Here is a 54,759-nt window from a genome sequence, read left to right on the forward strand (position 1 = left end):
GCGCGACATACCTGCCATAGGTGGCGTCGTACTCCGGGTCCTCCGGCAAGTCCTGCACCATGAGGAAGGTCGCCGCCAGACGCTGCCTGGAGCCGCTGCCGGCGAGCTCCGCGAGGCGTACCACCAGCTCTTCGACGCGCGGATCGTGCGGCGGCAGGCCCTGGTGGTACGCCGTCACCAGGTCATCGCCGATCTTCGCCCCCTCCTCATGGATGAAGTCCCACGTCGCCGGGGCGGCCAGTTCGCTGCCGGGGAACGTACCGTAGACGTCCTGGAGATGGGCGCGGACCGCGGCCCTGAACTCCTCGTCCTGCAGCAGGTCGGCCAGCTCGATCCAGGCTTCGAGCTGCTCGGCGGACGGGTCGTCGGGCAGGCACGGGCGCAGCTCGCGCAGCCGGTCCACGATGCCGGACGGCAGGTCGAGCGACCCGCCCACCCCGGACCAGAAGTCGTCGATGAGGCGCTCGCGTTCGTCGTCCCGCATCGAGACGAGGCGGTGCATCAGGGCCGCCTGGGCGGCCGTGCCGCGCTGCCTGACGAGCGTACGCAGCACCGCCCGCCTGGCCCGCAGGTCGCGCTCCTGCCGCTCCACCAGCTCCAGGTGGGCGGCGAGGAGATCGTGCAGCGACGTCTCGCCCGCGAGCAACTGGCGGATGTCGAGCAGGCCCGCGTCGAGCTCCCTGAGCGTGCGGATCAGCTCCAGGCGGGCGATGGCGCGGACGTCGTACAGGCGGTAGCCCGCCTCGGTCAGCCGGGTGGGGGCGACGATGCCGGCGTCGGAGTAGTACCGGATGGCGCTGACGCTCAGGCCGGTGCGGCGCGCGACGTCCCCGATGGGGTAGAGGTCGTTGTCGTCCATGTCCGCCACTATGGAGTCTCAAGCGGATCGAGATTCAAGCCCTTTCCCGCCCTTTTTGGCTACGTCCTGAGAAGGGCGGCGGCCCGAGTACCCTTGAACGCATGGCAGCAGGCGGTAGGGCATCAGGCAGGCCCGCGAAGAAGAAGGGCCCGGCCAAGGGCACCGGTGGGCAGCGCCGCCGTTCGCTCGAAGGCAAGGGCGCGACGCCGCCTGCCGAGATGCGGCACTGGTACAAGGAGAAGGCGCGCGCCGAGCGCATCGCGCGGGAGGAGCGCGGGAGCGGTCGCCGTCCCGGCGCGGCTCGCCCGCAGCGGCGCTCAGAAGACGCGCCCGAATACATCGGCGGGCGCAACCCGGTCCTGGAGGCGCTGCAGGCCGGGGTGCCGTGCAACGCGCTCTACGTGGCGCAGCGCATCGACAACGACGACCGCGTACGCGACTCCATCAAGATCGCGGCCGAGCGCGGCATCGCCCTGCTCGAGGCCACCCGCGACAAGCTCGACCGCCTCACCGAGGGCGGCGTGCACCAGGGCATCGCGCTGCAGATCCCGGCCTACGACTACGCGCACCCGTCCGAGCTGATCGAGATCGCCCACGAGGCCGGCGAGGCGCCGCTGATCGTCGCCCTCGACTCCGTCACCGACCCGCGCAACCTCGGCGCCATCGCCCGCTCCGCCACCGCCTTCGGCGCCCACGGCCTGCTCGTGCCGTCCCGCCGCTCGGCCGGCGTCACGGGCGGCGCCTGGAAGACGTCCGCGGGCACCCTGGCCACCCTGCGCGTCGCCCGCGCCGCCAACCTGACCGCCGCGCTACGCGAATACCGCGACGCCGGCCTCTTCGTCGTCGGCCTCGACGGCACGGGCTCGACCGAACTCGCCGACGTCGACCTGCTCGGCGAGCCCCTGGTCATCGTCGTCGGCTCGGAGGGCAAGGGGCTGTCCCGGCTGGTCAGGGAGCAGTGCGACGTCCTCACCCGCATCCCGATGCGCGCCGCCGCCGAGTCGCTGAACGCGGGGGTGGCGGCGGGGGTGGCGCTGTACGAAGTCGCTCGTCACAGGCGTCCCTAGCGTCTACACTGGTAGGCCGTGCCGACGTAGCTCAATCGGCAGAGCATCTGTCTTGTAAACAGAAGGTCAGGGGTTCGATTCCCCTCGTCGGCTCTGTCCACTGACCAGGGAGTTCCTTGATCGCAAGGGGCTCCCTGAGTCGTCTCCAGGGGCCGACTGTAGCAACGGCTGTAGCAGCCGGGACCCGTACGGCGGGGTTCGCCGCAGTTCAGCGCGTACATGCGGCCACCTCCCGCCTCGTTGGATCGCTGCTCTGGGGACATTATGCGGGTTGGTCCTGCCGGGTGCTCGCCGCCTTCGCCGGCCACTGGTACCGGCGCTTGCTGACCGGCCGCTGCTCGGGTCGGGGCTTGCTCAGGAGGGCGAGCGCGCCGTCCATGGACTCGGCCGCCTTCGTCTGGACCTCGACCGTGAGGTGTGTATAGACCTCTGAGGTGGTCGAGAGCTGGGTGTGCCTGAGCGTGCCCTGGATGGCCTTCATATCCACGCCCTGGCCGTGCAGCCACGTGGCCGCCGTGTGGCGGAGGTCGTGGATGCGCACGCGCAAGCCGTTGCGCCGCTCGATGCCGACGCGGTCACATAGCGCGGCCCAAGCCCGGTTGGCGTTGCGGGGCTCGATCGGCGTGCCATACCTCGTGGTGAACACCCAACCGGCGTCGGCCCAGACCTTGGCCTTCTTCCGCTGGGTCTCCTGGGTCTTGCGGTAATCGCGCAGCTCGGCCAGGAGGGTCTTAGGGATTGCCACCATGGTCGTGGAGCCCTCCGTCTTGCCGTCCACGACTGCCAGGCGGCCCCGGCGACGACCTGTGGACTCGTCGACCTCGCCGCGCAGGCGCTGGAGCGAGGGGCCGACGTTGACGACACCGTTCTCAAGGTCGACGTCTTCCCAGCGGAGCGAGAGAGCCTCACCACGGCGCAGGCCGAGGCCGAGGATGGTGAGCCACAGGACCCGCCAGGTGTCGCTCATGGCGGCCGTGAAGAGGCGGTGGGCCTCGTCCTGGGTGAGGAACGTGCCCCGCTTGCTCTTGCCGGAGGGCGGCTCGACCAGTTCGGCGACGTTACGGCTGACGAGTTCCTCCTTGCGGGCAGCGTTTAACGCCGTTTTCAGGATGGCGTGGCAGTAGTTCACGGTTCGGTCAGACAGGAGTTCGAGCGGGGCATCCGTGCCGTCGACCGTCCTCTTCTGCCTGCTGGATGGCTTCTGCTGCAACTCGCTGATCCAGTCGCGGAGCTTTGCCGGGGTGAGCTTCGTCAACGGTTCGTCACCGATGTGCGGCACGATGTGCAGGCGAATATTGTCGGCATAGGAAAGGCGAGTCGACTCCCGGATCTTTCCTGCGGCTACGCGCTGCTTCAGCGTCTTGTTGATCCACTGGTCCAAGTATGCTGCGAGAGTCACGCCTTTGCCCGTAGTGATCGGCTTGCCGTCCTCCACGTCGCGTAGAAGCTTGCGCCATTTCTCCTGCGCCTTGGTCTTCGACCTTGCAGAGACCGTTGGACGTGACCCGTCGGGGAGAGTGACGGTACCAATCCAAATCCCGTCCGCCCGTTGGTAGAAACTCCCCTCCCCGTTAGCCCTTGCTCGGGTCTTGCGGCGGTTCCTGTCTATCACGTTTGTTCATCGCCTCCTCTAGTATGTTGCGAATAGCGCTGAGTGCCGTTTGATGCCCCTTTATGGCCTCCTCTTCTGACGCGTAGGTAACTTGGAATGTTGGCTCACCTTCAGGTCTGACCCAGAACCACCGACCATCCGAGTCCTGGTGCAACGTCGACGCCTCGATGCCGCCGATCAGGTGATGTTGCACGCTGATGGGGTCGATCTCGATTGCGTCTGGCTTTCTGGCACGCCGTCGCGTTCCACGGCGAGGGGCAGTTTTGTCAAAATAACTGCGCGCGAACATTACAGTATCGGCGAAATGTTTTGGCATATCTGTTTTCATGAGTCGATACGCCTCGACTGGGTCAAGGGGGTTATCCGTTCCTGTTCTTTCTTCTTCCTCTAGCGCCTTTATGAGTGCATAGAGGCGCCCGCGTTCTTCGTTGAGGCGTAGCTCCCAATACTCCATCAGGCGTTCCTTTAATGGTTCGCCCAGAGTTGAATCCTTAATCTTGCGTACAGTCTCGGTGATTGCTGAAGGAGGCTCGGGCGTATCTATGTTCATGCCAAATGCATCAGCCGAAACATGGTTGGTAAGAACAAGAAGTGGCTCAAGGCGAGTGCCGAGTACTCGGCTTAGGCTTGCGAGATGTCGAATGGATGGCTTGCTTCCTTGCCTCCAGCGCAAAATGGTGGATTGGCTGATCCCGAGTGCATCAGATAGGGCGGCGTCAGTGCCGTATCCCATCGCCTTCGCCATGGCGGTGAGCCAATCGGAGAAGTTGCCTCGGTCTGCGGGGTTGTCGCCGGACACCGTTACGCTCCGTAAGTTCTGATTATTCGCAAGCCGACACTAGCTTCGGTCTTGCGCACACGCAAGAGTTCCATCGTTCACTGAGGTTCGTTGGAGTTCTCGCTGGATCTGCTTAGGTCGCCAGGGCAGCCCTGGCGACCCTATCGGAGCCCGCTCCTGAGCGTATGCGCCATGCCACAAAGAGTAGTGCATGGGTGGGGTGAGGGCGGGACACCGAGTACGACAGCATACGACAAAACGACAAATACGACATGGCGCAGGGTTCGCTTGAAGGGATTTCGCCAGGTGGGAGCAGGTGTCGACCAGTGCCAGAGCGTGTACACGCCTCAGGGGAAGTTGATCAGAGGGCGTGCCTTGCGCGCGCGCAGGCGTGGCGCGTTGTAGGAAGGTCAAGAGCTGGTAAGGTCGTCTTGAATCTGAGGGGTCTATCCGACGTCTCTACGATTCACCGAAGACCGCTTAACTCCAGAAACGGGGACGGCCCGACAGAGATACGCCCGAGAGCTCTCACCTTCTCGGGTCTGCCAGGCCGACGTCCCCAACCGACCCCGCTCACGCGGGGTTTCACGTATGCAGTGAAAATCGGAGGACGTGTGAAGTCTAGTCATGTGGCTGACCTGTCCGTACCCCGGACCGGTAAGTCGGAGGTCACGACTTTGGATCTTGCTGGAGCCACAACTCTGCCGCTCCTCCTCACCGTCGAGGAGGCCGCCGAGCAGCTCCACATCGGGCGCACCAAGGCTTTCGCCATGGTGAAGTCCGGGGAGATCGAGTCGGTCCTGATCGGCGAGCGCGGCCGGCGCGTCCCCCGCGAGGCCGTCTTGGAGTACATCGCCCGCCTGCGTCAGCAGGGCAAGAGCACGTGATCCACGCCCGCTTCAGCGGGGTGTGAGCGGCACTGCTCAAGCCTCTCTAGGCCCGTCACTGAAGCCCGGTAACCACTTCGGTTGCCGGGCCCTCCCTGTATCGCGTCCCTAACGCGACTTCACACCTCTCAGCGGGGTTCGCCCCGCTGCTTAACGCTGCTCAAAGAGGAGACAGCATGAGCACGCCCTTCGCGCGGGTTCTCCAACGCCTCTACGAGGTCACCGGCCACGCGCCGCGTGGTTCGGCCACCCAGAAGAACACCATCTGCCCTGCCCACGACGACCGCCACCCTTCCCTCTCGGTGGGCATGGGCGGCGACAACGTGGTCAAGCTCAAGTGCCACGGCGGGCCGAAGTGCTCGACCGAGGACGTGATGTCCGCCCTCGACCTGCCCATGTCCGCGCTCTGGCCCGCTGACCTCAAGAACCAGGCGGGGCCGCGCAGCACCAGCGACTTGTGGATGCCGTGCAAGCACGACAAGGCCGCCGAATACCTCTACCGGGACCACGACGGCACCGTCCTGTACGGCGTCGCCCGGTGCCGCCTCAAGGGCAACGGCTGCCAGGGGTTCCGGCAGTGGCGGCCTGACCCGTCCAAGCACGCCGGTCGCCGGTGGAGTCTCTACGGTGACGACGGCCGACTCGCCGTCAAGCTGGTGCCCTACCGGCTCCCCGAGGTACTGGCGGCCGTCCGCGAGGAGCGGGTCGTCATGATCTGCGAGGGCGAGAAGGACGTCGAAGCCCTCCTCGCCCGCCCGTACATCACCGCCACCTGCAACCCCATGGGCGCGGGCAAGTGGCGCCCGGAGTTCGCCGAGTACTTCCATGGAGCCGACGTCTCCATCGTCGCCGACCGCGACGAGCCCGGCCGCAGGCACGCCACCGAGGTCGTGAGCCAGCTCATGCCGGTGGCCCGCTCCATCTACGTCATCCAGGCCACTCACGGAAAGGACGCCGCCGACCACCTCGCCGCAGGCGGGACGACCGGCGACTTCACCACCGTCTGGGAGCCCAAGCCCTACCTGAACGAGGAGTACTACGGGTGACGACCCAGCACAACGAACCCAACTGGGCTCCCGACATCGACAAGACGGGGAAGGAGACCCCGCCGACCGCCGAGGAGCCTCCCGACCCGAACGACGGTTGGGAGGAGCCAATCCCGCTCCAGGCCGGGGCCGCGCTGCCACCGTTCCCCACGGAGGTGTTCCCCGGGTACATCGCCGCCATGGTCAAGGCCATCGCGGAGGAGATCCAGGTCCCGGAGGATCTGCCGGGTGCGCTGGCGCTGGCGGCGCTGGCGACGGCGGCCGGTGGGCGAGCCGAAGCGGCGATCAAGGGAACGTGGCGAGAGCCGCTGAACCTGATGCTGGCGGTCGCCATGCCGCCCGGCTCGGGTAAGTCGCCCGTCTTCAACGCCATGATGCGGCCGATCTTCCAAGCGGAGAAGGCCCTCCAGGAGGCTGTCCGCGACAAGATCGCGGAGCGCGAGGCCGAACGCCAGACCGCCCTGGCGGACGCGGAGGAGGAGATGAAGAAGGCCAAGGACATCAAAGCCCGCAAGGTCGCCCTCGCGTCAAGGCAGAGGGCTGATGAGATCGAGGTTCCCGTTATGCCGCGCCTCACGGCTGACGACACCTCGCCCGAGCAGGCCACGACGATCCTGGCCGAGCAGCACGGGCGGCTGGCGATCCTCGCGGCCGAGGGAGCGTTCTTCGAGGTGATGATGGGCCGGTACTCGAAGGATGGCCGTCCGAATGTCGAGTTGGTGCTCAAGGGCCACGCGGGCGACCGGATCCAGGTCGACCGGCGAGGCCGTGGTGAGTTCGTCGAGCGCCCCAGCCTCACCATCGGTCTGTGCATTCAGCCCCAGATGTTGCGTGACATCGCGGCCAAGCCACAGATGGCCGGCCGGGGTGTGCTGGCTCGGTTCCTGTTCAGCCTGCCGCCCGACTTGGTGGGGAAGCGGAAGATCACGCCGGACCTCGCGCCCGAAGAGGTGATGCGGGCCTACAACGAGACCATCAAGCAGCTCGCCCTGGACCTGTCGGAGTGGCTTGACCCTGCTCTGCTGTCCATGTCCCCGGCCGCGCTGAAGCTGTTCACGGAGTGGCGGGCCGAGCTTGAGCCCCGGCTTCTGGAAAGTGGCGATCTCGGTTCGCTGCGGGAGTGGGCATCCAAGCTGGCCGGGCACACGGCCCGCGTCGCCGGGCTCCTGCACCTGGCGGAGAACCCCAAGCACGGCCACAGATCCGCCATCCAGGAGATGACCATGGGGCGGGCGATCGTGCTCGCCAGGTACTACGTGGCGCACGCCAAGGCGGCGTTCGGGGCCATGGGGGAGCCCCCGCTCCTCGTCAAGGCGCGCAAGATCCTCAAGTGGATGGAGGGGCAGAAGGAGTTCAAGAAGCGGGACGCCCATCGGCACATCCAGAAGCACGTCAAGGACGTGGCGGAGACGGCCAAGGTGCTGAGCGTCCTCGAAGAGTACGGCTACATCCGGATGATCCCCTCCGAGACCTCCGTCGGCCGTCCGTCGACCACGTACGCGGTTCACCCTCGACTGGCGGTGACAGGGTGACAAAACCTCGTTGCATGCGTGCTGACCAGCAGGAACAGGTGTCATCTAGGGCGGTGACAAACCGGTGACAAAACGGTCCGCTGGTGACAGAACCTCTCCGGCGATGTCATCGCGCCAGGTGACAAATATCCATGCAGGTCAAAACGTGTTCCGTTCATTTCGTCCTCGGAGTGTCACCACGGCTGGTGACGGCATCACCGCAGCTCAGAAGCCTGATTCTGGGTTTTGTCACCCCTACGCCATGCACGACTCAGGAAGGGCTTGATGGACAGAAACCGCGCCATCGCGGACCTGCGCTGGGTGATCGCCTACTGGCCCGACCTGCACGACTCCCGCTTGCACGGCACGCCCACGCCGTGGCGACGGCCGCAGCTCACCCCCGAGCAGCTCGTCGAGCGAGACCATGCCGCGTGGCTGGAGCGGCTGGAGCGAACTGGAGATGCCTTGGGCGCGAGCCGGGCCCCGCTGCGGGTGCCGGTGCTCGACGTACTGACCGACCTGCTTACCGATGCCGTCGACCTCGCCGACGAGCTGGCCGCAGCCCTGACGTGTCCGAGCATGGAACCGCCCAGCACGGGCCTGGCCGACCCGCGGCCGTACTTGGAGTTCGCCGCGCGGCGCCTGGCCGAGGTCGACGATGCCGACTTGGGCGCGTGGGCGTACGAGCGGAGCCGTGTCATGGTGGCCACCGCCGCCAGGGCGTTGGGGCTGGTCTACGACGGCCAGGTCCTGGACGTCGAATGCCCCTGGTGTCGAGGCATCACGCCCGAGACACCGGGAGGCGGCGCAAGGACGTGGCAGGTACGGGACCTCTTCGGTGGGCGGTCGTGCGGGCATGGCCAGCCCTACCGGCGCTTCTGCACGGAGTGCGAACAGCAGATCGTCATTACATGCGAGAACGCCGGCTGCGAGCCGCCGTTGGGATGTGCGGGTACCTGGTGGCGTGGGCAACCATGCTGGCCACTCCACGATTGGGATTGGCTCGCCGAGCAAGTGCGGGCGATCGAGGCATATGTGTCCTGATCCGCACTAGCCTGATCCACCATGAATAGCGCTGAAGCTCTCACGGAGGCGACGGTTCTCGCCGCGGTGAACAGATGGGTAGGGGTGATCGTCGCCCTTGTGGGAGCGATCGTCGCGGCTCCGGATGGGACGCGAATGATCTATCGAACAACAAGGGGTTGGGCAGTCAAAAGCTTCAACAAGCTCACCCGGCGCTCGCAGGTCATCCAGGTCAGCGGGATCGGAGAGAGCGCGATCGCGTCCGATGACCTCACGGTCACGAAGACCGGATGGTCTTGGAAGGAGGACGCGCCCGTGGAGGAGCAGATTGGGAGCATACGGGCCTACATATCCGATATTGAAGGCCGCCTCAATGGGATGATCAACGCTCTGTCGACCGAGCGGCAAGCCCGACAGGCGGCCATTACCGGCTTGGCTCAGGAGCTAGAGCGGACTGCGGACCAACTGACGACGCTGATCGATCAGAAGGATCAACGCGCTGCCCGTGTCGATGCCCGAGGTCTCCCTCTGATCGGGTGTGGCATCTTCCTCAATGGAGTTCCAGAAGAGCTGGCCGGAATACCCCTGCACCTTGGGTGGCTGCTGCCGTTCCTGGCGTTCGGGGCCATGATCGTGGTTCTAACCACCATCATGCAGTCTCGCGCGACAACGAGTTGACGATCAGGGTTTTCCACAGGCATCATGATCTCGGGCGGTCACGCACGCCCAAATCCAAGGCCCGCCGTTGTGCGGGCCTTTCGCCTTTCCGGCCACGCCCCCCGTACCCGAGCACGGTGTCATGAGGCAGCCCACGGTGTGAGTTCCACTCGACGCTGCCTGGCTGGCCGACCCATGTAGCCGTTCCGCCAAGAAGGGAACAGCCATGTTCGGAATCCCCTCGTGGGCCTGGATGGTTTGGGCGGCCCTGAGCGTCGGATCGTTCCTCATCCTGGAGTTCGCCGCCCTGGCCAACACCAGAGAGAACGACACGCTCTCGGAGAACCTGCGGCGCTGGCTGGGCCTGGATCCACCACGGCCTGTCCGCAAGATCCTCGCGCCACTGTTCATTGCCGGGCTGGTCGGCTTCGTCGTGTGGTTCGTACCGCACATCCTGTGGAGCCTGTGGTAGCCGGGCGTCGTAACGCCCGGCACAGGACCGGGCGGCCTTACCTGCGTGCACGCCGTCAGATGTTCGCGATCTTCGGCGACATCTGCCACCTCTGCGGCCACGACGGCGCGGGCGAGGCCGACCATCTCGTACCCGTCGCCCTCGACGCTGACCAGCCCGTCGATCCCTACGCCATGCGACCCGCCCACGGGTCCAGCTCTCCATGCACTGCGTGCCCGCCGCGCAACGGCAAGCCGCGGGCGTGCAACCAGGAGCGCGGCACAGGCGCCATCGTCGCGCCGCTGCGCACCTCGCAGGAGTGGTGACCTCCGGGCGCTCTCACCGACCCGGAGGTCACCACTGCCATGCCTATGAACGAACGTCTTGTGCCCACCGCGCACACCTGTCCTGACTGCACCCGCAATGGCGGGCCTGGGCACCGCCTTGTGCTCGTCGTCGATGACTGGGGAACGCCACGATGGACTGTCGGGGCGGCGCGGGGCGGCATACGTATATCAGGCGATTAGGGGACGAAGATGTTTATGGCTACGCCGATTGGGATGGACGCAGCCACGCCCAGTGCGAAGAACATCCACTGCTGGCGTCGCTCCGCTCGGATGGTCGCCTTCGTTTCACCGACAAGAATCTGTCGAATGTTCTCGGCCTGCTCCTCGTTAACCGACAGAAGTCGCTCCTGCTCCTTGGCTTGGCTTATGAGCTTCCTGCGGGCGGCTTGCTGAGCGTTAAGATCACGTCGAAGCTCTGCCATGAGCGACACGGCCTCGTTGAAGGAGGCGTTGACAGCGTCGACGCGACGACGAAGTCGTTCTCCGGGATCCTCTGCGGCCTCACGTTGGCGCCTGCGACTGATTCGAGCCCCACGAATGGCCAGGGTCATCCCCAGCGCGGAGGTGAAGACGCCCGCAGCGCTCAGTAACCACCCGATGCCGGGATCGCTGGCGAGGCGGGCAGCGAAGGGGAATGCGAAAGAAACAAAGATGATCAGCGCGATGAAGGCCATCGTGCCCAACTCGGAGAACTGGGGTCGCTGCGACATGAAGCCATTGTCCGAGTCGAACATCTCCGGGTAGCCGGTTTGGCAGAGATGGGCACCACGGCCGTTGGGCGCTTCGCTCCATCTCGGTTCTCGATATCTGGGTCGTAACCCTGGTCATGGGCAGGCGTAACGGCTTGTCCCTGCTGCGAAGTGCAGCACTTCCCTTTTTTTGCTAGTAGCTGCACGGATGACCTCGCGCCCCCCTTTCCGCATCTCTCTCCGGCAAATCGCGCGCCAGGTCGCCAAGGAGGTCATGACATGTCTGACCTGCTCAAGGCCATAGAGAGCGGAGATCGGCGCGCATCGCTCCAGGCGATCAGGGATCGCCTAGCGAACGAGCTACGAGCCGCTGAGGGACGCGACGCTGCCGCCATCGCCAAGGAGCTACGCGCGACGCTCGCTGAGCTGGACGCGCTGCCAGGGGAGGAGGAAGACGCCCTTGACCAGCTCGCCGCCCGCCGTGCGGATCGGATCGCAGACGCCCAGGGTGGCCAACTGGCCTGACTACGTGACGACAGCCGGGCCCGAGGCGATCGACCTGGCCAAGAGCGCGGGCCTGCACCTGGACCCGTGGCAGCAGTTCGTGCTGACCCACGGGCTCGGCGAGACGGCCGAAGGTCTGTGGTCCGCGCCCAAGCTGTCGGTCTGGGTGCCGCGCCAGAACGGCAAGGGCGCGATCCTGGAGGCGCGAGCGCTCGCCGGGCTGTTCCTCCTGCGTGAGCGGCTGATCCTGTGGTCCGCTCACGAGTTCAAGACGGCGGCTGAGGCGTTCATCCGGATCAAGGAGCTGATCCAGGGCACGCCCCACCTGCACAAGCGCGTCCGCCGCTACTGGGAGGGCAACGGAGAGCAGGGCATCGAGCTTCACCAGTCGGCCGGCGGGTCGCGGCTGCGGTTCGTCGCGCGGTCGCGCGGGTCGGGCCGGGGCTTCTCCGGTGACCTGATCATCCTCGACGAGGCGCAAGAGCTGACCGGGGCGCAGATGGCAGCCATGCTGCCGACGATTTCGGCGAGGCCGAACGCGCAAGTCCTGTTCACGGGCACGCCACCGGATGACCCTACGGCCTGGTGCTACGGGCTCAAGGAGGACGGTGAGGCCGGGGTTGAACGGCTCGCCCACTTCGATTGGGGCGCCGATCTCGACCTGAGCAGCATGAGGGAGATCCGCGAGTCTCGGCGGAACGTCGACCTCTGGTACTCCTGCAACCCCTCGCTCGGCATCCGCATCCGCCACGAGACCGTGGTCGACGAGGCCAAGGCGTCCGGGCTCGGCGACCGCTTCCCGATCGAGCGGTTGGGCGTGTGGCATCCGCGCGCCGCCGATGGCCCGTCCGTGATGCGGCTGGAGGACTGGGAAGCATTGGCCGACCTGGACTCTCGGGTCAGCGGGCCGCTGGCCATCGCCGTCGACATCACCCCTGACCGGGCTATGTCGAGCATCGCCCTGTACGGCCTGCGCCGTGACGAGCTGGGCCACGCAGAGGTGATCGACCGCCGTCCGGGAACCGATTGGGTCGTTGAGCGCCTGGTCCAGCTCAAGAAGCGGCACAACCCCGTGGCGATCGGGCTGGACGCGAAGGGCCCCGCGGGCTCCCTCCTGGTCGACCTGGCCAAGGTCGGGATCAAGCCGCCCGACGACCCCGAGAAGCCCAAGCGCGGAGACCTGTTCATACCCACGGCCGGGGAGGTGGCCGCCGCGTGCGGACAGCTCGTCGACGCCGTGGCGCAGTCGACCATGCGGCACATCGACCAGCAGGAGACGACAGACGCCCTCCGAGGCGCGAAGACCCGCCCGCTCGGGGATGCCTGGGCCTGGGGCCGCCGCCTGTCGAACGTCGACATCTCGCCCCTGGTCGGGATCACCCTGGCGCGTGCCGCGTTCGTCACCCGCGCCCACGTGGTGCGCGAGAAGTACGACCCATTGGCCAACATCTTCTGATTGGAGGGCCGCATGCGCTCGCTGCTGTTGTGGGCCGCCACGCTGGTCGGCGAGGTCGCACGCCGGGCCCGTTCGACCTGGCTGGGCCTGGCGGGCGCGCTGCTCGTCTGCGTGGGCCTGGCGCTCGTCTCCCTCGCCGCCGCGCTCGTAGCGGCCGGGGTGTTCCTGCTCATTCTCGACGGGAGGCTGTAGTGGGCCTCTTCTCCGGGCGCCGGCCGCACCGCGAGCGCCGGGAGGTGATTCTCCCGCCTGCGTTCGTCGAGTCCAAGTTCGATCAGGTCGACTTGAGCAGGGCTGAGCAGTCGCTCCAGGCCGTCGCCGTGTGGGCGTCGACCGACCTGCTGGCGTCGCTCGTGAGCGAGATGCCGTTCGACGTATTGCGCGGCCTGGGCGTCGACCGGGAGAGGCTGCGCACGCCGCCGCACCTGCAAGACCCCGGCGCGGACGGCCAGGGCGCGGAGGACTGGCTATACCAGCTCGTCATGTCCTGGCTGCTGCGCGGCAACGGCTTCGGCATGGTCCGGGCGCGCGACCGGCGCGGCGACTACGCCACGGCGATCGAGCTGCTGCACCCCGACCACGTGTCCGGGCGGCTGATCGACGGCGAGCCCAAGTTCGCGTTCGACGGCCGGGACATCCCCAAGCGCGACCTGTTCCACTCGCGCGCCTACCCGCTGCCCGGCGTCGTGCTCGGGCTGTCCCCGGTGGCGCACCACGCCACCACGATCGGCCTGGACATCGCCGTGACCAGGTTTGGGGCGCAGTGGTTCCAGGACGGCGCGCACCCGGGCGGCATGCTGACCAACTCCGAGACGGAGATGACGCCCACGCTGGCGCAGGAGGCCAAACGGCGGTTCCTGGCGGCGCTGCGCGGCTCCCGAGAGCCCGTCGTGCTCGGGAAGGGCTGGGAGTACAAGCAGATCCAGGTGGCCCCGGAAGAGTCGCAGTTCTTGGAGACGCACCGCTACACCGACGCCGAGTGCGCCCGCATCTTCGGCCCCGGCGTCGCAGAGGTCCTGGGCTACGAGTCGGGCGGCTCCATGACGTACTCCAACGTCGAGAGCCGGGCCACGCACCTGCTCGTGTACGCGCTCAACCGCTGGTTGCGGCGGGCTGAGCGGGTGCTCACCAGCATGTTGCCGCGCGGCCAGTACGTCCGATTCAACCGTGACGCGCTGCTCCAGTCGACCACCCTGACGCGGTTCCAGGCTCACGAGCTGGCGCTGCGGAACCGCTGGCAGACCGTCAACGAGGTCCGCGCCATCGAGGACCAGCCGCCTGTCCCGTGGGGCGACGAACCGAACCCGACTACGGCGGCCACGCCTGCCGCGAACGACGACAAGGGGAACACCTGATGGAGCCGCTACGGGACTTGACGCTGGTCCGCGCCGTCCGCGCGCCGGTCCGCGTGGCGCGAGCCGACGACGCCCCGATGCCCACGCTGACGCTGCGGTTCGCCCCGTTCAACGTCTGGTACCGGATCTCCTCCTGGTGGGAGGGCGACTTCATGGAGCGCATGGCCCCCGGCGCGTTCTCCAAGACGATCGCCGAACGCGGCCAGGACGTGAAGATCATGTTCAACCATGGCCGGGACTACACCATCGGCCAGAAGCTCCTGGGCGTGCCCGCCCGCCTGGCCGAGGAGGCAGACTCGCCGGTCGCGGACGTGCCGCTGTTCGACACCTCGTTCAACCGGGACCTACTGCCCGGCCTGGAAGCCGGGGCGTACGGCTCCAGCTTCATGTTCCACGTGCTCCAACACACCTGGAACGAGGAGCCCGGCGTCAGCGACCACAACCCCGAGGGCCTGCCCGAGCGCACCGTGACCGAGGTCCGTCTCCTGGAGACAGGGCCGGTGACCTGGCCCGCCAACCCGGCCGCCAGCGCGGGCATCCGCAGCATGACCGACGACTGGTACGAACACCTCCGGTCCGTTGACCCGACCCACGTGGAGCGCCTGAGCGCCCGCGTCGCAGACCTTCGCACTGCCGCCGCACCCCAGCCGCCGCGAGGCACTGGGAAGCCAACGGCAGCCGCACCCACCGATCCCAAGGAGCCGGCCGCGCGCCACTCCGGGCTGTCGCCGCGCGCACGACGCGAGCGGCTGTACCCGTACCTGAGCAAGAGGGAGGCGTCACGATGACGCTGGAGGAGATGCGCGCCCGCCTGGAGGCCATCGCCACGGAGCGGCGCGAGCTGCACGAGGCCGCGGGCGATGACGCTCTGAACGACGAGCAGTCCGCGCGCTGGGCAGAGCTGGACACGGAGGAGACCGACCTCCGCGAGCAAGTCGACGAGGCGGAGCGGCGCGAGACGGTCGCCGCCTCGCGCGCCCGCTGGCGGACGGCGCAGGTCGGCGTCAAGGTCACGCCGTTCACGGAGGACCCGACCCGCATGGGTCACCGGGAGCTGGTTGACCAGGCCCGCGCGGTGCTCGGCGACGACGAGCATGGCGGCCACCTCGCCGACGAGCAGCGGTCGCGGGTGGAGCGGCTGCTCCAGACCCGCAACGACAACGTGGACGGCAGCTACCTGGCCCGCCGCCTCCTGGTCACGGAGAACCCGGACTACCGCGAGGCGTTCATGCGTCTGGTGACCAGGAACACGCCCGTGCTCACGCCCGAGCAGTCCCGCGCGGTTCAGCGCTGGGAGGAGTACCGGGCCATGTCCATCGGGGTCGATGCGGGCGGCGGCTACGGCGTGCCGGTCATGATCGACCCGACGATCATCCTCACGGCGCAGGGGAGCCCGAACGACTTCTTCTCGCTGGCCAGGGTCGAGACGATCACCACCGACCGGTGGAACGGCGTCAGCTCGGCAGGTGTGACCTGGCAGTTCCGCACGGAGGCCGCGCCCGCCTCCGACAACTCGCCGAGCCTGGTGCAGCCCAGCGTGCCCGTCCACCGCGCGGACGGCTACATCCCGTACTCGCTGGAAGTCGACCAGGACTACCCCGGCTTCGCAGGCGAGATGTCCACGTTGCTCGGCGAGGGCTACTCCGAGCTGCTGGTGAACAAGCTGACGACCGGCACGGGCACCAACGAGCCGACCGGTATCGTCACGGCCCTGACCGGCACCTCTTCGGCGGTGTTCACCGCGACGGCCGGGACCATCACGGCGGCCGACATCAACGACTTGTGGGCCGCGCTGCCCATTCGTTACCGCAACGCGCGGGCCGCGTGGATGGGCTCGACCGACGTGAACAACGCCGTGCAGCAGCTCGGCGCGGGCGGCAACGACTCGGCGTTCACCGTCGACTTCACCGCCGAGGGCGTGATGGTCCTCAAGGGCCGCCGCTTCTACCTGAACGACTACTTCGGCGCGCTCCCGGCCGGCACCACCGCCGCCGCCCTGGCGGTCGTGGGCGACTGGCGGAACTACCTGATCGCCCAGCGTGCGGGCATGAGCATCGAACTCATCCCGCACGTGTTCGACGCTCCGGGCGCGGGCGGCAACGTCGTCCCGACCGGCCAGCGGGCTTGGTTCGCGTGGGCGCGCGTCGGCGCCGACTCGATCAACGACGCCGGGCTGCGCCTGCTGCGCAACAAGACGAGCTGACCAGCTCGGACTCCGAACCCCACCACAGATCAAGGGCCGCGCACGACCGGTCGTGCGCGGCCCCGCACCATGCCAGGAGGCAAGGACATGGGCGTCGTGTACGTCAAGCAGGATTGCGTGGTCCGCTGGTCACAGGGCCAGTCGCCGCTGAGCTACGGCGACGTATGGGACGACGCCGCGCCGCTGGTCGTCGAGCGGCCCGACCTGTTCAGCGCCGAGCCGACCCGCATCCGGGGCCGCCAGGCCCGGCCCGAGGTCGACGAGCGCCAGGAGGAGCCCGCCGTGCCGCCGCCCGTGGAGACCGCCACGGTGGACCCCGGCGCGAAGCGCACCACGGCGGCCAGGACGAAGCGGAAGTAACCAGCGTGGCCTACATCGAGTTGACCACGCTCAAGACCGCGCTCGGCATCACCGACGACGAGCGCGATGCCCTGCTGGCCCAGGCCATCGCCGCCGCTGAGGAGCACATCCACAACCGGACTGGCCGCATGACCTTCAGCCGGGACAACGAGCCGTCCGCCCGCCTCTTCCGGGTGCGCGGCCGGACCGTGCGCGGCGAGGAGTGGTCGGAGGCCCTGGTGGTTGACGACATCGCCACCACTGACGGCCTGGTAGTGGAGGTCGGCGACGGCTTGACGTTCGAGACCGTCGAACCACTCGGCTACGAGACCATGCCCGAGAACGCCACGGCGAAGGGCTGGCCGATCACGGCGCTCGAACGCCGCTACTCCTGGTGGAGCCTCTTCCGTGCCGTCCGAGTCACTGCGTTCTGGGGCTGGCCGGCCATCCCGGCCGGAGTCAAGCAGGCAACGCTACTCCAGGCGTCACGGCTCTACCGGCGCAAGGACTCGCCCGAGGGTGTGGCGGGCAACGCCGAGTGGGGGCTTGTCCGGGTTCCACACCTGGACCCCGATCTGAGGTCGCTCGTCGACCCGTACCGGCTGCCGGGGTTCGGGGGTGCGTGATGGATGTCGGCGCAGTCCGCAAGGGCCTCGCGCGGGCCGTGAAGGCTGGCGTCCCCTCGCTGAATTGCTTCGGCTACGTGCCCGACTCCTGCCCAGAGCCGTGCTTCTACGCGGGAGAGGTCGAGATCACGTTCGACCGTACGTTCGGCCGCGGGCTCGACGAGATCGAGGTCACATGCCGTCTGCTCGTCTCGCGCGCCGACGACCGCAGCGGCCAGGCCGCGCTAGACCGCTACCTGGCCGGCTCCGGGCCGCACTCCATCAAGGCGGCGCTCGTGGCCGCCCGAGGGGCGCCGGGCGAACTCGCACTCGACGGCCTGTGCGATGACCTGCACCTGATGCGCGTGCAGGCGTACCGGATGTACCAGGTCGGCGAGGTCCAGTACTACGGCGCGGAGCTGATCGTCCGCGTGATCGGGAGGGGATGACCATGCCGGGCTTCGTGCTGCTCGACGCGCGCCTGTTCGCCGGGCCGGTCGACCTGACCAGCGTCAACAACAGCGTCACCCTGAACTGCGAGATCGAGGAGAAGCCCACCACGGCCTTTGGCGACCAGGGGTGGACGGCGCTGCTCGGCGGGCTGTTCTCCACCGGGATCGAGGCGGCGGGCCAATGGGAAGCCGGAGAGGATGCCGCGGCGGCGGTTCAGGCTGTCGACCCCGCCTCGTGGGACGGCCTGGTCAACCGCAGGCAACAGCCATGGACAGCCTGCCCGGAGTCGGCCGACGTGGGCTCGCTGGCGTGGTTCACCGGCGCTCGGCGTTCGTCGTACACGCTCGGTGAGGCCGTGGGCGAGGTCGCGCCGTGGCAGAGTAAGGCCACGTCGTCGGGGCCGCTCGTGCGAGGTGTCGTAGTGCACGCTCCAGGCGTCCCACGATCGTCGGCAGGCTCAGGAGCTGCCCGGAATCTCGGTCCTCTCAACGCGTCTCAGCGGCTTCACGCGGCGCTTCACGTGCTCTCCGTCGCGGGCACAACGCCGTCCATCACGCTCCGCGTGGAGTCGGCGGCCAACGAGGCGTTCACGGCCCCGACGATCAGGGCGACGTTCACGGCCGCCACCGCCGACGACGAGCGCGGGCAGCTCGTCACCGTCGCCGGCCCCGTGAGCGACACCTGGTGGCGCATCGCCTGGACCGTCGCGGGCACGTCGCCGTCCTTCCTGTTCCTCTCGGCGCTCGGCATCGCCTGACGCGTCATTGATCTTTGCTCGTAAGGAGGGCCCCACGTGGCCAAGATGGTGCTGCTCGCCTCGTTTCTCTCGATCGGCGGCAACGACCTGTCCGACCGCACGTCCAAGGTCGAGCTGGTCGCGGAGATCGAGGACAAGGACGTGACCACGTTCGCGTCTCTCGGGTGGAAGGAAGTGCTCGGCGGTCTGGCATCCGGGTCGCTCGGCGCGGTCTTCAAGCAGGACTACGCCGCCGCCGAGCTGGACGCCACCATGTGGCCGCTGTTCCTCACCCGCACCCCGCAGGCGTTCGAGGTCCGAGCGGACAACGCGGCGGCCGGCCCGTCCAATCCGAAGTACACGGGCTTCGTGCTGATCAAGAGTTGGAAGCCGCTCGCGGGCTCGGTGGGTGACGTCGCCGAGGTCGACGTGTCGTGGCCGACCTCCGGGGCAATCACGCGCGCCGTGGCGTAGCCGGTGGAGATCCGGGCCGACGCCGACTCGCTCGTGCAGCTCGGCAAGGCGCTGCGCAAGGAGGAGGACGGCAAGGAACTGCGCCGTGACCTGATCCGGGCGCTCAAGGTGCCGCTCGTGCCCGCCGTCGCCGAGATCAAGTCGGGTCTGCTCTCCATGTCCTCCGGCAGTCTCCGGCCGGGCAAGGAATCGCTACGCCGGGCCGCCGCCCGGAAGGTGACCACTCAGGTCAAGCTCTCCGGGTTCGCCGCCGGCGTCCGCGTGCGCGCTCGCAAGACCCCGGCCGTGCGCGGGTTCGCCAACGCGCCCAAGCGACTCAACCAGGCGAAGGGCTGGCGTCATCGGGTGTTCGGGCGGAACACGTGGGTGATCCAGTTCGGCAAGCCGCACTACTTCGACGACCCGCTACGTCACCGCCGCGCCGAGTTCCGCGCTGCCGTCGTAGCGGCCATGAACGACACCGCCCGCAGGATTGCAGACCGCGCACAGAGAGGTTGACCAGCGTGATTGTCATCTACCAGCCCGAGAACGGCGACGAGCAGCGGTGGGAGTTCGACCCGCGCAAGGTGCCCGCAAGCAAGGCCGAGATGATCGAGCGGCGCGCGGGCGAGTCGTGGGAGGCATGGCTCGGCGCTGTCCAGTCCGGCAGCATCCGCGCCCGCCGCGTCCTGCTCTGGCACCTGCTCACCATTCGCCACTACGGCCTGCGGTGGGAGGACGTGCCCGACTTCATGGCCGGTGAGCTGGTCGTACAGAACACGCTCGATGAGCTGACCGCGATGCGCAACCGCGCGGCCAAGGCCAAGCTGCCCGCCGACCAGCGCGCCCAGGTGATGACCGCGCTCGACCTGGCCATCACGGAGGCCACGGAGCGCGACCCCGAGCCCGAGGGAAAAGCCCCCTCGCAGACCTACGCGAACGATACGCCTTCGCGATAGCCGAGGTCCTGCACATCCGCCCGTGGGAGCAACGCGAGCTGCTGACCGCCGAGGAATTGCTCCGGGCGGTCGCCTACATCGACCAGCGTAACCAGGCCGCCGAGGAAGCGGCCCGTGCGGTCCAGTCGCAGGGGAGGTGACCCGTGGGGGACACATCCCTGCTTTTCTCCATTCTGGCCAGGTCCAATCTGGCGCAGACCCTTCGGGGCGATGCGCAGGCGACGCGCGAGCTCCAGTCGACCATCATGGCCGGCGCAGGCCGGGCCGCGTCGGGCGTGGGCGTGCTGTCGGCCGCGCTCGGCGTGCTGTCGGTGGTCGGTGTGGCCTCGTTCGCCGGGCTGGCGGTCGCCGTGGCCGGGCTGGGCCTGGGCATCTTGGGTCTGGGCGTCGCAGCGGTCGCGGCGAACGAGCACGTCAAGGCCGCGTTCGGTGGTCTGGTTGCGGACACGAAAGCGGTTGTCCAGAGCGCCGCCGCGCCGCTGATTCCGTACCTGCTGGCCATCGCGTCGGAAGCGCGTACTCTCCTGCTGCCGCTGGGAGAGAGCTTGTCTCGCGCGTTCACAGCGCTTGGACCTGCGGTGTTGTCCATGGCGTCGTCCGTGATCGCTGGCCTACGTCCCTTGGTCGACGCGATCGGACCCATCACGGAGGCCACGACGCCGCTGCTCGTGGCGCTCGGTGCTGGCTTGCGGCCAGTGCTGGCCGCGCTGGCGTCGACCATGCTCATGGTCGCAGAGACTGCCGGACGTTTCGCGCCGCAACTCGAACTACTGTTCGTAAATGTCGGGATGCTCGTCTCCGCGCTCGGGCCACTCCTGTCCGGCTTGATCGACCTCGGAGCGCCGATCATCGGCCCCCTGCTGGGCCTGGTCAGCTCCCTGGTCCTCCAGCTCTCGACAGGGCTGCGGCCCGTCTTCGCGCAGCTCGGGCCGATCCTGGGCGATACGGTGTCGGCCCTGAGTCCACTGCTCGGTGTGCTCGGCGAGCTGGTCGTGTCCGTCCTGCCCCTGCTGCCGCCCTTGATCCGCATCGCGGCCGAACAGATCCAACTCTGGGTGCCGATCTTGACCGGCGTCGTCCAGGCGGCAACCTGGCTGGTCCGGCTGCTCGTCGACAACCTCGTGCCCGTGCTCGACCTGGTGGCGCGAGCCTCGCAGACGGCGGGCGACTGGATGACCCGCGTCTGGTCGGAGGTCGAGCGCCAGACCGGCATTGTCGTCGGCGGCATCCGGGGCTGGTGGAACGGCCTGGTCAATGACGTGACCAGCCTGCCAGGCCGGATCACGGCAGGGGCGCGCGGCATGTGGGACGGCATCGTGAACGGCTTCAAGGCCGCCGTGAACTGGATCATCTCCGGGTGGAACCGCCTGTCGTTCACCCTGCCGCGCGTCGACATCCCGTACGTCGGCAGCTTCGGCGGGTTCACGGTCGGTGTGCCGCAAATCCCCTACCTGGCCAAGGGCGGCAACATCGTCGGCGCGGGCCTGGCCGTCGTCGGCGAGGCCGGCCCCGAGCTGGTGTCACTGCCTCGCGGCGCTCAGGTAACGCCGCTGGGCCGAGGCGGCGGCGACACCTACGTCTTCCAGATCACGGGCGCGCTCGACCCGCTGGCGGTCGCGCGAGAGGTGGAGAAGGTGCTCAAGAAGTACGCCCGCGACACGGGCCGCGTCTCCCTGGGGTTCTGATGGAGTTCGAGCCGCTGATCGAGATCGAGTTCGAGCCCGGCACCTGGACCGACATCACGCCCTGGGTTCGCGTCGGCGAGGGCATCCGGATCGTGCGCGGCCGGGGCGACGAGCAAGACCAGGTGCAGGCCGGGACGCTCGCGTTCGCGCTCAACAACGACGGCAGGTTCACCCCCGGCAACCCGGCCAGCCCGTACTACCCGAACGTGCGCAAGGGCCGCCCGATCCGGGCATCGGTGGAGGTCGTCGACTCGTGGCTGTCCATCGCCAACGGCAGCTTCGAGGCCGGCGCGGCGGGCTGGAGGTCGGCCCCAGTGAGCGGAGGGCCGAACATCTACCAGCAACCGAGCTGGTCGCCGGGCATCGCCGGGGGCGGCACCGCGAGCCTGCGGATCGACTGGAGCGGCGCCGCGAACTCCTTCGTCTCGACCGACATGACCGGGCTGACCCCTGGCCGCACGTACACCGCGTCGGCGTACGTGTACGTCGGGGCGGGCTCTCCAGCGGTGCGGCTGACCGTCCCCGGCCTGGCTTCGGGGCCGTTCACGATGGGGACCGGCACCTGGCAGCGGATCACGGTCACCTTCACGGCCACCGCCACGACTCACCTGCTCTCCGTGGATGACGACACGGCGGCCACGGGCACGGCGTGGGTCGACTGCGTGCAGGTGGAGGACGGCAGCACCGCCACGGCGTACGGGCCGACGCGGATCACCGCGCGGTTCTCGCGGTTCTTCGGCTATGTCAACGAGTGGCCGGTGACGTTCGAGGGCGGCGGCCGGGTGGTCATCTCGCACATCACCGCCACCGACTCCTTCAAGCGGCTGGGGAGGCTCTCGCCGCTCCGCTCGCTCCTGGAGGAGGAAATGCTCGCGCTCGAACCGGATGGCTACTGGACGCTGGGCGAGTCGTCCGGCAGCTCCGCGGGCGACACGTCGGGCAAGGGCAGGCCGCCGCTCACCGTCTACCAGGTGGCCGGCGCGGGCGGGTCGGTGAACTTCGGCCAGGGCACCGGGCCGGGCACTGACGGTCTGGCCGCCGTGGTGTTCAACCCGGCGTCGGCCACGGAGGGCAAGGGCCTGCGCGCGGAGGTTCCCCTCCTGCCGCAGACCGGCGAATGGGTGCTCGCCTGTTGGTTCACCACGAGCACGCCCGGCCGCGACCTCCTGCAACTGCGGTACACCGAGTACGACGTGATCTCGCTGGCACTGGGGTTGAACGCGAGCGGGCAGCTCCGCGCTCGGGCGTACTGGTACAACAGCTCCAGCCCGGACACCTCGTCGTCGGCGATGAGCGGCAACCTGGCCAACGGGCTGACCCACTTCATCGCGGTCAGCCGGTGGCCAGGCCAGAACGCGGTGTGGGCCTGGATCGACGGCGGGCCCACGGCGAACGCCTTCGCCCTGCCGAACATGGAGTCGGCCATCTTCTACAACCTGCTGACGGCGGGCGGGCTCACGCACAACGGCACGCCGAACCTGTACGCCGGGACGCTCGCGCACGTCTGGTACGCCAAGCGCGGCACCATGCCCGACTGGACGAACGTCTGGAGCGCAGGTAACGGCAGCTCGGAGACGACCGTCCAGCGGTTCAACCGGCTGTGCCGCCTGCTCGGCATTGACGGCCTGGTCCTGGGCGACAGCAGCGTCCAGATCGGCGCGCAGGCCACCAGCGGCCAGCCACCGATCGAGGTCCTGCGCGAGGTGGCCGACGTGGAGGGCGGCCTCATCTACGCCGCCCGCGACGATGGCCGCCTGGTGTTCGAGACCCGCGCCAGCCGCACCACGCAGGCCGTCTCAGTGATCCTCTCGGGCACCATCCGGGAGGACGCGCTGCGCTGGTCCGACGATGACCAGCACCTCGTCAACGACGTGACCCACAGCCGCGAGGGCGGCGCGGAACAGCGGGTGACCGATGAGGCCAGCATCGCCGAGTACGGCAGGTACGCCGTCAAGAAGACGCTGCCGTGGGGCACCGACTCCGACGCCTTGGAGGCGGCGCAGCGGCGCGTCCAGACCGGGGCCGACCCGAGACCGCGCATCACGAGCGTCCGCGTGGTCACCAACGCCATACCCGAGCACGCCGACATGCTCGGGCTCGACATCTCCGGCGTGATGCAGGTCAACGACCTGCCGCCCGGCTCGCCGGCGAACGCCGCGGCGGTCCGGGTGGAGGGCTACGCGGAGACCATCATGTTCAACCACCACGAGATCACGTTCAACACCTCGCCCGTGGCCTTCGGCGTCGGGTGGTGGCTCGGCGTGCCTGGCGCGTCCGAGCTGGGCGTGACGACTCGTATCACGTAGCAGGAGGCGATCGTGGCCGACCCGGTGAGCCCCGCCGAGGGGCAGCTCATCGACAAGGCGTTCTGGGACATCGAGGTCTACGACCGGGCGATGAACCTGGAGGGCCCTTGGACGCCCTACACCCCGACGTGGAAGGCGGGCGCTGTGGCCGCCACCATCGGGAATGGCACCCTGACTGGCAAGTACAAGAAGGTCGGCAGGCTGATCTTCTGGGCGTTCCGATTCGCCTGGGGATCGACGACTCCTGTTCCCACGGACGCCGGGATCTGGTTCTTCGGCTTCCCGCCTGGACTGCCCATCGTCGGTGACCAGGCGGGCTCTGCACGATGCACGAGCCCCAACGGGTTTCAGTGGCCGCTCAGCGTGTCGCAGAACGTTGGGATCGAGATGTGGTTCACCACCCCGGCCGATGCCGCGATCAGCCGGACCGTCCCGTACACGTGGGGCGCGTCGACGGCTGGCCGGTCGATCACCGCCAGCGGGTTCTACGAGACCACGGCCTGACCCATGACCAAGGAGGGCGACGTGTCCACGGACACCGAGGTCCTGGAACGCCTCACGCGGATCGAGGTCAAGCTCGATGCCGCCATGAGCCGGGGCGACGACCACGAAACCCGCATCCGGCGACTGGAGCGCGTCGTGTGGATCGCCGCCGGCGCCGCTGCGACGGGCGGCGGGCTGCTCGGCTCGATCATTCAGCAGATGACAGGAGGGTGACATGCCGTGGTTGACGCAGCTCGCCGATGTGGCGCGCGGCGCCGGGCTCGACGTGATGGAGGTGGCGGGCTGGAAGACGCGGGGGCACGGCGAGCAGCCTGGGGTGAAGGGCATTGTGGTGCACCACACCGCCGGCTGGGATGACCTCCACGTCGTGAGGGACGGGCGGCCCGGCCTGGACGGGCCGCTCTCGCATATCTGGCTGCGGAAGGACGGCCGGGTGTTCGTGGTGGCGGCCGGGCGGTGCTGGCACAACGCGCCGTCGACCAGCGTGAATCACTCGAACTCGAACGCCATCGGGATCGAGGCAGAGAACGACGGCCGGGCCCCGTGGCCGAAGGTCCAGCTCGACGCCTACAAGCGGCTGTGCGCCGCGCTGTGCAGGGTGTACGGCCTGGCCCCGAACAGTGTGAAGGGGCACAAGGAGGTCCAGCGCGGCAAGCCCGACCCGCACTCGATCAACATGGCGGGCTTCCGGACGGACGTGGCGCGGCTGATGACTGGCGTCGACCAGCCGCCGAAGCCGAAGCCGTTGCCGGGCAACGCGGGCGTGCCCGACTTCCCCGGCCGCGTGCTGCGCCTGACGCTGCCGCTGATGACCGGCGAGGACGTGAGCACATGGCAGGCCCAGGTCCGCAAGCGGTTCGTGTCCGGCCTGGTCGTCGATGGCTGGTACGGCCCGGCCTGTCGACGGGCGTGCGAGCAGGTGCAGGCCAAGGTCGGCGTGCCGGTGAATGGGCGCGTCAACGCGGAGACGTGGCTCCTCACGTGGGTGTGGGAGCCGGGAACGAAGGAGAAGGCATGAGGAAGGCTCTCGCGGTCGCCGCCGCGGCGCTGCTGCTCGCCGGCTCGGCGGGCGTCGGCGCGTACGCCGCCACGTCGGCCGCCGCGCCGAAGGTTGTGGGCCTGTGCGCGAACACGAAGAACGGCGGCTACACGCGCACACTGGAGGCGAAGAACCTGGTCAAGAGCCAGTACGGCAAGTGCCGCAAGGGCGAGGCCAAGGTGTCCATGCCCACGGTCGACCACCCGTCCATCAAGACGCCGCCGCGCGGCATCGACAAGGCGTTCAAGCTCACGCTGCCGACCGGAACCTACAGCTGTACCTGGCAGGCGTCGGCCGCCACTCTGGCGTGCACCGCACCGTCGTCCTGACGCGGGCCCGCCATGTCGCGGCCTGTCGTTGGCTCCTTCGTCCAGGTGCGCGGGCTGCTCGGCGTGCACAACGGCGCGGAGACCGTGAGCGCGGTGGTCACGCGCGTGTGGTCCAGCATGCAGCTCGGCGCGCACCTGGTGTGGCTGGTGAACCTTCACGTCTTCCACGACGGTCCTGAGACCGTCTGGAGGCCGCACGTCTATCTCTTCCCCGACGAGCAGGCCGCTCGTGCGGTGCCCGGCTTCAACGCCTGGTGGCCGCCGAGCGGCTGACGCTCTTGTTCTTCTGATGCCCTGGGAGGGCTCATGTCCGTCGAAACCAAGCGCAGCCTGCGCACCGTTCTGCAGACGCTCGTGGCCATCGCCATCGTGCTGCCCAACGTGGTGGAGGTAGCCGGCATCCCGGCCACGCTGCCGTGGGTCGCGGGCGCGCTGGCTGTCGCTGGCGGTCTGGCGCGCGTGATGGCGCTGCCGGCTGTTCAGTCGCTCCTGGCCAAGGTCGGGCTCGGCACGATCGAGCGGAGCAAGTAACCAACGATGCCGATCAAGCACCAGGCCCCATTCCCGTACTATGGGGCCAAGTCCAGGCTTGCGCCGTGGATTCTCTCGTTCGTGCCCGACCACATCACGTACGTTGAGCCGTTCGTGGGATCTGGTGCGGTCCTGCTGGCCAAGCCTCCGTCGCGAACCGAGGTCATCAACGACCTCAACGGCGACGTGGTGAACTTCTGGCGAGTGCTGCGCGACCGGCATGACGAGTTGGTCGCGCGGCTTCAGCTCACACCGTACGCCCGCGACGAGTACCTATTCTGCCGGGACAGCGAGCACGGCCACGCGGACGAGATCGAACGGGCGCGCCGGTTCTTCACCAGGTGCGCCCTGGCATACAACGCGAGCACCACGCGCGTGGGGTTCTCGACCTCCGGGCCGCGCCGCAGGGGCAAGGCCGCGACGTTCGTGCGGCGGGTTGATGAGCGCCTGGCGGCCGTCGCCGAACGGCTTCGCGGAGTTGAGGTCGAGAACATGGACGCACTGGATCTGATTAAGCGGTGGCGCGACCCCGAAGCGGTGCTGTACCTAGATCCGCCGTACCTCAATGACGCTCGGGCAAGCAAGGGCAACTACGCCACGGACAACGGGGCGGTGGCATTCCACGAGCACCTGATCGAGACCCTGATCGATCACCCGGCCACGGTCCTGCTGTCCGGATATGCGGCGGCCGGCTCGCCGTACGAGAGGCTGCGTTGGATGCGCCACGAGACTTCCGTGACGGCGCACGTCTCGAATAGGACGGGCGCAAGGCGGGTGGAGTGCCTGTGGGTGAACCGCTGGCCATCCTCCATGTGATGCTCGGCGGTACCAGCCGCTTCGCTGCTGCTTTCCATGCAGGCATCTGGACGGCTGTCTTCGCTAGGCTCACATCTGAATATGGCTCGGCCATTCAGGTCGGTAGTGGCCATAAGCGACGGTTCGGAGATACGGACCAAGGTCGCTGTGTGTATCAGGACAGGGTGCCGATGCTGGCGTCCTGATTATCGACCCATCTCCAGCAGAATCAAATTTTATGTATCCAGATCATCGAAAATGCTGCGGCCTTCCACTTGTGTGCGTGGCGAACGATGAGCGCCATCACGTCCATAGGTTGATGGCTTCTCCGACTCTGCGGTGTCGTCATCTGGGTCAACGTAGTGCTCTGCGGCCTCTTCGCATGCTCTGGATGAATTTTCTAGCGCCTCATCGATAAGAGCAACTGCTTCTGTGTCATTCAGCAATTCCCTACGGTAGCGGCGAAGCGCGCTTTCGAGACGCTGGTAATAGTAGATCGGATTCTCGTCGTCGGGCTCGTTGGATTGCCAATCCTCTAGGCAATCATCTAGCCTCGGCACAAGCTCTCGTCGTACCTCCTGCATCAGCCATGAGCGATCTTCGACGCTTGTCAGCACTTTCCACTCTTCTAGATCGAGCCATGCTGCGTCAGGGGTTTCAATCGCTAGTTCGCGTAGCCGGTTCAGTATGCGCTGTAGATGATCAGAATTCAGTAGTCCTGCTTGGTGTAGCCGCGCTAAAATCTTGGGCTGGTCGACTGCATTCAGATAAGCAGTGAATCGCAGAAGGGATTCGATAAAACCGGGGTCGACGTCTGTATATGTCCGTAGAAAGTCGAGCGAACATCTTCGGACGAAAAACTGGTTCCAGCGCAAGTACTCTTGAAAGTCGCCTGACCGGGACGGCCTTGATCCAGCAAGGCGTTCTGCCACGTGGTGATAGAGCGCTGGCGGGATAACGACGAGGGTTCCCTTATGGTCGCCACTGCCGCAGTCGACTTGGTTCAACAGCGCCTGATCGCTAAGGCCGGATAGAAGAATGGAAATTCGGTGGACATCTTCATCGATATATGCGGCAAACCCCTCACTAAGTGTCGGATGGCGGAAAGACCATCCCCGCCCCTCTTGCTGTCCTGGAGTGGCGGACAGTCGCAGAAAGGTGCCATCTAGCGACTTGAGGGCGTTAGTGACTGTGCTTTCACTGACGCCATAACTGTCTAGCACAGACTGCATAGTATGATCGGTAAGGTCGAGTGGGTATTGCAGCATGCCAGAAGATTGGACGAGTGTTAGTGCTGCCTTGTGTGAGAAATCCAGGCCGCTGTAAATATCTTTCAGGAAGCTCATCGGATGCTTCATGAAGTTGACAACTTCTGAGTGTGTCCATGAGAGCCCGGTCGTGAATTCTTGATGACCCAAGCGGCGTGCTACCTCGGGGCGAAATGGTTGCACGTCGGCGGCGGCGTCAAGATGCACTTTAAGAGCACGCCTTGCTTCGACAGGTTGATTGCCTAGGCGAATGTGATTGTAGAGAATCTGTCGCCGCTCATCTGCGGTAAGCTCGGCGACATCAACTACAACCTGTTGTTCGCGTAGGAGTGGATAGGCATACTCCTTCAGAAAATCTCGCGCATCGCGGTAGATGTAATCTCGTGAAGTCAGAACTATTTTGGCGCCTCGGCGTATTGCTGCCATTAGCTTAGGAAGTCGACGTGCCCACTCGTCTGTCAGTTCGCGTTCGTGGCGGAGTGCTCCAAAAGCATCGTCGACCCATATGAACTGATTTGGTTCATGGGGGTTCCAGTGCTTTATCACTTCCTCTGGAGTATCGGCCTTCACTGTGACGCATCCCCAAGAATCAAGCGCGGCCATAGCCAGCGTTGCGGCTATCAGCGATTTTCCGGCAGCTGGTTCGCCCAGCAGGAGCACGAAGCCGTTATCGCGGACAGCCTGCGCGGCGCGCTGATACGCTTCAGTTATGACAAAAGTTGCGAGATCCTCTTTGAGGTACCCCAATAGGGCTTCCGCTTGTGCATAGGCACGCTCATCGAGAATGTGCGACAGATCGCCGAGGCCGTAAACGCGAGGAACGAACATCCGCAATGATCGGTGTTGCGCGATCGTCTGATTCACCCAAGAGCCGTTGAAGACCAGGGCGGTTTTCACGCCTCGCTTCTTAAGTTCTTCTCGTATCCGTGCGTCGGATCTCCCGGTCACTCGCGCATTCGTAACCAGCAAGTAGGATGAGCAAAGCCCTCCTTGCACTAGGGAAGAAACCTTATCGAGCTCATCCTTGATATCTGACAAGGACAGTGTAGTATCCGCTTGCGCCGTATGCTTGCATTGGACGACGAACGGGCCTTCTGTTAGTTCGTCCGTATAGGAAGCACTAGACGACCAGGAACCATAGAAGGCTCCGTCTCGCCCAGCGTCGTTGCTGTCCGCGAAGACTTGGACTGACTGTCCCATAACTTCGCGCAAGATAACGCCGACTAAGTCCTGGAAGGCTCTCCAACCCATCGTGTGCAACTGGAAGTCTGCGGGGCCGGGCGCAACGACAGTGGCTGATGTATTGCTGGGCGGGTACAGCACTGGCATAGAGTAGCCCAACATCCCGTCAAGTTGAGCGCAGTTGCCTGCCTACCTTGCCGCAGTGCTAAATCAGGGATGGCCCTGCGCTGGCCGCAGCAGAGCCATCCCTGAGATACTCAGTCCCTTGCCTGTTGATGGGCCAGCCAGGCACGGCCGGCCTCAGCCGCTCGGGCGCGAGCGTCGCGAATCTCCTCTGGGCCGAAGCGGGCCTTGTATTCACGGAACAGAGTCCACGCTGCGGCGACCCCGGCCACGGCTACGCGGGGCGCATCTTTCCACGGTGGGAGCGTGGACAACAGCTCATCGACCTTGCCCGGTGCGTGGCCAGCCTCGACGAGGCGGGGCGCAAAGAGTGCTGCGTCGAGCCAGACCGCGCCGCGGGCCGCGAACGACCAGTCCACGACCTTGACGCGCTTGCCGGCGACGAGGAGGTTGCTCGCGGACAGGTCGTAGTGCAGGAGCGTGTTCCCGCGCAGGTGCGCCGGATCGAGGCACTCAAACGCCGCCTCGTACAGCTCCCGGTTGGGCAGGTTCGCCTTGTCGAGCATCGCCCGGCCCTTGGCGACCAGAGCCTTGACGTTGTCCGAGACGGGCATCGCCCCGTTCGGGCACGGCGTCAGCATGGTGCCGAGCAGCGCCATGGTGTCGAGCACCGCCGGCAGGTCGCCCGAGCCGGGCGACAGGTCAGCGTGGCGGGCGTGGTCGTTGACGTACTCCCACACCGCCGTGTGCCACCCGTGAAGCGTCCCGGACCACAGCAGGCGCGGGGTGGGCACCTCCTCGGGCAGGTTCTCGCCCGCCCACCGCTCGCGGAGGTGCAGCTTGGCGGCGTCGTGGTCCCTCTCGATCGCCTTGAGGAACACTCGCTCGTGCTCGCCGCCCTCGATGTCGAGGCGAGCGACCACGCCCGGCATGATGCCGCCCGTCATCGTCTCGGCCTTGAGCACCTGACCGAATCGCGCTTCGACGGCGTTGATGACGGCGTCGGGCAGGTCCTCCCATGCGGGGCGGGTTGTGCGGGCGCTCATGCGGTGATCCCTTCCGGGCTCGGGTCGTCGGCGCAGCCCTGGTAGCACTGGCTGCATTCTCCTTCGGTCAGCCACAGTGCCGGGTCCACGTTCAGACCGAGATCGCGCATGGCCTCGATGCTGTCGCCCAGCCGCGCCATGAACGCCGCCTTGTCGCCGCCGGGCTCCTCCGGATTGTGGTGGAGGAACCGGCCCGCGACGCGCTGGCACCACTCGGCGTAGTTGTGCGTGTCGAGGATGAAGGCGTGCCACCCGAGATCCACCTCGGGCGGCGGGGTGAGGCCGGCGCCCGGGTGGCGGGCGCAGGCGTACAGGAACAGGAGCGTCTGCTCGATGATGCGGCCGGCGTACTCGGTGGGCTGGTTGTACTCGCGAGCTACGCGGGCGGCGAGCTGGTCGAATAGGTCATCGTGGATCAGGTCACCGGCGATGATGTCGGCGGGGGGCGGCTGTTCCGTCGCCGTGATGCTCATGTGCTTGGTTCTCCCATCGGGATGTGGTTCGGACCTGTGGTGCGGTGGGGGTACGCCCTCACCTCCTTCTCACTTGGGCGGGGACATAGAGCTTGTGCGCGGCGCAGGATGGGCCCGCGCACTGCGGGAGGTCGGATAAGCCTGCGAGGCGGCGCAGGGCAGGCAGGAACGGCGCAGTCCACCAGACGGTCGCCGCGGCGAGGATCATCAGGGGTGGCCCCGCAGGGCCGTACCAGTAGCGCCACGCACGTTCCGTCCGCCAGTAGGCATCACGGCGCGCTCGGCAAACTCGGCACGTCCGCAGGTAGCCGATCTCGGCGATTCGGGCTCTCGTTCGCAGGGCGGGGGCGATGCCCCACAGGGTGAGCGGCGCCCACACGAGGCCGATCCACTGGAGCACGGTCACGACGTCACCTGGTGCTTCCGCTTCTCGTGCCGGTAGTGCAGATGGCAGCCCACGAGGTGCTTCCACACAATGAGGGCTCGCAGGTGGGGGCCTCGGCCGGTCTCCATTCGGCGTCCGCTTCTGCTCCATCGCGTCACGACGCCTTCGCGGCCCTCATGCAGCAGCGTGTACTCGCCGCAGCACGAGGACTCCTGCACCCACACCAGCACGTCAGGTCTGGACACGTACGGTTTCCACTGGAATTGCATGTGGATCACTTCCGGGTGGCGCGGCGGCTTTACCTGGGGTTGTGGGAAGCTGCTGCGCCTGGTCAGAGTTCCGGGGAGTCAAACGGGGTCGCATCTCCGCCCCGCGGCGCTTGGAATTTGATGGCGTCCGCTCAGTGGAGTCAGCCAGCCTCCTGGGGAATGGGTGGGCGGCTGAACAAGTCGTAGGCGGCACGTGACGACCGCCATTGCGCTTGGACAGCATCGGACATGCGGCGCAGTAGTTCATCCGGATACTCCGCCGTGACCCAGATGCCGCCGGGTGCACAGTGGCCTGCATAGAACGCGACGAGGCCACGATCGCGGAGGGAGTACATCACCCACCAGTCGGGCAAACGCTGTTGCAGGCTCTCGGCGTAGTTCTTGCCCACCACGTCAGCGGTGGCGGCGTTCTCATCGAGTAAGACCATTGGGTTCTCCACAGGGGTGGTACAGCGAGTTGGAGGCGCAGGCCGGGCTGGGCAGCGGGGTGCCCGGCCTGCGCCAGGCGTGCGGTACGGCGGGGAAGACGACACCGGGCCGTCCGCACGGGGCGTGGCGGTTGCGGCGCACGTAGATGCGCTGCGCCGTGACCAACGGCCGCCACGCCACGCTCAGCAGTTCGGCAGGCTAGGTGTGTCGGTCGTCAAAGATGCTCGATGTGCTGGTTGAGCTGGACGCACTAACAGCAGACGCGCACCAGTTGCAGCCACCTGCTGTCGGCGCCGACCGGCGATCTGCTTGCCGCCCAGATGAGTCGCGGTCGGCAGCACGACTCCGTAAGCACCCGACAGCAGAAGCACGTCCAGCAGGCCGGCGAAGGCCGGGCTGTCCACTGACCTCGCGCCACGATCGGTGAAGACGCCACAGAGCTGCAACTCGTGCTGATCGCAGTATTGGGAGAGCGTCACCATGAGGGCGGCTAGCCGTTCCGGTGTTGAGCGGTGCAGCCGCAGGTAGCCGTAGACGATCGGACCGTCCACATCGTGTTGTTCGGTGAGTGTCCACAAGGTAGCCGTCCTTACCCTGACCGGGGGTGATGGCCTGCTCTTCAAGCATGACCGGCGCTGACCTGGCTGGATACGAACCGCTGTCGCACTTCCGTTGCACTTCCGTAGGTCCCCGGTGCCTCTCCGTGCTTCCATGGCCGTGGAAGGGAGCAGCGTCGTGACGACCGTGCACGAGTGGACCGGCCTTGAAGCCCATGCTCTGCGGCTCGCGCTGCGGATGAGCGTGCGCGTGTTCGCCCAGCACCTTGGCGTGGCCCCTCGCACCGTGGCGAAGTGGGACCACTACGGCGCCTCCACCAGGCCGCGGCCTGATACCCAGGCGATCCTGGATACCGCGCTCGCTCGCGCGGACTCGGCAGCCCATCTGCGGTTCGAGACCCTTCTCCTGGAACTCGGTCAGGACACGGAGCAGGGCCTACGGGTCACCCGAGTAGGACCACGGGCTTGGGACTACGAGACGTGGACGGACGATCTCGACCGGGCCGTGGTCGCGCTCAGCCGCCAGAGCTTCAGCTACGCCGCTGACCTGCTGAACCGATGGCTCACCCTCTACGATCCGCACGCCCTGGACGACAAGGGCTTGTACCTGTTCGCACGGTCCACGACGTTGCTCGGCGACCTCCAGCGCGACCAGGGCGCGGTGGCCGGCCCGCTGTCCGCCCGCCGCTCCTACCTCAACGCCCGCTCCATCTACACCCAGCTCGACATCCCCCGCCGCGTCGCCCAGCTCGACCTCTCGCTTGCGGTCGTCACCGAGATGTCGGGACAGTTGAACGAAGCCGCCCAGGAGTACGAGGCGCTGGCCGTCGATGACAGGCTCTCCGCTCGCGACCGGGCACGCGCCCGATTGTGGGTCGGGACCGCACTGAGCAAGAACGGCAAGAACGACTACGCGGCCCGCCTGATGACGACCGCCATCCGAGAATTCGAGGGCATCGGCGAACCCGAGGACTGGTCCGTCGCGCATCAGAAACTCGCCCTTGCCCACCGTGGCGCGGGCGATCTTCCGGAGGCCCTGCGCCTCATCGACCTCGCCCGCTCCACTGCCGTCACCGATGCGCCTATGCAGCGGGTCCGGCTGGAGACGGCTTACGGCCACATCCTGCTTTCCGACCGGGACACCGTGGATGATGGGCTGGTGATCCTCGACCATGCCGCGCGGCAGGCAGCGCAGCACGGGCTCGCGCACCAACTGCGCAGCATCGAGGGCATCCAGCGGACCCATCAGGGGAACGTCCGTCTTCCCCTCCCACGGCGATCAGGGAGCAGCCGAGTGAGCGTCAAGCAGCAGGTCATCACCGATGAGCAGTGGCAGCACGCCCGCACCATCTGGGACTACCACCAGATGCACCACGACCTGCGCCACTGCGATGTGGCCATCGGCCTGGGCAGCCACGATCTGGGCGTCGTGCGTGCGGCCGTCGAGCTGTACCGCGCCGGGTGGTTCCCCCTGCTCGTCTTCTCCGGCGCCACCAGCCCCACGACCGCAACGCGCTTCCCCCGTGGCGAGGCCGTTCACTATCGTGAGCACGCCATGGAACTCGGCGTGCCGAGCGAGGCGATCCTGCTGGAGTCGAACGCGACCAATACCGGGCAGAACATCAGCCTGTCGCGGCAAGTCCTGGCGGACTCCGGAGTGCGGCCCGCTTCCGTGCTGCTGATCTCCAAGCCGTACATGGAGCGCCGGGCTTACGCCACCGCGCGCAAGGTGTGGCCGGAGGTCGAGGTGGTGTGCGCCTCCGAGCCGCTGGAGCTGGACGACTACGTCAGCTCGATCGGTGATCCGAAGTTGGTCGTCGACATGCTCGTCGGCGACCTCCAGCGCGTGATCGAGTACCCCAAGCTCGGCTACGCCATCGAGCAGCCCGTACCAGGAGAGGTCAGCGATGCCTACCAGGCTCTTCTCCGCGCCGGATTCGACAGCAGACTCATATCGTCCTGAGCTGCCGTATGGCGAGGTGTGCGCGATCCACCAGCCCAACCTCTTTCCCCGGCTGTCGACCTTGGCCAAGCTGTTCACCGCCGACTACTGGATCGTGCTGGATGACGTGCAGTTCGCTCGGCGTGACTACCAGCACCGCACGCGCCTGGCCTCGCTCGACGACTCCCGCCAGACGCAATGGCTGTCCGTCGCCACCCACCTGCCGCACGGACGATCGACCTCAATCCGAGGAGCCCGCCTGGCTGATCCTGCCCGTTGCCGACGTCGCGTCGGACAGCTCCTCGCCGACCACTACCGGCGCAGCGTCCACTGGCGGACGTTCAAGCGGCGGCTCGAACCCCTGCTCGCGCGCTTCGAGAGCACCGACCGGCTGGCGGACATCACTGAGTTGTCGACCCGCCTGCTGCTGGAGGAGCTTGGGTGGCCGGGCCGCGTCTTGCACAGCAGCGATCTTTTCGCGCGTGGCGGACGGTCGCAGCGGCTTGCCGATCTCGCTTGGCTGACCGGCGCCACGACCTACCTGTGCGGGACCGGGGGCATGCGATACCTGGAGCCGGCCGCGTTCCAGATCCACTCGATCAGGGTCCTGCCGTTCCATACCCCCGTGTCAGGCGTCTGGGCATCGGCTCGTCAGGTGAGCGCCGTACACGCCCTGATGCTTGCCGGGCCCAGTGCCGTGCGGGTGGAACTGGAGACGCTGAAGGCGTATGTTCTAGCGGGCGGCCCCGCGAGGTCTAGCGGGGCCGCTAGCGGACCGGACCCGTTCTGACCTGGGAGCTAGCGCTCTAGCGGCTCACTTTGGGCTGTCCCGGGAACGACGTCCCGGGACAACATCAGTACCGACGACCCGCTAGTTCGAGCCCTTCCCTGCCCTCCTCTTCGACCAGGCGTCGGTGACGTGGGCGCGGATGAAGCCCTTGCGATTTGCTCCCTTGCCGCTCGACGTACGCCCCCAGGTGTCCTCGGTCCTGACGCCGTACTCCTTCAGCCGAGCCGTCAAGGTTGCCGTCTTGGCGTCGTCTTCCAGGTCAGCCCATTGGCCGTAAGCGTCTGGCCGCAGCTCGGTCAGACGGTTCACGACCACGCTGTTCCACAGCTTCTCCTCCCTGGCGTTGGTGACGGCGAGGATGTCGGCGAGCAGGTCGTAAGAAGGGACCGTGGGCGCGGCCTGGCCGGCCGCCTGACCGGACAACCTGCCCTCCTGCTTGCGGAGCTGGTGGGCGCGTTCGGCGATCCTCTCGGAGGTCGGCCCGTCGAGGTAGGCCGAGCGGACGATCATTGGGTCCTCGGCGATGCCGACCGCCCAGGAGATGCCTTTGTCGTGCAGCGTGAACATGGTGGCCTTGATCCCGGCCTGGTGCGTGCCGGTGCCGAGGATCATGTCGTTCTCCTGCCAGCCCATCACCCGCAGGCAGATGCGGATGCCCGCGTTCGCCGAGATGGCCTTGGGCAGGCTGTCCTTGTCCGGGCGCTGGGTGGCCAGGATGAGGATGATGCCCAGGGCGGGGCCGCGCTTGATGATCGCAGTGGCGTACTTGGCGGCCTCCTCGCCGTACTCGTCGTCGGCGAACAACTCCTGACACTCGTCGATGGCCACGACGATGGGGTGCAGGCCGAGGTCGCGCCGCGCCGCCAGCTCGGGCGTGACCTTGAACTCGGGCGCCTGGTGACGGGGCAGGCCGTCGATGACCTCGGCGCGGCGGTCCAGCTCGGCGTGCACCTCGGCCAGCGAGGCGACGCAGGCGGCCTTGGCGGAGTCGGTGGCGCCCTTGGCGTAGTGGTGGGCCACCTTCTCCAGCGCCGACAGGTCCCCGGTGCCCTTCAGCTCGAACAGCCGCAGCTCGGCCAGCGGGTCCAGCGCGCAGGCCAGCAGCAGCACCCGCAGCGCGAACGTTTTGCCGTAGCGAGGCATCGACCCGATGAGCACGTTGGCGAACATGAGCAGGATCGAGATCGGCCGGCCACGCTGGTCGTTGCCGTACGGGACCGGCTCGAACAGGTTCGCTCGCCCGGACTTGGCCAGCGGCCAGGCAGGTTGCCTCGCCTTCCGCATCTCGACGTCGCCCACCCAGAGCACCAAACGGCCCGGGTGTTCCTCCGACACCGGCTCGGGCCAGACGCAGCCCAGGGCACGCCGTAGGCCGGAGCCGAGCTTGTCGCGCCGCTCCATCACGTCCGCCACGGTGACGCCGTACGGCAGGTCGACCTCTGCGCGCCAGCCCGGCCCGTCTCGCTGGATCGGGGCCACGAACGCGATGCCGTCCTTCTTCGCCGCGGCCTTGTTCAGCTCGGAGATACCGAGCGAGCCGAGCGCCCGCACCACGACGTCGCTCGTGAGCTTCTGTACGCGCGCTGGGATGACCGCGCGGTCGAGCAGCGGCCGGTCAGCGGGCGTGCCCACGAAGCCCGTGAGAGCGACGAGCACGCCGAGGGCGGCCCACTGCGCCCAGCTCGGCACGGCCACGGAGACCAGGATGGAGGCGAGGACCAGCGTGATCGCGGCCACCAGGATCGTCCACGACCGGATGCGCACCCGGGCATCCCGCTGCCGCGACAGCGCCAGGTACTCCGCCGCCTCCTCCCTGGTGACGGCAGCTCGACGCACCGGGCGGCCCTCCAGGTCGAACCACCACCGCACCAGGCCGACAAGCAGCTTCCACGCTCCGGCCGGGGACCGGGCGGCGAGCTTGGCGGCGTACTTCGGGACGCGTAGAGCGTGGTAGGCGAACACGTAGCCGGTGTGCTCGGCCTGCCACTGGAGCACCTGCAAGGCGTCGGCCCGCGACCGCAGCCACAGCGGCACAAGCGGTGCGCGCTCCTGGCGGCGCGCGGCCAACTCGGCGAGGTAGTCCACCGGCTCGGGCGTGTGCGGCTGGTCGACCAGGACGACTTCGCCCTCCAGCACCTGGCCGTCCTCGGCCGCCTCATGCTGTTCCGCTGGAGTGGGCGGAGTGGCCCCCCGGAAGGCGACCACCACACCGTCGACCGGCTTCTCAGCCGTCACGCCGCCGCCTCCGTGCCGGTGGCGAGCGAGCCGTCCATTGCCGGAACGGCGGTCTCGAGGTTGACCCTCTCCGGCACGGCCGGAGTCGCGGACGCCGACCGCTCCCGATCCACCTCCGCGATGATCTCTTCCGCCTCACGGATCTCGATGCCCCACCGGTTCGCCAGCGCTCGCCGGCCGACCCGCTTGCTGCCGGGCTGGAGGCTCTCCTCGTACGTGAGCCGTGCCGCCTCGAACCGGTCCACCGGCAGCACCGGCACAGGCACGCTGACGGGCTCGGCGGACTGGCACACGTGGTCATCGACCGGTGCGACCGTAACCGAGCTGGCGGCCTTCCGGCTGGTGCGTACGAGCCACATCAGCAGCTCGTACGCGCCCACGAACGCGACCGGCGCAAGGGCACTGAGCAGGCGCGATCCCGTGCCGCCGTCCCATCCGTTGGCCACGTTGGCGATCAGCGTGACCACGCCGCCGCCAGCCAGCGCCACCCAGGCCAGGACCGGCACGGGCAGCTTCCGGCGCGAGCAGTAGACCATGACGAGCGAGGCCATCACGATCACGCCGTCGCTCATGGCCGGGTAGAGCACGGCCATGTCGTGCCGCTCGCCGAGGTCGATCGCGAGCGCGTAGAAGTGGTGGTAGCTGACGTACGCCGCGGCGGCGGCGACACTCAGGAGTACGGCTACGGCGATGCCGAGAATCACCCGGTCGCCCAGCCGCGTCGTGCCGCTCTCTGGAGCCAGCTCGACGACCGGCACAACAGCCTTGCGTCGACGCAAGAAGAGGGCCGCAACAAGGCGGCCTACACGGCGGCGCCGCGGGCGGGCCGGCCGCTCGTCGGCCGGGGTGGTGCGAGGCGTAGAAGGGCGCGCGTCAGCACGCATAGGGTTCTGCAAGGTCCTTCTCCTGTGTAGGGCAGGGGAGTGGATTCAGGTCTTGGGCCGGTGGTGACACACCGGCCCAAGACCGCCGTCTTCATGGACGGGTTCGGTCCGTACGTGGGCGTTGAGCCCCTCAGGACCGACGAGGATCTGAGGCAGGAATCGAGCCTGCGGGCTGCACGTTGCTCAAGTCCGGGGGCGCTCTCGGACGTGCAACGGCGCTGGTGGGAGGCGGTACCGCTGTAGCAACGGCTGTAGCAGCGGGCCGAAATCCGGTGTGGTTCAGGAGGGACCTATGAAGGTCGTGAGCAGGCCGGACGTACTTGGTCGAACTCGGGCAAACCCCCTGCCCGCGACTTGTAAACAGAAGGTCAGGGGTTCGATTCCCCTCGTCGGCTCTGCTAGCGAAAGGCCCCTGAACAGGCGTTACGCCGTCAGGGGCCTTTCGCTTTATGACCTTCAACCGGTGTCTTCGGTGTCTTCGGGAGCCACCTTGGGAGCCACCCGGGGCTGTTTCCCCAGGAGAGCGCTGGAGATGGCTTCGGTCGCCGCGCGCCGGTCACCCTCCAGGAGGTGGCCGTAGACGTCCTTTGTGATCGCGATGCTGACGTGGCCGAGGACTTCGGACACGACGTGGAGGGGAGTGCCCTGGGTGAGCATGAGCGACGCGCCGGAGTGGCGAACCTCGTGCGGGTGCCAGTGGCCGAGGTCCGCCTTCTTGGCCAGGCGGGAGAACAGGTGAGAGAAGGTGTCCGGGTCGGACGGATTGCCGAAAGCAGTGGGGAACATCAGGCCGTGCTCCGTCCAGTCCTCGCCTGCCTTGAGACGCTCCTTGTTGTGGGCGGCCTTGTGGCGCTTGATTGCCTCGAGCAACTCGGGAGTCAGACAGAGGACGCGGCGTGAGCGCCTGGTCTTGAGCTCGCTGATCACGATGCGGGTGTTGGCGGCGGTGGAGCCCAGGTCACGGTTCTTGAGTCGCTTGACGGAGTGGGTGACGCGCAGGGTGCGGGCGTCCAGGTCGAAGGCGTTCCACATGAGCCCGAGAGCTTCGCCACGACGCAGACCGAACACGAGGGCTAGGAGGACGAGAACGCCCATGCGATGGTCGGCGACGGTGCCGAGGAGTCGCTTCCCCTCTTTCACCGTGAGCGTCCGGCCCTCCTCCACGGGTACGCGCCGTGGCATCGACAACGCCGCGACGTTCCGCATGACCAAGCCCTCCCGTTCTGCCTGGCCAAGGGCCTTCCGAAGCACGGCCCGCATGTTGCGGACGCTGTTCGCCTTGTAGCCGGCCTCGGGCTTTGCCTGCCAGAGTGCATCGACCTGCGCCACGGTGAGCTTGGTCAGTTTGTGACGGCCGAGCCCCGGCTTCAGGTGCAGCCGTACCGTGTCCTCGTAGTCGTCCAAGGTCCCATCGGAGATGTGACCCGGCAGGTGCAGCAGCCAGCGGTCGAGGAACGCACCGACCGGCAGCCGGGTCATCCGGGACGGGAGCGCCCTTGGCGAGGGTCTCCTTGAGCTTGCGGACCTTCTCGACGACTTCGGCCCGGGTCTTGCCGGAGACCTTCTTGCGGATGCGCTTGCCGTCCGGGCCGTAGCCGAGGGAGACCGCCCCGCGCCAGCGGCCGCCGTCCTTGTAGATCGAGTCCTCGTTCTGGCCGCGCTTCTTGGTGCTCATGCGGGCTCCTGTTCAAGCTGGGCGACGAAGTCGGTGAGTGCGGTCGCGGGAACGCGACGCAGGGTGCCGATGCGAACGGATCGAAGCGAGCCTGAGCGGATCAGCTCGTAGACCTTGGTCCGGCCGATGCCGAGGTAGTCGGCAGCCTCTTCGGGTCGAAGGAGGAGAGGGGCGATGCTCACTGTCATGCGGCCCTCCCAGGGTGCTCAGTTGCCGAAAGATTTTGGCCGTCTGCTCGGGCCTGGAGCTCGGCCATGTGAGCGCGCCAGCCTTGGCGCTCGCGAACGGATCTCAGGAGCCGCATGGCCAGCGGTGGCACGTTGGCGTCTCCGGCCGGGACGGGGCGCCAGATGTAACGGTGGGGGTCGGTAGGTTCGTCGGCCCTGCCGAGGGCTTCCAGGACCCAGGTGCGGCGGTCCTGCTTGTGTTCGGCGAGGGTCTTGTTGGACCACTTGCGGGAGACCAGGACGCGGCGTCCGGCGTAGCCGAGGTGTTCGGGCTTGTGGGCCTTGCCCCGGCACCGGCCAGGATCCATCCCGGCTTTGGCGTTCTTGGGGTGGATGCCGTACCGCAGCCAGTTCGGGCAGGTCGGCGAGCACGGTTCGTAGCGCAGGGCGTCGACGAAACGGGCCGCGTGGGCGCGTTGGGCCTGGCTGTCGAGTCCTTCGCCGAGGCTTTGGTGAGGTACTTGGACAGGTAGCGGATGCACTGGCCGGAGTCCTTCGTGCCAGCGAGCACGCCTTTGACGTCCACCTGGTCGCCGAAGCGGATCACATGCAAAGGTTCGGCTTCCTCGTCGGCGTCGAGCTGGTCGAGAGCTTCGTCCCAGGTGGGCAGGACCTCGCCTGTGTCGGGGTCGAGGTAGCCGGCCTCTTCTTCCCAGACGGGCAGGTGGTCGCCGTCGAAGACGACCTGATCGGCGGATGGCCACCACACCTGGTGGTAGGTGGCCGCCGCGATCTGCTTGATCTCCGCGCGTGGGAGCGTTCCGCGGATGGCCATGTGCAGGTGCGGGGCGAGCCGCTTCTGCGGCTCCACGGAGGCGAAGTACTGGACGTCGAAGCCGGCGACGCGGCGAAGGTTCTGCACGAACCGATCGACCAGCTTGGAGAAGTGCAGCGCGTCACCAGCGGCCCGCGCGTAGTCGTAGGTGTCGGGGTCGACGGGTGCGCCGTCTTTGACCTTGCCGTAGCTCGGAAGAGTGAGCGTGACGAACAGCGACGGCCGGTAGGTCTTGCCGTCCGGGGCCTGGAAGGTCCGGCCGAGCGTGGTGTGCGCCATCTTCCGCTGGGCAGGTCTGGCGCGTCCTGCCGCCGCCGGGTCGAGCGGGAGCGCTTGGATGTTGTCCGGCCGAGGACGTTGCCCCGCATGCCCGCCGCGTTGATCTCTTCGTCCAGGCCCTCGATGACTGCGTCCAAGTCGGTCGTGTCGCCGCCGTGGCATTCGGCCTCGTTGCGTTGGGCCTGAATGTCGGCGCGGAACTCGACCAGCCAGCGCTGTTCGTCGGTCGGCTCGTCCGGAGCGATCGCCGGTTCCGCTTTCAGGTGCCAGCCCTCGCGGCACTGGGCCTTGCGGAGCTGCTTGTTGCGCTTGGCACACGGCGGACACTTGCTCTCCATGGGAGAGCCGCACGGGACATCGATGATCTCCCATTGGCCGGCGTGGGTGTCGAGCCGCTTGAGCGGGAAGGGCCGGATGCAGACGCCGTGAAGCTTGGCGACCTCTGCCAAGTAGCTTCATTAAGCAGCATGCTCACTTGGATAGTCAAGCAAACCAAGCATGTTGTGTTTCAGGGAGCTGGAACTCCAGCGGGAGAAAGTAGGGGGTACCTGCGCAGGCACCGTCTCACCAGGTCAACCACGCCCGTACCGGTCTTCAGCTCTCCAGAACCCAGAGTCGAGCAGCATTGCGAATATCACCCAAAGCTAGGCATGTACTGCCCACCATCCAACCGCTGATAACCACCCGCGCTACCAGGCACAATGACCTTTCACAACAGTATTGGCAAGGCCATCGCTGTAAGGCTCAGCGGCTGTTACAAAGATACTATCTCAAGCTCCCAGACCCCCTGCTCTTCTCGGTGGATAAATCTGATCCCAAATAGCTGAGAGCCTACCTTTTTAGCGAGCTCTGCACCGCAAACACCCGGATTGCATTCCGGCAATTCCATAGGATTAGTACTCCATCCATGCGACTCAAATATAGAAAAAATCTCCTCCTTGGACATTGTATCTTTAATTTCAGCATCGAGCCATGCGCCGTTATCGGCCGAATCGCATCCGTTCATTTCATAGATAGACACTTCCCCCATCTTGTCGTCTCGAAGCGCCGGGCTGACGGCGGCCTGCATGGCAGCATTTTCTCGCTTGGCTGTATCCAGACATTTATCAGCGCTGACACCATTGCTAGTGCTGACGCATGATGTGCTCGCGAGGGCCAGGATTAGAGACGCAGCAGCGAATGGCACTCTAGATCGATTCCACATTATTATTGTCATATTATCTCGATTGTTGATGCTTTTGGGTACTCACTCGTGATCTCATCATACTTTACTGCTCGAGCATCCATCAGTGAGCGCGCATATCAGCCAAACCCATGGCGGAGGATGGCGCCGACACCGAGTCGATCACCGTCAGCAAGTGGAGAGTCTTATGATTCGGCCGTCCTCGCGAAGGTCTGGCCGAGCGGGGTGGTGCGGTCTCGTGGTCGAACATGCGCAGCAGGTCATAGGCGTGGACCTGGTTGGGGCCAGGACCGTCAAGATGGGAGGACCTTGGTCTGTTCGATGAAGCGAAACGATCACTAAAGCGTCAGGATATCTCGTCCGCCCTTGTGTTTCTTTCAGTAGCCTTGCCTCTTCCCCGTGGGGATAGAGAGTGACGTCATTAGCCACTTCAAGGGATAGAAGATGACTCGGCCACTGAGTCGATTCCATCTGCACACCTGAGGGTTGCAGACGTGCAACAACCTTCCAGCCCCTCGACTTCAGGGCCTGCGAAAAATCGTCCAACGCCTTGCGTCCATCGGGAGTCTGCCGGTCGAGTATAAAAGACTCCGTCATAACAATTACGTTTGACTCTGCGAATCCAGATCGACCTTGCGCCGCCACGTAGCCAAGGCCCGGCGCGATAACGGACGGACTCTTCGGCGCCGATGTTGTCGCGGAGCCGGACAACCTGTTAGTGATCTTCCGCTGGCGGCGGGATCCGAACGTCTACGCCGTCGAGGTCAGGTTCCCGACCGCACCCAGAAGTCCGTGGACTGGCCTACCGGTGACCTCGGCGGACGAATGGGCCGCGGAGGTCCTGTCCAGCCTCGCGGAGGAACTCGCGACCGGCTTGGTGAGCCGTAGCCGCCGGAAGATCCGCGACGGTTACGTCGTGCTGGACGCCCACGACGCCCCGGACGTCTCTCCCGCCGGGTTCCACCTCAGCCCGGTCCCCCTCATCGGTGTGCCGTCCCTCCGACGGCGGCGGCGCCGGCGTGGGACCCACGTCACCTGGGGAGCTCCAGAGGCACTGGTCCCCCTGCCCGCGTCCGAGACCGGGTCCTGGCTGGCCAAGGCGGGCATAGACGTGAGCGTTCCCCGCCGGCTGATCGCCGAGGACAGGCTCGTCTGCTGGTTGCAGGCGTACGTGGACAACGCTCGCGGGCACCCTTACGTCGGCCATGCGGTTGCGTCCTGGGAGGACACGCGGCACACCATCGCACGTCTCGACGCGGTCCATACCCAGCCCGGCGTCCCGACAGAGGTACGCGGCGCGCTGGTGCGTCTCGCGGTCCGCATGGTGACCGAGGATGGCGCTCTGCGCGTGGTCACCGCGATCGACATTCCCGAACTCCACGAACTGGGCTTCCGGCCCGCGAACGAGGGTGGGCTCACATCCGACACCATCGACACCGAACCACCGCCGGACCCCGGTGCCGGAGCCTGACCCCGCCCGGCCGCGTCGGGACATCAGGAGTAGTCGGCGGAGCCGTCCACCCCGGCACGGCCCACTGAAAACCGAGGTCAAGCACGCATTCGGCGACCCGGGACACACCAGTTGGTGGATGCCGGTGGTGATCGTGCGGTGCTGGGGACGTTCCGGGAGGATCCTGTGGATGGGCCCGGGGTGGTGGTGCTGAAGTTCGTGGCCGAGCAGCTCGAGGCAAGCGGTGCGGTAGCGCCCCGCCAGGACTGAAGGAGGAGCCGAGTAGGCACCGTGCGCGACCGCTTTCGCCCTGTCCAGCCTTCGATGAGCGTCAACGGCCCAGGCCGATCAGCGGCGGCTGTCGGTCGACTCCGGCTGCCGGGCAATCCTGACGCGTTCGGCGTCGAGGCCGTCCAACGCCGGCCAGCCGGATTCGAGAAGGTCGAAGATGGCGTTCAGCGCGGCCAGGGGGTCGGGCTCCGTGCCCGCGAGTTCGGGGATCTCCAGGACGTAGCGGGCGAGAGCGCGGACGGTCATGTCGGAGGGGTCGCGGCCGCTCTCGGCGGCGATCGCCTCGGCCAGGGCTCCCTCGCTGGCTATCCAGAGCTTGCGTGAGTACTCCCGCAGCGCCGGCGTGCTGACGATCAGGTCCCGCTTGCGCCGCAGTTCGGGCGGGAGATCGTTGGTGAAGGGTCCGCGGGCTGCCATGCAGCGGCGCAGCGCTTCCAGCACCGACTGGCCGGAGGGCCGGTCGCGGACCGCGGCGACCAGCCAGACGCGTCGTTCGGCTCCGTCGTCGAAGATCAGCGCTTCCTTGCCGTCCGGCACGTGCGCGAACAGGGTGGCGATGGAGACGTCCGCCTCGTCGGCGATCTGAGCGACGGTGACGCCGTCGTACCCGTGCTCGGAGAACAGCCGCAACGCCGCCTCCGACAACGCCCGGCGGGTCTGTGCCTTCTTGCGCTCGCGGCGCCCCATCGTCGTCGGCATGTCCCCATCGTACCGAATCTGGAACTCCTCTGAATCTATAGTGGCTATAGTTTCAGAGTCAGTCTAGTTTCGTTCCATGGGAGATGTCCATGACAATGTCCGCGACGGTCGGCCCGCCGGCCACCGCGTCCAGCCGGCGCATGTGGGCGATCTTGGGGTTGGTGCTGCTCGCCGACGCCCTCGACATGATCGACGCCACGGTCACCAACATCGCCGCGCCCACGATCACCGCCGAACTGCACGGCGGCGAGGGCCTGATCAAGTGGCTCGGATCGGCCTACATGCTCGCAATGGGCGTCCTGCTCGTGGTCGGCGGGCGACTGGGCGACAAGTACGGCCAGCGCAGGCTGTTTCTCATCGGCATAAGCGGCTTCACGATCGCCTCGGCCATGGCGGGACTCTCGCCCAACCCCACCCTGCTGATTCTCGCCCGCGGCGCACAGGGCGCGTTCGGCGCGCTCTTGATCCCGCAAGGTATGGCGATCATGACAAAGACGTTCTCGCGTGACATGCTCACCAAGGCGTTCGCGTTGTTCGGGCCCCTGCTGGGGGCCGCCTCGGTCGGCGGCCCGATCCTGGCCGGGTTCGTCATCGACGCCGACATCGCCGGGCTGTCGTGGCGCCCGATCTTCCTGGTCAACCTGGTGCTCGGCGGCCTCGGCCTGGTCCTGGCCGTTCGGCTGCTGCCGCACGACGACGGCGACGCGTCCACCGGCGTGGACGGGGTGGGCTCAGGGCTGCTCGCCGCCACCATGTTCGGCCTGCTCCTGGGGCTGGTCGAGGGGTCGAGCAACGGCTGGACCACCATCCCGATCCTCTCGATCATCGCCGGCCTGGCGTTCCTAGCAGCCTTTGCCCGCCGCCAGAGCACCGCCACCGACCCGCTGCTCAAGCCATCCCTGCTACGCAACCGCGGCTTCAGCTCCGGACTGCTAACCGGACTGATCGTCTTCGCCGCCACCACCGGGCTGGTCTACGTCCTGTCCCTGTTCATGCAGCAAGGGCTGCACGCCTCGGCGCGCGACGCCTCCCTGGGTCTCCTGCCGATGACCGTCGGCATCATCGTGGCCGCGGGGGCATGCATGGCGCTGATCAAGAAGCTGGGCCGCACTCTCATCTTCCTCGGCCTGGCCATCATCCTGATCGGCTGCGGCTGGCTGCTCGTCCTGGTCACAGGCTCCGGCACGGACCTGAGCCTCTGGACCCTAGCGCCAGCAGTCTTCCTCACCGGCCTGGGGATGGGCGCCTGCTACGGCACCATCTTCGACATCGCGATCGGCGACATCGATCCCGACGAGGCCGGCAGCGCCAGCGGCTCCCTGTCGGCGATCCAGCAACTCGCGGCCGGCATCGGCTCGGCCACCGTCACCTCGGTCTTCTTCCAGTCGACCGCCTCCGGCCTCGGCCACGCCATGACGACCAGCCTCATCGTCGTCGTGGCCCTCACCGCCATCACCGTCCCGGCCGTGATCCTCATGCCCAGGCGAGCACCGGAAGAGCTCCAGCACTGACGCAGGCACGACCACCCATCACCGAAAGGAGCCGAACATGTCCTCCCTCCACAGGCCAGGCCCCTGGGACGTGCGGCGCCTGCCGCGCGCCGAGGGCAAGAACTTCCTCGTCACCGGCGGCAACGCGGGCATCGGATACTTCGTCGCCGAACAACTGGCCGGCACCGGCGCCGCCGTTATCCTCGCCTGCCGTGACACCGTCAAGGCCGAAGCTGCGCGGGTCTCGATCCGCGCCCGCGTCCCTGGTGCCCGCGTACGTCACATCCGTTTGGATCTCGCCGACCTCTCCTCGCTCCAAGCCTCCGCGGACGCCCTGGAACTGGAGAGACTGGACGCGGTCGTCTGCAACGCCGGAGTGCTGCTCGACGAGCCGCCACGGCGCGAGACCAGGGACGGCAGCGAGCTGATGTTCGCCACTAACCATCTGGGACACTTCGCGCTGATCTGGTGGCTCGCACCCCTGCTGACGGCCACACCCGCGAGCCGCGTCGTCACCACCGGCAGCTTCACGGCAAAGTCCGAATGCCTGGACCTTGACGATCTCCAGAGCACGCGCGACTACCGGCCGAAGCGCACCTACGCACGATCCAAACTCGCGCAGATGCTCTTCGGCTTCGAACTCGACCGCCGCCTGCGCGCCGCCGGCAGCACGACGCTGAGCGTGATCGTCCACCCCGGCGGCGCACTCGACTCCCTCACCCCCTCACGCCCGCCGGTCCACATCCGAACCAGTGGCGAACGACTGCGCGGCCTGCCCGCCGCCCTCCTCTTGCAGAGCAAGGAGGCCGGCGCCTGGCCCGCTGTCCGGGCCGTCCTCGACCCGTCCGTGCGCGGTGGCCAGCTTTGGGGACCCCGGGTGTTCGGGATCCGCGGCCTGCCCACCCTCGAACCCGTCCGAGGTCACCTGGCCGACACCGTACTCGCGGCGCGCCTGTGGGCTGCCACCGCCAGTCTGACCGGCCTCGACCCAAGCTCGAACCTCAGGTGAGCCAACGGTCGATCTCGATCGTCTATGAGGCCACAGTGCCGTAGATGGTCGTAGGCCAGCGGCACCGTCGTTGGAAACTCCGTCAGTCCAGGACCGCCACTAGCCAAGCCCCGATCGACTTCGACCCCGCCAGAATCTTCTCAACGTCCAAGGACGCGGTTCTCATGAACGCCAGGAACGGTCCGCCGAACCTCTGCCGATCTTCCGATCGGTTCTCAGAGGGCAGTCCGGGGGCAAGCCGTACGCGAGCGACTTATCCGATGAGCGGTGGGCCTTGATCGAGCCGGTGGTCACGGCGTGGAAAGCCGCGCACCCCTCGGTCAGCGGCCCTCAGGGCAGATACGAGATGCGGGAGATCGTTAACGCGATCCTGTTTCAGAGCCGGACCGGCTGCCAGTGGAGCTTGCTGCCCCATGGCCTGCCACCTCGCAGCGCCGTCATGTACTACTACACCGCCTGGCGTAAGGACGGCACCGACAAGGCCACGACCGGACGGGATGCGGCCAAGAAGGTGCCGGGTCGCACGCGAGGGCTGGCCGTGGACGTGCTGGGCCTAGTCATCGCGGTGGTGGTAAGCGGCAGCTTCGATCCACGACAACGCCATCGGTAACGCTCTGCTGGACCGGAGCGCCGCCGCTACTGCGCCCGGCGTTCGGCTCCCCTGAAAGCGCGTCGACGAAGGCCTCAGCTTCTGGCTGGCTCATGTCCTCGGTGCTTCGCGCAAGAAAGACAGCCTGCTTCCGGTAGCCGGCTTCGATCAGCTTGCGGATCCGGGTGGGCAGGTCATCCTCATCGAACACCGGGAAGCCCGGCAGCACCCCGCCGGCACGTAGGACCTTCGCGACTTCCAATGCGGTCGGCCCGGATACCTGGGACTCTTTGCGGATCAGGTCCACAGCGTCGTGAAACCGTCCCGCCTCGATCAGGTCGTGCGCCCGGACCTGCACATCGACAGGAGTCATGAGGTCCAGGCCGACGTAGATGCGCGATACCTTGCGTTGTCCCATCCATCGGCTGATTCCGAGCCCGAGGATCACCAGCAGCAGGACAAGGAGAATCGACTCCAACGCGTCCAAGCCAAACATGCGGTGATCGTAGTGAGAGAGACCGACAGTTCCGGGTTCATCGCGGCATGCTGAAGGCCGGGTCATGGGGCTGATCGTCGGACTGCGCTGTGAGACGATCCGGGTGGGCGCCGTACGGGCGGTGCTCATGAGAGCCGAGGAGTCCGGCGTGTTGCTCGCGATGATCCTCTGGTACTCGATACCAGTCGTTGTTGTTGGTGTGTCGCTCTTTGTGCGGTCCCGTAGCCTGCGGCGCAAGGTCGTCTACTTGTCGCTTGCTCTTGTCGCCTTGGTCCTTGCGCTCGTGGTCGCCTGGGTGATGGATCGAGAGGAGTGGGGAGTCTGGCTCTTCTTCCTCCTCCCCGCAGTGCTGGTTACGGGGGTTCGGTTGATCGTCTCAGGGGTGCTGGCGCGGGCTCCGGCGGGTCGGTAGGAAGCCCGGCAGCAGTGCAATGTGGGAGCCACCTTGGGAGCCACTCAGACGGACGATCTTGAACGTCGGTGAACGGAGACGGACGTACGACGTGGGTGCCGTCAGACGAGGTAGCGAACGCCCACGGACAATAGCGAAGATCGTTTGGGGACCTTGTGAACAGAAGGTCAGGGGTTTGATTCCCCTCGTCGGCTCTGCGTGATGAGGCCCCTGGACTGGTGTCCCGGTTCAGGGGCTTCGTGTTTGTCGTGGCAATATTTCGATCTTGCTAACAGGAGGCCACACCTGGGCGAAGGTGTCGGCGGCTGTGGCGGCCTGCTCGACCGGCGAGACCTGCTCAGGACGAAGTGCGGCGGTGTCGTCCGGCGGTGATGTTCGCCGCGATGAGGAGTCCGGCAGGGACGGCGGTGAGGAGGAAACCGCTCGGTCCGATCAGGCTGACGGCCAGCGCTCCCCAGGCGAGGATCACCCAGCCGACATAGCCGGGGACGTGTTGTCCCTGCCGTCCCGCCCGTGCCACCAGTAGCCCTAGCAGCACCAGCACTACGACGAATCCGCCGGGCAGCGCCCAGAACGTTGCCACCGAGTCGCTGTCCGCGGCACGGTTGCGGAGGTCCCCGGCGAGCCAGCTGGACAAGGGAACGAGAGGGGCGAACACGGCGGTGTGCGCCACAGCGATGAAGATCATCGTTCGGCCGGCCCAGATGGTGAGCCGACTCGGGGGCGCGGACACTGCAGGTGGGCGGACCGCGGGTGTATTGCTCATGGTTGCCAGCTTCTCTGGCCACGGTCCGGTGTGATTCCCCCTGCGGTGGGATGTCGCTCCCTCGCTCCGGGGAGCGGCACAGGACCGCCGAAGGCGGAGCGACCACAGCTCAGTGCCTGAACGCCATGGGATCAGGGTTCGCCGATTCGCGGTAAGCGCCGGACCGGATGACGACCGCCCACTGTGGCGGAGCGCATGCACCGGCTCTTGCCCTCGGGTACCTCATTGAGGCGCGCGTACTCTGGCGAAGATTCTTTTCAGGGCCGAGATTGCACCGAGGTGGCCTGTCTCATGGATCTTGCGATTCTGACGGACAAGCGTCTGTTCGGAGTGGTGGCTGCCCAGTTCGGGCATGGAGCTGGCGCCCCTGAGGTCATCGAGGTGTGGCTTCGCTTGGAGGCAGTGGTCATTGGCATCGGAGTCGCTTCCGATTGGTCGTTTCAGATCGAGCCAGGCGAGCCAGGGCAAAGCTACGTGATGGAGGAGTGGGGCAGTCGCGTCGATGTGGTCTCCGCCCCGGACAGTGTCCCCTTCGTACGGCACATCGGCGAACGGCTCGTCCGCGTGGTCGAGCGATTCGGTGGGGGTGTGGACGGCACCGAGTTGATGGGAGCGGAGTTCGTGTTCGAGTCGGGGAGTGTGGCCGCAGATAGTTGGGGCGGCGACCTGCGGCTGGCAGGGTGAGGGTGCCACTTGTGTTTATGCGGCTCGCCCGCCCTACGGTCGGCGCTAAAGACGTTTCTCTCCTGCTGTACAGCAATATGTATGGCAACGCCGTCTCACCCCACCGCATGCCGAACGGCGGCCCGGGCTCGGTCCGCGCCCCCAAGAGGCGCTGCGGATGATTCGGGCTGCGGTGACCGCGCCGTCCTGCAAGCCTCGGTCGGCGAGCGTGTCTGCGGCGTGCCTGGGAGTGCCGGAGTTTGATTCATTCAATCGGGCTCTAGGGTGGCTTATCAAACTTCGGCTGTGCTGCCTATGCAGGGGCTTCAGCGGCTGGGCAGTTCGTACGTCCAGCCGGGTTGCCATGCAAAGGGGCGGTCCACCAAATCGATGAGGGGTATGCCGGTCAAAAGGTGTTGGAGGGCCCAGCGGTTGGCTGAATGGGCGATCACCAGCGCCTTTTTGCCGTCCCAGTTCTCGGCCAGGTCGATGAGGAAGTCTTTCGTCAATTCGACCACGTCCTGATAGCTCTGGCCGCCGGGCCACGGGTGGTCGATGTGCCGGGCGCGGTTTCCCTCCAACCGGCTTACCGGCATGCCGTCGAGTTCGCCGTAATGGCATTCGCGGAGGCGGGGGTCCTGGAGGAGAGGGATGTCCGAGCCCTCGAAGGCGATCTGGGCGGTCTGTACGGCGCGGCGCAGGTTGGAGCTGAAGACCACGTCGAGGCCGTCGTGGCGGCGGCGTTCGCCCAGTTCGGCGGCCAGGGTCTTGCCGCGCTCCGATAGCTCGCCGGGCAGCCAGCCGCTCGCGATGCCCGCCTCGTTGTGGGTGCTGATCGAGTGCGTCTCATAGATGAGGGTGACCGCCATCGATGCTCCCTGGACGTAGGCGTGGTGTTCAGACGGGCGGGCGGGTCCAGCCGATGTACCAGTCGAGGAACGGGATCGGGGTGGTCCAGCCGCAGTGGACGTACCCCCAACGGTGGTCGTGGATCCACGGGGCGGACGGCCACCAGTACGTCTCTCCCCACCTCTGGTCCGTCATCCACACCGTGCCGGCGAGGTCGCCGTTCAGCGCCAGGATGCTGACCAGCGAGGAGCCGTGGTCGCGGAGGAGCATCGTCCCGGGCGTCGGCCTGGGGGAGGTGAGGATCGGGGGAGCGAGGCGGGGGAGGCGGGCGGCGTCGGCCTCAGTGATGGGGAAGGGGTCCGAGGCGGAGACGGCGAGCCACGGCGCGCCCTCGCAGGCTTGTCGCTCCCGTGACGTCCACTCGATGATCCACTCCAGGTCGATCACCAGGCCGGGGTGCGCGCCGAGGCCGAAGCGCAGCAGGAACGAGCGGAACTCGCCGGGCAGCGACGCCTGGACGAGGTCCTCGAGCCCCCGCACCTCCTCCTCCGACAAGGGGGCGGCGCTCGACGGGTGCAGGTCCTCGGACAGCTCGTCCAGACTGGTGGTCGATCGCATGCCGTCCATTCTGCGACGTTGTGAGATGGCTGGTCAGGCGATGTCTCTTACTTCACGGCTAAACGGATAAAACCGCCACCGGCGCCACGTTCGTCCCGGCCGAACCCGACGGGCCGCGGCGCATGGTCGAGCGGGTGCTCGACATGGATCCGCGTCTCGACGTCCTCGTGAACAACGCGGGCGGCGGCAGCGCGCCCCGGAGGTGCTCGAAGATCCCTCCGGCGCCGATCTGGCGGCGTACCTACGGCCCGGCCAGGACGCGTTCCTGGAGAGGCTGCCCCAGCAGGCCGGCATGATGACCGACGCGTTGATCGACCCCGCGGAGATCGCCCGCGCGGTGCTGCTCCTGGCGTCTCCCACGATGCCCGGTGCGGTCGGCGCCAACTGGCTGGTGGGCGGGGGCGCGCTCAAGACTCCGTGAGCAGGTCCGCCCTGAGCTGGTCGAACCACTCCGCGCCGAGCCGCCGCCCGTCCGGGAGCTGGTCGTCGCGGTCCCAGCGCCACGTGATGATCATCGCCAGGACCAGGAGGCGGCACTGGCGCAGCACCTCCCGATCGGCCCCCGGGTAATGCCCATGGACGTCCACGGGGGCGTGGGCGAGGTCGAACTCCACGGGACCCCGGCAGCACGTCTCGAAGTCGATGAAGACCAGGCCGTTCTTCGTGGTGAGCACGTTGCCGGGGTGCGGTTCGCCGTGCAGGAGCTGGTCGGGGCCGCCGCGTTCGAGGATCGTGCGGGTCGTGCTCGCCAGCGTGCGGATGAGGAGCTCGCGGTCGGCGTCGGGGAGCTCGGGGGTGAGGTCGCGGTCGGCGAGAAGCCGCCGGGCCTGCTCGGCCCGGTCGGTGAAGTGCTGGGCCGGTACGTCGAGCACGCGCAGGCCCGCGTGCAGCCGGTGAAGCGCCTCGGCGTAGGCGGCCGGTGAGGGCTCCTCGGCCACCGGCTCGTAGTAGGTCCACAACGTGACCACGTAGTCGTCGTGTTCATAGGCGCGCGGCTCCACCCTGGGGTCGAGCGCGGCCACGGGGGAGCCGGTCAGCCGCCGGGCGAGGTCGACTTCGAGGTCGGCCACCTGCTGGGTCACGGGGGCCACGCGGGCCAGCACGTCGCAGGGCAGCAGGCGCAGGATGAGCTTGTTCGAGTTCTGCAGGATGATCGCGTCGTCGCCGGCGGCCAGGCCGAGCGATGAGGCGATCGCTCTGGCCGCGGCGGTCGCCCGCCGTACCTCTGCTTCCTGCATCCGTGCCTTCTCTCTTCCGTACGGGCTGAGCACCGTACCAGCGGCGTGGATATCCGCTCGCGTGATTTTTCGCCCATGGAACAGTTGTTCGCATGATCAACCGGGGTCCCGCCTTGGCGGCTGCCCCCGCGCGGGACCCCGCAGCTAGCGGACGTAGGCGATGGGGCCGCCGGCGTTTGACGGGAGGCGGGTGCCGAGGAGGAGCTTGGCGAGGGTCTGGTCCTCCGGCGGGCCTGTCTCGATCATGTTCGTCGGTGCGTCCAGGTCGGTGAGGTAGCCGGCGAGTCTGGCGTCGAAGCGGTGACGGATGCGGGGGCCGAAGATGCGTCGGCTCTCCCAATCGTCCAGGCCCGTCAGTACGGCGACGACGAAGCCGCCGAGGGTGATCGGGAGGATGCCGGCTCGCGAGATGTTCTGCGGGTCGCCCGTCCACCAGCCGCGTAGGGCCTCTAACAGGTGCTCGGGTGCGAGGTCGGCGTGGAAGCCGATGTAGGGGCGGTCCTGGTCCTTGACCGGTTGTGCCACGCCGACGCGCAGGACGGGCATCGTGTCCTCGTCCTTCGGCAGGACCTCGTGGAGCGGGGCGGTGGGGCGGGTGCTCAGGCGCTCGGCCGCGTCCCGAGGGATGAGGCGGGTGCGGCCTTGCCGGCGGGATGTGGGGAGGAGGCCGGCGGCGGTGATCTTCTTCAGGGCGTCGTGGGAGAGGCCGTAGTGGGTGGCGGCTTCGGTCAGGGTGATGAGGGACATGTCGGGCCTTCGGGGTCGCTGCTTGAGGGACGTGCGCAGTTGATCAAAAGCCGGTGACGGTTGTCCAGGGTGGCGGCCTGGGAGGCAGACTGGGGCGCGTACGGAAAAGTCATGAAGAATCCGGTGAAGAGGAGTTGTCATGCCCCTGTCCACGGCTCGCATCACCACCTCCGACCCCGACCGTCACCTCGCCCGGATCGTCGAGCGGCTCAAGCCGGACGCTCAGATGACCGGTCCCGGGCGGGCGAAGGTGACGCTGGCCGGGGGCGGCTGTTCGGTGCTGGCGGCGGGGGATGAGGTGCTGGTGATCGCGGCCGCGGCGGACGCCGGTGGGTTGGCGAGCGTTCAGGAGGAGGTCGGGCGGCAGCTTCTCGCGGCGAGAGACGTACAGGCGGGTGACGTACAGGCGGGTGACGTGCGGGCGAGAGACGTGCAGGCGGGTGACGTACACGCGGGTGACGTGCGGGCGGGAGATGGTGAGCGGGTGGTGTGGGCGGAGGCCGTCTCCGGGGAGCAGGTCGAGCTGGTTTCGCCCGTCGTT

At 67.1% G+C, this 54,759-nt stretch carries 62 protein-coding genes, 1 tRNA gene and 2 pseudogenes (2 of these 65 running past the window's edge); 41 read left to right on the forward strand and 24 right to left on the reverse strand.

The window, feature by feature from the left end:
* Positions 1-859, reverse strand: the 5' portion of a protein-coding gene (locus tag AB0K28_RS34145; RefSeq protein WP_364378035.1) for a MerR family transcriptional regulator. Its footprint begins 98 nt before the window's first position; 859 of the gene's 957 nt are visible here — the first part of the coding sequence; its start codon is at positions 857-859; the stop codon falls past the left edge of the window.
* Between the two features lie 101 nt (positions 860-960).
* Between AB0K28_RS34145 and rlmB the strand changes: the two genes are divergently transcribed.
* Both rlmB and AB0K28_RS34155 read left to right on the forward strand, forming a co-directional pair.
* On the forward strand, positions 961-1,926 hold the full coding sequence (gene rlmB / locus AB0K28_RS34150) for a 23S rRNA (guanosine(2251)-2'-O)-methyltransferase RlmB (protein WP_345395355.1): 966 nt from the start codon (positions 961-963) through the stop codon (positions 1,924-1,926).
* A 20-nt stretch (positions 1,927-1,946) separates the two neighbouring features.
* Positions 1,947-2,019, forward strand: a tRNA-Thr gene (locus AB0K28_RS34155).
* 169 nt (positions 2,020-2,188) lie between these two features.
* Here the strand turns inward: AB0K28_RS34155 and AB0K28_RS34160 are convergent.
* Positions 2,189-3,361: a site-specific integrase gene (locus tag AB0K28_RS34160; RefSeq protein ID WP_364378037.1), complete on the reverse strand. Its 1,173-nt coding sequence runs from the start codon at positions 3,359-3,361 to the stop codon at positions 2,189-2,191.
* Positions 3,362-3,497: 136 nt separating this feature from the next.
* Positions 3,498-4,337: a helix-turn-helix transcriptional regulator gene (locus AB0K28_RS34165; protein WP_364378039.1), complete on the reverse strand. Its 840-nt coding sequence runs from the start codon at positions 4,335-4,337 to the stop codon at positions 3,498-3,500.
* Positions 4,338-4,993: 656 nt separating this feature from the next.
* Between AB0K28_RS34165 and AB0K28_RS34170 the strand changes: the two genes are divergently transcribed.
* The 7 genes from AB0K28_RS34170 to AB0K28_RS34200 all read left to right on the forward strand — a co-directional run bounded on the left by AB0K28_RS34170 (position 4,994) and on the right by AB0K28_RS34200 (position 10,217).
* Complete coding sequence (locus AB0K28_RS34170) at positions 4,994-5,203, forward strand: helix-turn-helix domain-containing protein (RefSeq protein WP_364378041.1); 210 nt, start codon at positions 4,994-4,996, stop codon at positions 5,201-5,203.
* A 176-nt stretch (positions 5,204-5,379) separates the two neighbouring features.
* Positions 5,380-6,249 (forward strand): hypothetical protein, encoded by an 870-nt coding sequence (locus AB0K28_RS34175; protein ID WP_364378043.1) that lies wholly within the window; start codon positions 5,380-5,382, stop codon positions 6,247-6,249.
* Positions 6,246-7,781, forward strand: a complete 1,536-nt coding sequence (locus AB0K28_RS34180) for a YfjI family protein (RefSeq protein WP_364378045.1) — start codon at positions 6,246-6,248, stop codon at positions 7,779-7,781. The genes AB0K28_RS34175 and AB0K28_RS34180 overlap by 4 nt, the downstream gene beginning before the upstream one ends.
* Before the next feature lie 264 nt (positions 7,782-8,045).
* Entirely contained in the window at positions 8,046-8,804 is a 759-nt protein-coding gene (locus tag AB0K28_RS34185) for a hypothetical protein (protein ID WP_364378047.1), read from the forward strand.
* A gap of 21 nt (positions 8,805-8,825) precedes the next feature.
* Positions 8,826-9,461: a hypothetical protein gene (locus AB0K28_RS34190; protein WP_364378049.1), complete on the forward strand. Its 636-nt coding sequence runs from the start codon at positions 8,826-8,828 to the stop codon at positions 9,459-9,461.
* Positions 9,462-9,666: 205 nt separating this feature from the next.
* On the forward strand, positions 9,667-9,912 hold the full coding sequence (locus AB0K28_RS34195; RefSeq protein ID WP_364378051.1) for a hypothetical protein: 246 nt from the start codon (positions 9,667-9,669) through the stop codon (positions 9,910-9,912).
* Positions 9,913-9,971: 59 nt separating this feature from the next.
* The gene (locus AB0K28_RS34200; RefSeq protein WP_364378053.1) at positions 9,972-10,217 is read left to right on the forward strand and encodes a hypothetical protein; all 246 of its coding nucleotides are present in this window, start codon (positions 9,972-9,974) and stop codon (positions 10,215-10,217) included.
* A 197-nt stretch (positions 10,218-10,414) separates the two neighbouring features.
* On the opposite strand, the gene AB0K28_RS34205 is transcribed toward AB0K28_RS34200, so the two are convergent.
* The gene (locus AB0K28_RS34205; protein WP_364378055.1) at positions 10,415-10,972 is read right to left on the reverse strand and encodes a hypothetical protein; all 558 of its coding nucleotides are present in this window, start codon (positions 10,970-10,972) and stop codon (positions 10,415-10,417) included.
* A gap of 234 nt (positions 10,973-11,206) precedes the next feature.
* Here AB0K28_RS34205 and AB0K28_RS34210 point away from each other — a divergent pair, with 234 nt between their 5' ends.
* The 22 genes from AB0K28_RS34210 (at position 11,207) to AB0K28_RS34315 (ending at position 27,200) form a co-directional block, all read left to right on the forward strand.
* Positions 11,207-11,452, forward strand: coding sequence for a hypothetical protein (locus AB0K28_RS34210; protein WP_364378057.1), 246 nt, complete (start codon positions 11,207-11,209; stop codon positions 11,450-11,452).
* Entirely contained in the window at positions 11,436-12,887 is a 1,452-nt protein-coding gene (locus AB0K28_RS34215) for a hypothetical protein (RefSeq protein ID WP_364378059.1), read from the forward strand. Before AB0K28_RS34210 ends, AB0K28_RS34215 begins: the two co-directional genes overlap by 17 nt.
* Before the next feature lie 12 nt (positions 12,888-12,899).
* Positions 12,900-13,079: a hypothetical protein gene (locus tag AB0K28_RS34220; RefSeq protein ID WP_364378061.1), complete on the forward strand. Its 180-nt coding sequence runs from the start codon at positions 12,900-12,902 to the stop codon at positions 13,077-13,079.
* 44 nt (positions 13,080-13,123) lie between these two features.
* Complete coding sequence (locus tag AB0K28_RS34225; protein WP_364378063.1) at positions 13,124-14,242, forward strand: phage portal protein; 1,119 nt, start codon at positions 13,124-13,126, stop codon at positions 14,240-14,242.
* Positions 14,242-15,030 carry an HK97 family phage prohead protease gene (locus tag AB0K28_RS34230; RefSeq protein WP_364378065.1) on the forward strand — a complete coding sequence of 263 codons (789 nt, stop codon included), beginning with the start codon at positions 14,242-14,244 and terminating at the stop codon, positions 15,028-15,030. Before AB0K28_RS34225 ends, AB0K28_RS34230 begins: the two co-directional genes overlap by 1 nt.
* On the forward strand, positions 15,027-16,445 hold the full coding sequence (locus AB0K28_RS34235) for a phage major capsid protein (RefSeq protein WP_364378067.1): 1,419 nt from the start codon (positions 15,027-15,029) through the stop codon (positions 16,443-16,445). The genes AB0K28_RS34230 and AB0K28_RS34235 overlap by 4 nt, the downstream gene beginning before the upstream one ends.
* An 87-nt stretch (positions 16,446-16,532) precedes the next feature.
* Positions 16,533-16,805, forward strand: coding sequence for a hypothetical protein (locus tag AB0K28_RS34240; RefSeq protein ID WP_364378069.1), 273 nt, complete (start codon positions 16,533-16,535; stop codon positions 16,803-16,805).
* 5 nt (positions 16,806-16,810) lie between these two features.
* On the forward strand, positions 16,811-17,410 hold the full coding sequence (locus tag AB0K28_RS34245) for a phage head-tail connector protein (protein WP_364378071.1): 600 nt from the start codon (positions 16,811-16,813) through the stop codon (positions 17,408-17,410).
* The gene (locus tag AB0K28_RS34250) at positions 17,410-17,838 is read left to right on the forward strand and encodes a hypothetical protein (RefSeq protein WP_364378073.1); all 429 of its coding nucleotides are present in this window, start codon (positions 17,410-17,412) and stop codon (positions 17,836-17,838) included. The genes AB0K28_RS34245 and AB0K28_RS34250 overlap by 1 nt, the downstream gene beginning before the upstream one ends.
* 2 nt (positions 17,839-17,840) lie before the next feature.
* The gene (locus tag AB0K28_RS34255) at positions 17,841-18,599 is read left to right on the forward strand and encodes a hypothetical protein (RefSeq protein WP_364378075.1); all 759 of its coding nucleotides are present in this window, start codon (positions 17,841-17,843) and stop codon (positions 18,597-18,599) included.
* A 36-nt stretch (positions 18,600-18,635) separates the two neighbouring features.
* Positions 18,636-19,052 carry a hypothetical protein gene (locus AB0K28_RS34260; protein WP_364378077.1) on the forward strand — a complete coding sequence of 139 codons (417 nt, stop codon included), beginning with the start codon at positions 18,636-18,638 and terminating at the stop codon, positions 19,050-19,052.
* A 3-nt stretch (positions 19,053-19,055) separates the two neighbouring features.
* Entirely contained in the window at positions 19,056-19,550 is a 495-nt protein-coding gene (locus tag AB0K28_RS34265) for a hypothetical protein (RefSeq protein WP_364378079.1), read from the forward strand.
* A gap of 5 nt (positions 19,551-19,555) precedes the next feature.
* Positions 19,556-19,990 (forward strand): hypothetical protein, encoded by a 435-nt coding sequence (locus AB0K28_RS34270; protein ID WP_364378081.1) that lies wholly within the window; start codon positions 19,556-19,558, stop codon positions 19,988-19,990.
* Between the two features lie 143 nt (positions 19,991-20,133).
* Complete coding sequence (locus AB0K28_RS34275; RefSeq protein ID WP_364378083.1) at positions 20,134-21,675, forward strand: hypothetical protein; 1,542 nt, start codon at positions 20,134-20,136, stop codon at positions 21,673-21,675.
* Positions 21,675-23,981 (forward strand): carbohydrate binding domain-containing protein, encoded by a 2,307-nt coding sequence (locus AB0K28_RS34280; RefSeq protein ID WP_364378085.1) that lies wholly within the window; start codon positions 21,675-21,677, stop codon positions 23,979-23,981. The genes AB0K28_RS34275 and AB0K28_RS34280 overlap by 1 nt, the downstream gene beginning before the upstream one ends.
* A gap of 12 nt (positions 23,982-23,993) precedes the next feature.
* Positions 23,994-24,485 carry a hypothetical protein gene (locus AB0K28_RS34285; RefSeq protein WP_364378087.1) on the forward strand — a complete coding sequence of 164 codons (492 nt, stop codon included), beginning with the start codon at positions 23,994-23,996 and terminating at the stop codon, positions 24,483-24,485.
* A gap of 21 nt (positions 24,486-24,506) precedes the next feature.
* Positions 24,507-24,698: a hypothetical protein gene (locus AB0K28_RS34290; RefSeq protein ID WP_364378089.1), complete on the forward strand. Its 192-nt coding sequence runs from the start codon at positions 24,507-24,509 to the stop codon at positions 24,696-24,698.
* 1 nt (position 24,699) lies between these two features.
* Positions 24,700-25,503 (forward strand): N-acetylmuramoyl-L-alanine amidase, encoded by an 804-nt coding sequence (locus tag AB0K28_RS34295; RefSeq protein WP_364378091.1) that lies wholly within the window; start codon positions 24,700-24,702, stop codon positions 25,501-25,503.
* Positions 25,500-25,853 carry a hypothetical protein gene (locus tag AB0K28_RS34300; protein ID WP_364378093.1) on the forward strand — a complete coding sequence of 118 codons (354 nt, stop codon included), beginning with the start codon at positions 25,500-25,502 and terminating at the stop codon, positions 25,851-25,853. Before AB0K28_RS34295 ends, AB0K28_RS34300 begins: the two co-directional genes overlap by 4 nt.
* A gap of 12 nt (positions 25,854-25,865) precedes the next feature.
* Positions 25,866-26,126: a hypothetical protein gene (locus tag AB0K28_RS34305; RefSeq protein WP_364378095.1), complete on the forward strand. Its 261-nt coding sequence runs from the start codon at positions 25,866-25,868 to the stop codon at positions 26,124-26,126.
* 33 nt (positions 26,127-26,159) lie between these two features.
* On the forward strand, positions 26,160-26,384 hold the full coding sequence (locus AB0K28_RS34310) for a hypothetical protein (protein WP_364378097.1): 225 nt from the start codon (positions 26,160-26,162) through the stop codon (positions 26,382-26,384).
* Between the two features lie 6 nt (positions 26,385-26,390).
* A complete protein-coding gene (locus AB0K28_RS34315) occupies positions 26,391-27,200 on the forward strand; it encodes a DNA adenine methylase (RefSeq protein ID WP_364378099.1) in 810 nt (269 codons plus the stop codon).
* A 215-nt stretch (positions 27,201-27,415) separates the two neighbouring features.
* Here the strand turns inward: AB0K28_RS34315 and AB0K28_RS34320 are convergent, their stop codons facing one another.
* From AB0K28_RS34320 to AB0K28_RS34350, 7 genes and pseudogenes are all read right to left on the reverse strand, one after another.
* Positions 27,416-29,344: a hypothetical protein gene (locus tag AB0K28_RS34320; RefSeq protein ID WP_364378253.1), complete on the reverse strand. Its 1,929-nt coding sequence runs from the start codon at positions 29,342-29,344 to the stop codon at positions 27,416-27,418.
* 39 nt (positions 29,345-29,383) lie between these two features.
* Positions 29,384-29,791: pseudogene (locus tag AB0K28_RS34325) on the reverse strand (restriction endonuclease); the annotation flags it as partial.
* A gap of 95 nt (positions 29,792-29,886) precedes the next feature.
* Positions 29,887-30,798, reverse strand: a complete 912-nt coding sequence (locus AB0K28_RS34330; protein WP_364378101.1) for a hypothetical protein — start codon at positions 30,796-30,798, stop codon at positions 29,887-29,889.
* Positions 30,795-31,271 carry a hypothetical protein gene (locus AB0K28_RS34335; RefSeq protein ID WP_364378103.1) on the reverse strand — a complete coding sequence of 159 codons (477 nt, stop codon included), beginning with the start codon at positions 31,269-31,271 and terminating at the stop codon, positions 30,795-30,797. Before AB0K28_RS34335 ends, AB0K28_RS34330 begins: the two co-directional genes overlap by 4 nt.
* A gap of 402 nt (positions 31,272-31,673) precedes the next feature.
* Positions 31,674-31,901 (reverse strand): hypothetical protein, encoded by a 228-nt coding sequence (locus tag AB0K28_RS34340; protein ID WP_364378105.1) that lies wholly within the window; start codon positions 31,899-31,901, stop codon positions 31,674-31,676.
* Positions 31,902-32,065: 164 nt separating this feature from the next.
* Positions 32,066-32,353, reverse strand: coding sequence for a hypothetical protein (locus AB0K28_RS34345; RefSeq protein WP_364378107.1), 288 nt, complete (start codon positions 32,351-32,353; stop codon positions 32,066-32,068).
* Positions 32,354-32,536: 183 nt separating this feature from the next.
* A complete protein-coding gene (locus tag AB0K28_RS34350; RefSeq protein WP_364378109.1) occupies positions 32,537-32,932 on the reverse strand; it encodes a hypothetical protein in 396 nt (131 codons plus the stop codon).
* A gap of 157 nt (positions 32,933-33,089) precedes the next feature.
* On the opposite strand from AB0K28_RS34350, the gene AB0K28_RS34355 reads away from it, so the two are divergent.
* The gene (locus AB0K28_RS34355) at positions 33,090-34,874 is read left to right on the forward strand and encodes an ElyC/SanA/YdcF family protein (RefSeq protein ID WP_364378111.1); all 1,785 of its coding nucleotides are present in this window, start codon (positions 33,090-33,092) and stop codon (positions 34,872-34,874) included.
* A complete protein-coding gene (locus tag AB0K28_RS34360) occupies positions 34,819-35,643 on the forward strand; it encodes a WbqC family protein (RefSeq protein WP_364378113.1) in 825 nt (274 codons plus the stop codon). The genes AB0K28_RS34355 and AB0K28_RS34360 overlap by 56 nt, the downstream gene beginning before the upstream one ends.
* 81 nt (positions 35,644-35,724) lie before the next feature.
* On the opposite strand, the gene AB0K28_RS34365 is transcribed toward AB0K28_RS34360, so the two are convergent.
* The 6 genes and pseudogenes from AB0K28_RS34365 to AB0K28_RS34390 all read right to left on the reverse strand — a co-directional run bounded on the left by AB0K28_RS34365 (position 35,725) and on the right by AB0K28_RS34390 (position 42,787).
* Positions 35,725-37,878, reverse strand: coding sequence for an FtsK/SpoIIIE domain-containing protein (locus AB0K28_RS34365; protein WP_364378115.1), 2,154 nt, complete (start codon positions 37,876-37,878; stop codon positions 35,725-35,727).
* The gene (locus AB0K28_RS34370; protein WP_364378117.1) at positions 37,875-38,657 is read right to left on the reverse strand and encodes a DUF2637 domain-containing protein; all 783 of its coding nucleotides are present in this window, start codon (positions 38,655-38,657) and stop codon (positions 37,875-37,877) included. Before AB0K28_RS34370 ends, AB0K28_RS34365 begins: the two co-directional genes overlap by 4 nt.
* Before the next feature lie 561 nt (positions 38,658-39,218).
* A complete protein-coding gene (locus AB0K28_RS34375; RefSeq protein ID WP_364378119.1) occupies positions 39,219-40,241 on the reverse strand; it encodes a tyrosine-type recombinase/integrase in 1,023 nt (340 codons plus the stop codon).
* A gap of 192 nt (positions 40,242-40,433) precedes the next feature.
* A complete protein-coding gene (locus AB0K28_RS34380) occupies positions 40,434-40,625 on the reverse strand; it encodes a helix-turn-helix domain-containing protein (protein ID WP_345395415.1) in 192 nt (63 codons plus the stop codon).
* A pseudogene (locus tag AB0K28_RS34385) lies at positions 40,622-42,167 on the reverse strand (replication initiator). Before AB0K28_RS34385 ends, AB0K28_RS34380 begins: the two are co-directional and overlap by 4 nt.
* A 305-nt stretch (positions 42,168-42,472) precedes the next feature.
* The gene (locus AB0K28_RS34390; RefSeq protein ID WP_364378121.1) at positions 42,473-42,787 is read right to left on the reverse strand and encodes a hypothetical protein; all 315 of its coding nucleotides are present in this window, start codon (positions 42,785-42,787) and stop codon (positions 42,473-42,475) included.
* 922 nt (positions 42,788-43,709) lie between these two features.
* Between AB0K28_RS34390 and AB0K28_RS34395 the strand changes: the two genes are divergently transcribed.
* The gene (locus AB0K28_RS34395) at positions 43,710-44,372 is read left to right on the forward strand and encodes a hypothetical protein (protein ID WP_364378123.1); all 663 of its coding nucleotides are present in this window, start codon (positions 43,710-43,712) and stop codon (positions 44,370-44,372) included.
* Between the two features lie 327 nt (positions 44,373-44,699).
* Here the strand turns inward: AB0K28_RS34395 and AB0K28_RS34400 are convergent, their stop codons facing one another.
* On the reverse strand, positions 44,700-45,341 hold the full coding sequence (locus tag AB0K28_RS34400) for a TetR family transcriptional regulator (RefSeq protein ID WP_364378125.1): 642 nt from the start codon (positions 45,339-45,341) through the stop codon (positions 44,700-44,702).
* 89 nt (positions 45,342-45,430) lie between these two features.
* Here AB0K28_RS34400 and AB0K28_RS34405 point away from each other — a divergent pair, with 89 nt between their 5' ends.
* The 3 genes from AB0K28_RS34405 (at position 45,431) to AB0K28_RS34415 (ending at position 48,450) form a co-directional block, all read left to right on the forward strand.
* Positions 45,431-46,852, forward strand: a complete 1,422-nt coding sequence (locus AB0K28_RS34405) for an MFS transporter (RefSeq protein WP_364378127.1) — start codon at positions 45,431-45,433, stop codon at positions 46,850-46,852.
* 37 nt (positions 46,853-46,889) lie between these two features.
* A complete protein-coding gene (locus AB0K28_RS34410) occupies positions 46,890-47,840 on the forward strand; it encodes an SDR family NAD(P)-dependent oxidoreductase (protein WP_364378129.1) in 951 nt (316 codons plus the stop codon).
* A 199-nt stretch (positions 47,841-48,039) separates the two neighbouring features.
* Positions 48,040-48,450 (forward strand): transposase, encoded by a 411-nt coding sequence (locus AB0K28_RS34415; protein ID WP_364378255.1) that lies wholly within the window; start codon positions 48,040-48,042, stop codon positions 48,448-48,450.
* Here AB0K28_RS34415 and AB0K28_RS34420 read toward each other — a convergent pair.
* On the reverse strand, positions 48,398-48,925 hold the full coding sequence (locus AB0K28_RS34420; RefSeq protein WP_364378131.1) for a hypothetical protein: 528 nt from the start codon (positions 48,923-48,925) through the stop codon (positions 48,398-48,400). The genes AB0K28_RS34415 and AB0K28_RS34420 overlap by 53 nt on opposite strands.
* A gap of 64 nt (positions 48,926-48,989) precedes the next feature.
* Here AB0K28_RS34420 and AB0K28_RS34425 point away from each other — a divergent pair, with 64 nt between their 5' ends.
* A complete protein-coding gene (locus AB0K28_RS34425) occupies positions 48,990-49,337 on the forward strand; it encodes a hypothetical protein (RefSeq protein ID WP_364378133.1) in 348 nt (115 codons plus the stop codon).
* A gap of 337 nt (positions 49,338-49,674) precedes the next feature.
* Here the strand turns inward: AB0K28_RS34425 and AB0K28_RS34430 are convergent, their stop codons facing one another.
* Complete coding sequence (locus tag AB0K28_RS34430) at positions 49,675-50,103, reverse strand: DUF6463 family protein (RefSeq protein WP_364378135.1); 429 nt, start codon at positions 50,101-50,103, stop codon at positions 49,675-49,677.
* 291 nt (positions 50,104-50,394) lie between these two features.
* On the opposite strand from AB0K28_RS34430, the gene AB0K28_RS34435 reads away from it, so the two are divergent.
* Positions 50,395-50,787, forward strand: a complete 393-nt coding sequence (locus tag AB0K28_RS34435; protein WP_364378137.1) for a hypothetical protein — start codon at positions 50,395-50,397, stop codon at positions 50,785-50,787.
* 305 nt (positions 50,788-51,092) lie between these two features.
* On the opposite strand, the gene AB0K28_RS34440 is transcribed toward AB0K28_RS34435, so the two are convergent.
* Complete coding sequence (locus AB0K28_RS34440; RefSeq protein WP_364378139.1) at positions 51,093-51,635, reverse strand: histidine phosphatase family protein; 543 nt, start codon at positions 51,633-51,635, stop codon at positions 51,093-51,095.
* 28 nt (positions 51,636-51,663) lie between these two features.
* Positions 51,664-52,233: a hypothetical protein gene (locus AB0K28_RS34445; protein WP_364378141.1), complete on the reverse strand. Its 570-nt coding sequence runs from the start codon at positions 52,231-52,233 to the stop codon at positions 51,664-51,666.
* Positions 52,234-52,435: 202 nt separating this feature from the next.
* Between AB0K28_RS34445 and AB0K28_RS34450 the strand changes: the two genes are divergently transcribed.
* Positions 52,436-52,654, forward strand: coding sequence for a hypothetical protein (locus tag AB0K28_RS34450; protein WP_364378143.1), 219 nt, complete (start codon positions 52,436-52,438; stop codon positions 52,652-52,654).
* On the opposite strand, the gene AB0K28_RS34455 is transcribed toward AB0K28_RS34450, so the two are convergent.
* The gene (locus AB0K28_RS34455) at positions 52,641-53,471 is read right to left on the reverse strand and encodes a phosphotransferase (RefSeq protein ID WP_364378145.1); all 831 of its coding nucleotides are present in this window, start codon (positions 53,469-53,471) and stop codon (positions 52,641-52,643) included. The two genes, AB0K28_RS34450 and AB0K28_RS34455, sit on opposite strands and share 14 nt — an antisense overlap.
* Before the next feature lie 144 nt (positions 53,472-53,615).
* Positions 53,616-54,218, reverse strand: coding sequence for a hypothetical protein (locus AB0K28_RS34460; protein WP_364378147.1), 603 nt, complete (start codon positions 54,216-54,218; stop codon positions 53,616-53,618).
* Between the two features lie 139 nt (positions 54,219-54,357).
* Between AB0K28_RS34460 and AB0K28_RS34465 the strand changes: the two genes are divergently transcribed.
* Positions 54,358-54,759, forward strand: partial view of a class I SAM-dependent methyltransferase gene (locus tag AB0K28_RS34465; RefSeq protein ID WP_364378149.1) — the 5' end (the start) only. Its footprint extends 624 nt past the window's final position; only the first 402 of its 1,026 coding nucleotides appear in the window; its start codon is at positions 54,358-54,360; its stop codon lies beyond the right edge, outside the window.

The sequence above is a fragment of the Nonomuraea sp. NPDC049504 genome (assembly GCF_040676845.1).
In the GTDB taxonomy this organism is placed as follows: domain Bacteria; phylum Actinomycetota; class Actinomycetes; order Streptosporangiales; family Streptosporangiaceae; genus Nonomuraea; species Nonomuraea salmonea.

Bases quoted from the DNA above. Each gene is read 5' to 3' on its own strand.
- AB0K28_RS34310 (WP_364378097.1), top strand. From the start codon at position 26,160: ATGTCCGTCGAAACCAAGCGCAGCCTGCGCACCGTTCTGCAGACGCTC.
- AB0K28_RS34220 (WP_364378061.1), top strand. From the start codon at position 12,900: ATGCGCTCGCTGCTGTTGTGGGCCGCCACGCTGGTCGGCGAGGTCGCA.
- AB0K28_RS34230 (WP_364378065.1), top strand. From the start codon at position 14,242: ATGGAGCCGCTACGGGACTTGACGCTGGTCCGCGCCGTCCGCGCGCCG.
- AB0K28_RS34195 (WP_364378051.1), top strand. From the start codon at position 9,667: ATGTTCGGAATCCCCTCGTGGGCCTGGATGGTTTGGGCGGCCCTGAGC.
- AB0K28_RS34345 (WP_364378107.1), bottom strand. From the start codon at position 32,353: ATGGTCTTACTCGATGAGAACGCCGCCACCGCTGACGTGGTGGGCAAG.
- AB0K28_RS34360 (WP_364378113.1), top strand. From the start codon at position 34,819: ATGCCTACCAGGCTCTTCTCCGCGCCGGATTCGACAGCAGACTCATAT.
- AB0K28_RS34300 (WP_364378093.1), top strand. From the start codon at position 25,500: ATGAGGAAGGCTCTCGCGGTCGCCGCCGCGGCGCTGCTGCTCGCCGGC.
- AB0K28_RS34185 (WP_364378047.1), top strand. From the start codon at position 8,046: ATGGACAGAAACCGCGCCATCGCGGACCTGCGCTGGGTGATCGCCTAC.
- AB0K28_RS34455 (WP_364378145.1), bottom strand. From the start codon at position 53,471: ATGCAGGAAGCAGAGGTACGGCGGGCGACCGCCGCGGCCAGAGCGATC.
- AB0K28_RS34425 (WP_364378133.1), top strand. From the start codon at position 48,990: ATGGGGCTGATCGTCGGACTGCGCTGTGAGACGATCCGGGTGGGCGCC.
- AB0K28_RS34375 (WP_364378119.1), bottom strand. From the start codon at position 40,241: ATGACCCGGCTGCCGGTCGGTGCGTTCCTCGACCGCTGGCTGCTGCAC.
- AB0K28_RS34460 (WP_364378147.1), bottom strand. From the start codon at position 54,218: ATGTCCCTCATCACCCTGACCGAAGCCGCCACCCACTACGGCCTCTCC.
- rlmB (WP_345395355.1), top strand. From the start codon at position 961: ATGGCAGCAGGCGGTAGGGCATCAGGCAGGCCCGCGAAGAAGAAGGGC.
- AB0K28_RS34335 (WP_364378103.1), bottom strand. From the start codon at position 31,271: ATGAGCATCACGGCGACGGAACAGCCGCCCCCCGCCGACATCATCGCC.
- AB0K28_RS34190 (WP_364378049.1), top strand. From the start codon at position 8,826: ATGAATAGCGCTGAAGCTCTCACGGAGGCGACGGTTCTCGCCGCGGTG.
- AB0K28_RS34255 (WP_364378075.1), top strand. From the start codon at position 17,841: ATGCCGGGCTTCGTGCTGCTCGACGCGCGCCTGTTCGCCGGGCCGGTC.
- AB0K28_RS34420 (WP_364378131.1), bottom strand. From the start codon at position 48,925: ATGTTTGGCTTGGACGCGTTGGAGTCGATTCTCCTTGTCCTGCTGCTG.
- AB0K28_RS34400 (WP_364378125.1), bottom strand. From the start codon at position 45,341: ATGCCGACGACGATGGGGCGCCGCGAGCGCAAGAAGGCACAGACCCGC.
- AB0K28_RS34390 (WP_364378121.1), bottom strand. From the start codon at position 42,787: ATGCAGGCCGCCGTCAGCCCGGCGCTTCGAGACGACAAGATGGGGGAA.
- AB0K28_RS34330 (WP_364378101.1), bottom strand. From the start codon at position 30,798: ATGAGCGCCCGCACAACCCGCCCCGCATGGGAGGACCTGCCCGACGCC.
- AB0K28_RS34435 (WP_364378137.1), top strand. From the start codon at position 50,395: ATGGATCTTGCGATTCTGACGGACAAGCGTCTGTTCGGAGTGGTGGCT.
- AB0K28_RS34280 (WP_364378085.1), top strand. From the start codon at position 21,675: ATGGAGTTCGAGCCGCTGATCGAGATCGAGTTCGAGCCCGGCACCTGG.
- AB0K28_RS34315 (WP_364378099.1), top strand. From the start codon at position 26,391: ATGCCGATCAAGCACCAGGCCCCATTCCCGTACTATGGGGCCAAGTCC.
- AB0K28_RS34410 (WP_364378129.1), top strand. From the start codon at position 46,890: ATGTCCTCCCTCCACAGGCCAGGCCCCTGGGACGTGCGGCGCCTGCCG.
- AB0K28_RS34200 (WP_364378053.1), top strand. From the start codon at position 9,972: ATGTTCGCGATCTTCGGCGACATCTGCCACCTCTGCGGCCACGACGGC.
- AB0K28_RS34440 (WP_364378139.1), bottom strand. From the start codon at position 51,635: ATGGCGGTCACCCTCATCTATGAGACGCACTCGATCAGCACCCACAAC.
- AB0K28_RS34250 (WP_364378073.1), top strand. From the start codon at position 17,410: ATGGATGTCGGCGCAGTCCGCAAGGGCCTCGCGCGGGCCGTGAAGGCT.
- AB0K28_RS34305 (WP_364378095.1), top strand. From the start codon at position 25,866: ATGTCGCGGCCTGTCGTTGGCTCCTTCGTCCAGGTGCGCGGGCTGCTC.
- AB0K28_RS34430 (WP_364378135.1), bottom strand. From the start codon at position 50,103: ATGAGCAATACACCCGCGGTCCGCCCACCTGCAGTGTCCGCGCCCCCG.
- AB0K28_RS34175 (WP_364378043.1), top strand. From the start codon at position 5,380: ATGAGCACGCCCTTCGCGCGGGTTCTCCAACGCCTCTACGAGGTCACC.
- AB0K28_RS34240 (WP_364378069.1), top strand. From the start codon at position 16,533: ATGGGCGTCGTGTACGTCAAGCAGGATTGCGTGGTCCGCTGGTCACAG.
- AB0K28_RS34205 (WP_364378055.1), bottom strand. From the start codon at position 10,972: ATGTTCGACTCGGACAATGGCTTCATGTCGCAGCGACCCCAGTTCTCC.
- AB0K28_RS34405 (WP_364378127.1), top strand. From the start codon at position 45,431: ATGACAATGTCCGCGACGGTCGGCCCGCCGGCCACCGCGTCCAGCCGG.
- AB0K28_RS34235 (WP_364378067.1), top strand. From the start codon at position 15,027: ATGACGCTGGAGGAGATGCGCGCCCGCCTGGAGGCCATCGCCACGGAG.
- AB0K28_RS34445 (WP_364378141.1), bottom strand. From the start codon at position 52,233: ATGCGATCGACCACCAGTCTGGACGAGCTGTCCGAGGACCTGCACCCG.
- AB0K28_RS34210 (WP_364378057.1), top strand. From the start codon at position 11,207: ATGTCTGACCTGCTCAAGGCCATAGAGAGCGGAGATCGGCGCGCATCG.
- AB0K28_RS34380 (WP_345395415.1), bottom strand. From the start codon at position 40,625: ATGACAGTGAGCATCGCCCCTCTCCTCCTTCGACCCGAAGAGGCTGCC.
- AB0K28_RS34295 (WP_364378091.1), top strand. From the start codon at position 24,700: ATGCCGTGGTTGACGCAGCTCGCCGATGTGGCGCGCGGCGCCGGGCTC.